This window comes from Streptomyces sp. NPDC002868 (genome assembly GCF_055563295.1).
In genome coordinates this window covers 675298-730629 of sequence record NZ_JBVHDR010000002.1, presented here as the reverse complement: position 1 = coordinate 730629, position 55332 = coordinate 675298, and the positions used below count along the sequence as shown (strand labels likewise).

The following is a 55332-nucleotide window of genomic DNA, read 5'->3' as shown; positions in this document are numbered from 1 at the left end:
ACGCGGTCGAGAAGGCCGGTCAGATCCTCGGCATGGACATCAAGGGCCACACGGTCCACAAGGTGATGCTGGCCGAGACGGCGCCTGAGATCGCCGAGGAGTACTACGTCTCGTACCTCCTCGACCGCACCAACCGCACCTTCCTGGCCATGGCCTCCGTCCAGGGCGGCGTGGAGATCGAGGTCGTCGCGGAGGAGAACCCCGAGGCCCTCGCGAAGATCCCGGTCAACGCCAACGAGGGTGTCGACCTGGAGAAGGCCCGCGAGATCGTCGCGGCCGCGAAGTTCCCGGCCGATGTCGCCGACCAGGTCGCCGACATCCTGGTGACCCTGTGGAAGACCTTCATCGCCGAGGACGCGCTCCTCGTCGAGGTCAACCCGCTGGCCAAGGTCGCCGACGGCCGTGTCATCGCGCTCGACGGCAAGGTCTCGCTCGATGAGAACGCGGACTTCCGTCAGCCCGAGCACGCGGCGCTCGAGGACAAGGACGCAGCCAACCCGCTCGAGGCTGCGGCCAAGGCCAAGAACCTCAACTACGTCAAGCTCGACGGCGAGGTCGGCATCATCGGCAACGGCGCGGGTCTGGTCATGTCGACCCTCGACGTCGTCGCGTACGCCGGTGAGAACCACGGCGGCGTGAAGCCCGCCAACTTCCTCGACATCGGCGGCGGCGCCTCCGCCGAGGTCATGGCGAACGGCCTCGAGATCATCCTCGGCGACCCGGACGTCAAGTCCGTCTTCGTCAACGTCTTCGGTGGCATCACCGCGTGCGACGAGGTCGCCAACGGCATCGTGCAGGCCCTGGCGCTGCTCAAGTCCAAGGGCGAGGACGTCACCAAGCCGCTGGTCGTGCGGCTCGACGGCAACAACGCGGAGCTGGGTCGCAAGATCCTTTCCGACGCCAACCACCCGCTCGTGCAGCGTGTGGACACCATGGACGGCGCGGCCGACAAGGCCGCCGAGCTCGCGGCTGCGAAGTAAGGGAAGAGGGACTCCAGAAACCATGGCTATCTTCCTCACCAAGGACAGCAAGGTCATCGTCCAGGGCATGACCGGCGCCACGGGCATGAAGCACACCAAGCTCATGCTGAACGACGGCACCAACATCGTCGGTGGCGTGAACCCGCGCAAGGCGGGCACGACCGTCGACTTCGACGGCACCGAGGTGCCGGTCTTCGGTTCCGTCGCCGAGGCGATGGAGAAGACCGGGGCCGACGTCTCCGTCCTCTTCGTGCCGCCGGCCTTCGCCAAGGCCGCCGTCGTCGAGGCGATCGACGCTGAGATCGGCCTCGCGGTCGTCATCACCGAGGGCATCGCGGTCCACGACTCCGCCGCCTTCTGGGCGTACGCGACCGCCAAGGGCAACAAGACCCGGATCATCGGTCCGAACTGCCCCGGCCTGATCACCCCCGGCCAGTCCAACGCCGGCATCATCCCGGGCGACATCACCAAGCCCGGCCGCATCGGTCTCGTGTCCAAGTCCGGCACGCTGACCTACCAGATGATGTACGAGCTCCGTGACATCGGCTTCTCCTCGGCCGTCGGCATCGGTGGCGACCCGGTCATCGGCACGACCCACATCGACGCGCTGGCGGCCTTCGAGGCCGACCCGGAGACCGAGCTGATCGTGATGATCGGCGAGATCGGCGGCGACGCCGAGGAGCGCGCGGCGGACTTCATCGCGAAGAACGTCACCAAGCCGGTCGTCGGTTACGTCGCGGGCTTCACCGCCCCCGAGGGCAAGACCATGGGCCACGCCGGCGCCATCGTCTCCGGCTCCTCCGGCACGGCCGCGGCGAAGAAGGAGGCCCTCGAGGCCGCGGGCGTCAAGGTCGGCAAGACGCCGACCGAGACGGCCAAGCTGGCGCGCGAGATCCTGGGCGCCTGACCTTCGCGGTAGGTACATCACGTACGAGTGGGCCCGCACCTCCAGGTGAATCCTGTGAGGTGCGGGCCCACTCGCGTACTCAGTTACTGACCTGGTCAGCGCACCTGGGGCAGGAGTCGTTCGGGACCGTACGCCGGCTCGGCGAGCAGCTTCGCGCGCAGTTCCATGACCCGCGGGGTCAGCGGCTGCGGCCCGCTGTGCGGCGGTACGCCGCCGACCTGCTGCCCGGGGGCGAGCGGCGGTTCGTACCGCGTCGGCGCGGTGGCCAGGGTGTAGGCCGTGGCGCCGATGATCAGTGTGGTGACCGTGATGGCGGCTCGCGTCCAGAACCGGGCCCGGCGCTCGCAGCCCGTACGTACCGCTCTGGCGGCGCTCAGCCGCGGCACCGGGCCGTCATTCGCGAGGGCCGTGAGCTGCTCCTGCAGCGTTTCGGGCACGCCGAACTCCGGCACCCGCTCGGCGATGGCTGCCCGGGCCTGCATCAGGCGGTTGGCCGCGGCGGGCGTACTCGCCTCCGTCTCGGCGGCCGTCTCGGGGAGATCGAGGCCGAGGCCGTCGTAGAGCAGCAGTGTGCGGCGGTACGACGGGGGAAGTTCCAGCAGCGCGTCGAGCAGCCGGCGCCGGTCCCCCTCGACGCGAGGGAAGTCGGGGTGCCGGTGGACGGGCCGTAGCCGCTGCCAGGGGGACATGGCGTATTCGTACGCGGCGGCCCGTACCCAGCCCGCGGGGTCCGGGTCGACGGCGACCTTTGGCCACTGCTGCCAGGCGAGATGGAAGGCGCGCTCGACCGACTCGTGGGAGAGCCGGAGCCGGCCGGTGAGCAGGTAGGCCTGGCGTACGAGTGCGGGGGCGGCGTAAGCGTAGAGGGCGTCGAAGGCCTCGGCGGGGGTGAACTCGGGGAGTGCCGGCGGTTCCGGTGGCTTCTGCGGCGGGGCCTGCCGTTCGGCCGCGTGCTTGGTGGCGGGTTCGGGCTGCCAGGCGGACAATTCGCTGGAGTCCCTGGATTCCCAGAACTCCCTGGACCCCCCGGACTCCCTGGTCCTCTCGGCAGAGTCTGCGAGCAGCCTCGCGTACAGCTCGCGGTTGCGCCCCCGTGGGCTGCTGCGGCCGGTCTCCCAGGACCTGATCGTCGCCCGCGTGACGCCGACCACGCTCGCGGCCTCCTCCTCGCTCAGGAACTTCGCCTCGCGCAGCCTGCGCCGTTCCATGGGGGAGGGCAGCGGGGCGGGTACGGAGCGTGTGGTGCTCTGAGTCATGAAGGGCTCCCGTCAGCACTCCACTCGACGAGAAAGTACATAAACGTATATTGAACGACACAGCGGGTGATCGCCTGTTACACGACTACGGCGCGTGTCGTTGGCAGCATGGCCGCGTGACTCAAATGACCGATCACACCCCTTCTGTGCCGCAGACTCCGGTCCCCGTGCAGGGCGGCCCTGTGCCTGCCCTGGCAGCGTCCTTCGTGCGCGGGGCGACCGCGGCGGGGCTCGGGCTGGGCGGGCTCGCGCTTGTGGTGATGGTGCTGTGGATCAGCTCTCCGTACCCGGACAGCGGTCCCGATGGGGCGCTGCACCTCGTCGCCGGGCTGTGGCTGATGGCCCACGGCACCGAGTTCGTACGCGCCGGCACGCTCTCCGGGGCCCCGGCGCCGGTGGGGGTCGTGCCGCTGCTGTTCGTCGCGCTTCCTGCCTGGCTGGTGCACCGGGCGGCGCGCGATGCGCTGGAGCTGGGGGAGGGGCGGCTGCGGCCGTCGGCGCCGGGTGCGCTGTGCGCGGTGACCGCGGGATATCTCCTGGTCGGCATTGCTGCGGCGGTCTACACAGCGGGCGGGCCGCTGGCGCCGGATCCGGTGAGCGCGCTGTTCCATGTGCCGCTGGTGACGGCGCTCGCGGCGGCGGCCGGGGTGTGGACGGGGAGCGGCAGCCCGCGCGAGCCGCTGCCCGCCTGGCTGCCCGGGCGGCTACGGGTGGCGCTCGCCCGTACCGGGGCGGGCGTCGCACCGCGGTCCGCCGCGGCGGGGGCGATGGCGCTGCTGGGCGGCGGGGCGCTGCTGGTCGCGGTGTCGCTGGTGTGGCACTCCGACGCGACGCAGGATTCGTTCCTGCGCCTGGCGGAGCCGTGGTCGGGGCGGCTCGCGGTGCTGCTGCTGGGGTTCGCGCTGGTGCCGAACGCGGCGGTGTGGGGTGCGGCGTACGGGCTCGGGCCGGGTTTCGCGCTCGGTACGGGTGCGACGGCGACCCCGCTCGCGCTGGCCGGGGACCCGGCGCTGCCGCACTTCCCGCTGCTGGCCGCGGTCCCGGGTGAGGGGCGGGGGATGCCGCTGCACTGGGCTGCGGTGGCTGTGCCGGTGGTGGCGGGGGTGGTGATCGCGTGGTTCACGGTACGGGCGGCGGCGCCGCGGCACGGGGCACGGGAGACCGCGTGGGGCGTGCGCGGGACCGCGCTGGCGGCGCTCCTGGGTGCGGTGGGCTGCGGGGGCCTGACGGCCCTGATGGCGGCGGCCGCGGGCGGCCCGATGGGCACGGGCCGGCTGGCGGCGTTCGGCCCGGTGTGGTGGCTGACGGGGCTGGCGGCGCTGGCATGGACGGCGGGTATCGGGGTGCCCGGGGCGCTGGGGGTGCGGGCGTGGCGGGTGCGGGTGCCGGGGCGCTGGTGGAGGCGCGGGGCGGTGGAGCCGGTGCCGGAGTCGGTGCCGGAGTCGGTGCCGGAGTCGGCCCCGGAAGCTGCGGCACCGGTGCCTGCGGTGCCCGCACCTGCCGGGCCGCCGGAGCCGGACGACGGGGCGTCGGAGCCGGACGACGGGGCGCCGGAGGCGTACGACTTCCTGCCGTCGGGTTCCTGGGCCGAGAGGGAGGGCCAGGAGGATCGGCAGGCGGCGCTCAAGGAGGCGTCGGGGGGTCTGACGGCGGTGTTTCAGCCGGTGGTGACGCCGGAGCCGGAGCCGGAGGGGGAACGGGAGTCGGAGTTGCCGGATCCGGCGCTGCCCGCGGCGCCGGCCGCAAAGGAGCCGGGGGCCGCAGAGGAGGCGCCGGGGGAGGGGGCCGAACCCCCACCCCCCGGTGAACCGCCCGGGCGGGCTACTCCTTGACGCCGATCAAGCCCCGCAGCGGATCCGGGAGCAGGTCGTTGCAGGCGAGTTGGCCCGACTTCGTCAGGGCGTCGTTCACGCAGGTGTAGTAGTCCCGGTAGACGAGCTGCGCCGTGAACGACGCCGCCACGATCACCAGCGCGATGCTCGCCATCACCAGGCCGCTCAGAGCCGCCGTCAGCTGGGGCTTGTTCGGGGACGTCGGCGGCGTCGGGCGTGCGGGCGGGGGTGCCGTCACCGCGTCCGTTGCGGGGCGGTGGGGCTTGGCGCGCAGGGAGCTGATGCTCCAGTACAGCGCCAGCGCGCCCAGCAGCAGCGCGATCTCCGGGAGTTCGAACAGCGCGAAGAAGAACGCCCACATGCCCGACAGCAGCGCATAACGCGCCCTGCGCTGGGCCGGGTCCGTCGGGTCCCAGCGGAGGCCGCCGGGGGAGCCGCCGTCCTGGCCCTGCCGGCCGCCGCCGTCCTGGCCGTTCTCGCCGCCGGGGCGGCCGCCGAAGCCACCGCCCGAGGAGCGGCCCGGCTGGCGGCTGCTCCACTGGCTGCCCCAGCCGGAGCCGTCACCGCCCGAGGAGCCCGAGGATCCGGAAGAGCCCGACCCGGCGGAGCCCGACGAGTCGGACGAGGAGGAGTCGTCGGAGTTGTCGCCGTCGTTCGCTGGGCGGCGCGGCTGCCAGGGCTGGTCCGGCCTGCCCTCCGGCGGCGGCGCGAAGGGGTTGTTGTCGTCCGTGGACTGGCGCTCCCGCGGCAACAGGAGGTCCGTACGGCGGCGTCGGTCCGGCATGTGGTGAACGTCTTCCCCTCAGACCCAGCGCACATGGGGTCTTGTGTCGTAGTGCCCGTCAGGGGACGGGACCTGTCCCCAGACGCTACCTCCCGGGCACGCCCCCGTCCCGTGGGGGCGGTTCTGTGTGCCGGTATCGTTGCTGACGGTCGGCCCCTTCGTAGAGTTCCCCTATTGAGGGGCGCGATTCGTTCGTACGACCACACAAAGCCGCACAGTAAGCGGCACAGTAAGCGGCACAGCAAGCCGCACCGCACCGCGAGAAAGAGACCCGACGTGGCCTCCCCGCCCCCCTCCCGCAGTCCTGCACGCCTTGTCGTTCTGGTCTCCGGGTCCGGTACGAACCTCCAGGCCCTGCTCGAGGCGATCGACGAGGATCCGCAGGGCTTCGGTGCCCGTGTCGTCGCCGTCGGGGCCGACCGGGACGGGATCGCCGGTCTCGAGCGCGCCGAGCGCGCCGGGCTGCCCACCTTCGTGTGCAAGGTGAAGGACTACGAGACCCGCGACGCCTGGGATCTCGCACTCACCGAGGCCACCGCCGCGTACGAACCGGATCTGGTCGTCTCGGCCGGCTTCATGAAGATCGTGGGGAAGGAATTCCTCGCCCGCTTCGGCGGCCGCTGCGTCAATACGCATCCCGCCCTGCTGCCCAGCTTCCCCGGGGCCCACGGCGTGCGCGACGCGCTCGCGTACGGCGCCAAGGTCACCGGGTGCACCGTCCACTTCGTCGACGACGGCGTCGACACCGGCCCGATCATCGCGCAGGGCGTGGTCGAGGTACGGGACGAGGACGACGAAGCCGCTCTCCATGAGCGCATCAAGGAAGTCGAGCGACGGCTGCTCGTCGAGGTCGTGGGGCGTCTGGCCCGTAACGGCTACCGCATTGAGGGACGAAAGGTAGTTTTCCCGTGACTGTTGAGGCTGCTGCGAAGCGAGCCGTCCGGCGAGCGCTGGTCAGTGTGTATGACAAGACGGGTCTTGAGGAGCTCGCCCGCGGGCTGCACGAGGCGGGCGTGGAGCTGGTCTCCACCGGCTCGACCGCCGCGAAGATCGCAGCGGCCGGGGTGCCGGTCACCAAGGTCGAGGAGCTCACCGGCTTCCCCGAGTGTCTGGACGGCCGGGTCAAGACTCTGCACCCGCGCGTGCACGCCGGGATCCTCGCCGACCTGAGGCTCGAGTCGCACCGTGAGCAGCTCGCCGAGCTGGGCGTGGAGCCCTTCGGCCTCGTCGTCGTGAATCTGTATCCCTTCCAGGAGACCGTCCGCTCCGGCGCGGCCCCCGACGAGTGCGTCGAGCAGATCGACATCGGCGGCCCGTCGATGGTCCGCGCGGCGGCGAAGAATCATCCGTCGGTCGCGGTTGTCACCAGCCCGGCGCGGTACGGCGATGTGCTCGACGCCGTCAAGACCGGCGGCTTCGACCTGGCCGCGCGCAAGCGCCTGGCGGCGGAAGCGTTCCAGCACACCGCCGCGTACGACGTGGCCGTCGCGTCCTGGTTCACCAACGCGTACGCCCCCGAGGAGGGCGCGACCCTGCCGGAGTTCCTGGCCGGCGCGTGGGAGCGCAAGGCCACCCTCCGGTACGGCGAGAACCCCCACCAGGCCGCCGCGCTCTACACCGACGGGCAGCCGGGCGGGCTCGCCAACGCCGAGCAGCTGCACGGCAAGGAGATGTCCTTCAACAACTACGTGGACACCGAGGCGGCGCGCCGTGCCGCCTTCGACCACGAGGAGCCGTGCGTCGCGATCATCAAGCACGCCAACCCGTGCGGCATCGCGGTCGGCGCGGACGTCGCCGAGGCGCACCGCAAGGCGCACGCTTGCGACCCGCTCTCCGCGTTCGGCGGCGTGATCGCCGTCAACCGCCCGGTCAGCGTGGCGATGGCCGAACAGGTGGCGGACATCTTCACCGAGGTCATCGCCGCACCGGCGTACGAGGACGGAGCGGTCGAGGTCCTGGCCCGGAAGAAGAACATCCGCGTCCTGCAGGTCGACGGCACCCCGCTGCAGCCCGGCGACCTCAAGCCGGTCTCCGGCGGTGCGCTGCTCCAGGAGTCCGACGCCTTCCAGGCGGAGGGCGACGACCCGGCCAATTGGACGCTCGCCACGGGCGAGGCGCTGTCCGGCGATCAGCTGGCGGAGCTCGCCTTCGCCTGGAAGGCCTGCCGCGCGGTGAAGTCGAACGCGATTCTGCTCGCGAAGGACGGCGCGTCCGTGGGCGTGGGCATGGGCCAGGTCAACCGCGTCGACTCCGCGAAGCTCGCGGTGGAGCGCGCGGGGGCGGAGCGCGCGCACGGCTCGTATGCCGCGTCCGACGCGTTCTTCCCGTTCCCCGACGGCCTGGAGATCCTGCTCGCGGCGGGCGTCAAGGCGGTGGTGCAGCCGGGCGGTTCGGTGCGGGACGAGCTGGTGGTGGAGGCGGCGAAGAAGGCGGGAGTGACGATGTACTTCACGGGTACGCGGCACTTCTTCCACTGACTCGACCGGCCCGGGCTGGCCTGACGTGAACTGTCCGGCCCGGCGCCGCCCGAAATGGCCGAAGGCCGTAAACCCCCGCCGGGCGGCGGGGGTTTACGGCCTTCGTGCGGCGGGCGCGATCAGGCGCGCGGCCGCTGGAACCACTCGGCGGTCGCCTTCTTCGACGCGAACACGATCAGCAGGATCGCCACGATGAACGTGATGATGCCGACCGGGATCGTGAAGATGCCGCTGATGATGGCGAACGCACCGTAGACGATGGAGCAGACGCGGACGCCGTTGGCGCCGCTGGCGTACTTCAGCGCCAGCACGAGGCCGAGCGCGGCGAACACCAGGGCGAGCACCATGAAGAAGCCGATGACGCCCTTGCCGAGGTCCGCGAACGTCTGGGCGTCGGAGCCGCTCAGACCGGCGTCGCCCGCCGCGTCGTCGAACTTCGACAAGGTGTAGGCGTAGATGCCGGTGACGATGACCTGGCAGACCACGATCACGTACAGGAAGATGCGGGCGGCCTTGGTGATGCCCGGCATCTCGGTGGGGCCGGTCGCGTAACCGCCGCCGTACGGCTGGAGGGGCGGGGCCTGCGGGTAGCCGTAACCGGGCTGACTCTGCGGCTGGGGCTGGCCATAGCCCGGCTGGCCCCCCTGGGGCTGACCGTAGCCCGGCTGGCCGCCCTGAGGCTGGCCGTAGCCCGGCTGGCCCTGCGGCTGGCCGTAAGGGTTGTTCGGGTCGCCGAAGCTCATGGCGGGTTTCCTCCGTTGGAAGTGCGGGGACGACGCGGTCCGAGCGCGGAGGAACGTCACAAGATCAGCGGTCTGCCCCCCAACACTGCCGCGGTACTGCGCGGCTCATCGTGGTATTAAGGTCGACATTTTGTCCAGTCGGCGGCCACATGTGTTGTGCAAGTGCAACCTCACGTTGTCCCTGCGGGGGCCGGGAGATGGCCGGGAGACGGCCGGAGGGCGGCCCGGTGGCGGGCCAGTGGCGGCCCGAATTGGAACCGGGGCGGGTCCATCCGCGAGGATGGGTCCATGACTGCCCAGATTCTCGATGGCAAGGCCACCGCAGCCGCGATCAAGTCCGACCTGACCGCCCGCGTGGCGGCCCTCAAGGAACGGGGTATCACGCCGGGCCTCGGGACCCTGCTCGTCGGGGACGACCCGGGCAGCCGCTGGTACGTCAACGGCAAGCACCGCGACTGCGCGGAGGTCGGCATCGCATCGATCCAGCGCGAACTGCCGGACACCGCCACCCAGGAGGAGATCGAGGCGGTTGTCCACGAGCTCAACGACAACCCCGAGTGCACGGGCTACATCGTCCAACTCCCGCTCCCCAAGGGCATCGATGCCAACCGTGTGCTGGAGCTGATGGACCCGGCCAAGGACGCGGACGGGCTGCACCCGATGAGCCTGGGCAGGCTGGTGCTGGGCGTGGAGGCGCCGCTGCCGTGCACTCCGTACGGAATCATCCAGCTGCTCCGTCACCACGGCGTCGAGATCAAGGGCGCGCACATCGTGGTCGTGGGGCGCGGCATCACCGTCGGCCGCTCGATCCCGCTGCTGCTGACCCGTAAGTCCGAGAACGCGACCGTGACGCAGTGCCACACCGGCACCCGCGATCTGGGCATGCATCTGCGGCAGGCCGACATCATCGTGTCGGCGGCCGGGGTACGGCACATCATCAAGCCGGAGGACGTCAAGCCGGGCGCGGCCGTGCTCGACGTCGGCGTCAGCCGCGACGAGAACGGCAAGATCGCCGGAGACGTCCACCCGGGCGTCGCCGAGGTGGCCGGCTGGATCTCACCGAACCCGGGCGGCGTCGGCCCGATGACCCGCGCGCAGCTGCTGGTCAACGTCGTCGAGGCGGCCGAGCGCGCCGCCGTCGCCGCCGCGGGCTGACCGGGAAGGCTGAAGCCCATGGGCGTACGCACGAACGACGAAGCGGGGGCGGACGACCGCGGTGCGGCTGCGCCGCTTGCAGAGGGCGCGGCCTCTGCCGCCGGCAGCGCAGGGGCCACCGAACCGGCGGCCGCCCCCGAGCCGGGGGCGGAGGACCGGGCCGCCGGTAACGCCGACGGCCGGGACGCCACTGAACCGGCCTCCACCGACGCCGACGGCCGGGACGCCACTGAACCTTCCGCCACCGACGCCGACGGCCAAGACGCCACCGAACCGTCGGCCGCCCCCGACGCCAACGGTCAGACCGGCTCCCACCACAAGCGCACCGCCCCCGACGTCGGGGCCGCCGTCGCCGCCGCGCTCGCCGAGGCCGTCCACCCCCGGCCCGGCCGCCCGGACGCCGGCCACCAAAGCGGCATCGAGGGGCGTACCGCAGATACGGGGCACACCCCCGACGCCTCCCCGGACCATCGGACCGCGCAACCCGCCGCACCCGGCAAGGCCCCCTCCCGGCGGCCGCCATCCCTCACCCGGGACACCGCCCGGCCCGAGGGCGGCGGGCGGGCCGCTCCCGGTGGGGCTCCCGCGCCCGCGCGGCAGTGGCCGCTGCTCACGGTGCTCGCGCTCACCGGGCTCGGCGTCGTGGTCGTCGGCACCGACGCCTTCGCCGACGCCTTCCGGGTCGGCACCATCCTCATCGGCGTCGCCCTGCTCACGGGCGCCGTGCTGCGCCGGATGCTGCCCTCCGTGGGCATGCTGGCGGTGCGCTCCCGCTTCACCGACATGGTCACGTACGGAGTGCTCGGCGTCCTGATCGTCCTGCTCGCGCTGGTGACGCAGCCGAAGCCGTGGCTGGACGTTCCGTTCCTGGAGGACGCCGTGCACTTCACCGTGCGTTAGCCCGGCGTGGCCCACCTCGTCGAGTATCTTGATGACGAGATATCGGGATATATCGACGTGAGAGGGATGTTCCACCTCATGGCCAAGATCAAGGTTGCCAACCCCGTCGTCGAACTCGACGGCGACGAGATGACCCGCATCATCTGGTCCTTCATCAAGGACAAGCTGATCCTGCCGTACGTCGATGTCGAGCTTAAGTACTTCGACCTGGGTATCGAGCACCGCGACGCCACCAGCGACCAGGTGACCGTCGACGCCGCCAACGCCATCAAGAAGTACGGCGTCGGCGTCAAGTGCGCCACGATCACGCCCGACGAGGCGCGGGTCGATGAGTTCAACCTCAAAGCGATGTACCGCTCGCCGAACGGCACCATCCGCAACATCCTCGGCGGCGTGATCTTCCGAGAGCCGATCATCATGGAGAACGTGCCGCGGCTCGTCCCGGGCTGGACCAAGCCGATCGTCGTCGGCCGTCACGCCTTCGGCGACCAGTACCGCGCCACCGACCTGAAGGTCCCCGGCCCGGGCACGCTCACCATGACCTTCACCCCGAAGGACGGCTCCGAGCCGATCGAACTCGAGGTCCACGAGTTCCCGGACGCCGGTGTCGCGCTCGCCATGTACAACCACGACGAGTCGATCCGCGACTTCGCGCGCGCCTCGTTCCGGTACGGCCTGGCCCGTGAGTACCCGGTCTACATGTCCACGAAGAACACGATCCTCAAGAAGTACGACGGTCGCTTCAAGGACATCTTCCAGGAGATCTTCGACGCCGAGTTCAAGGCCGAGTTCGATGCCAAGGGCCTGACCTACGAGCACCGCCTCATCGACGACATGGTCGCCGCGGCGCTCAAGTGGGAGGGCGGCTACGTCTGGGCGTGCAAGAACTACGACGGCGACGTCCAGTCCGACATCGTCGCGCAGGGCTTCGGCTCGCTGGGCCTGATGACCTCGGTCCTGATGTCCCCCGACGGCAAGACCGTCGAGGCCGAGGCCGCGCACGGCACGGTCACCCGCCACTACCGCCAGCACCAGCAGGGCAAGGCGACCTCGACCAACCCGATCGCGTCGATCTTCGCCTGGACCCGTGGTCTTGCCCACCGCGGAAAGCTGGACAACACCCCCGAGGTCACCAGGTTCGCGGAGACCCTTGAGCAGGTCTGCATCGAGACAGTCGAGGCCGGCCAGATGACGAAGGACCTGGCACTGCTGATCTCCAAGGGCGCGCCGTGGCTGACCACGGAGCAGTTCCTGGACGTGCTCGACGCCAACCTGCAGAAGAAGATGGCGTCCGCCTGATCGAAACAGAACGGCGCCCGTCCTCTCCCCCGAGGGAGGACGGGCGCCGTCGTGTTTCCAGGGTCATGGACGCGCCAAGTGCGGACAAGGGACGCCAGGGGCCTGTGGCATGGAAGTGACGATTCCGCCACGGTTTGATCGTGCGCTACGGGCGGGACGGGGCGGTTGCGGTACGGGCGGGGCGCACGACAGGGCGTGCAGTCCATCCCGAATGCTCCCGTGCACGCCGATAACAGGAACTGACATCCTGGGCCTGAGCATCCCATTGGGTAGTCCGTTCGGGGGAAAAGGGGACAAGGGGGGAAGCACATGCCGCGTTGGAAGGCACTGCCGGAGGAACTCGACCCGCAGGTCCGGGAGTTCACCAGTCAGCTGCGCCGGCTTGTCGACCGCAGTCGGCTGAGCATTTCCGCCGTCGCGGACCGCACCGGATACAGCAAGACGTCGTGGGAGCGGTATCTGAACGGGCGGCTGCTCGCGCCCAAGGGCGCGATAGTCGCGCTGGCCGAGGTGACCGGGACGAACACGGGGCATCTGACCACCATGTGGGAGCTCGCGGAGCGCGCCTGGAGCCGTTCCGAGATGCGCCACGACATGACGATGGAGGCGTCGCGGATCTCCCAGGCGCGGGCGGCGCTCGGGGAGTTCGGCCCTGCGCAGGCAGTTGCCCCGGCAGGCCGACCGGGCGGCCTGTCGGCCGCGCCCGCGGAACCGAGTGGCCGCGACCTCGGCGGCCGGGACCCCGGCGGCGGGGAGCAGCCGCAGCGCCCGTACCCCTACATGTCGACGCAGAGCGGTCCCGGCCTCCCCGCGCCGCCGACCGCGCCGCTGGGCGATGACCCCTCCCCCGACCGCCAGGGAGGCGGCAAGCGCAAAGTCATCATGTTCTTCGCCGGCCTCGTCGGCGCGCTGCTGGTGATCGCCGCCGCCGTGCTCCTGACCGACCTCGGAGGGGACGGCACCGACGGCAAGCCCTCGGCCAAGCCCCCGCCGGCAGCCCCGACCACCAGCAGTCCGCAGCTGCCCGCGGGTGTGAAGTGCAGCGGCAAGGCATGCACGGGCCAGGACCCGGAAGCGATGGGCTGCGGCGGCGAGTTCGCCAAGACCGTCTCCTCCGCGACCGTCGGCAAGACCTTCGTCGAGGTCCGCTACAGCAAGACCTGCCAGGCGGCCTGGGCCCGTATCACCCAGGCGGCCCCCGGTGACGCGCTGCAGATCAGCGTGGCCGGCAAGGGCGGGCAGAACGAGCTCGTGAACGCGGACAACGACGCGTACACCCCGATGACCGCGGTGGCCGTACCGGCCGAGGCCAAGGCCTGCGCGACGCTCAAGACGGGGGTCACCGGCTGCACCGGGCAGCAGTGAGCCGCGCAACAAGGGGGCGGGGGAGTACGGGGTCGCGGGTCGGATAGCCTGACGCTGGATGTCTCTTCACGTCAAGATTCAGAACGTCCGTTCAGATCGTCCGTTCAGAACGTTCGGGCGTTCGGGCGTACGTTCAAAAGAGTACGGAACCGGTGCGAAGAGCCGTCCAGCACGAGGGGCAGGGACCCCCACCGCCAGCTGTCTTACGGAGATCGCCATGACCCGCACTCCCGTCAACGTCACCGTGACCGGCGCGGCCGGCCAGATCGGCTACGCGCTGCTCTTCCGCATCGCCTCCGGCCACCTGCTCGGCGCGGATGTGCCGGTCAAGCTGCGCCTTCTCGAAATCCCGCAGGGCCTCAAGGCCGCCGAGGGCACCGCCATGGAGCTCGACGACTGTGCCTTCCCGCTGCTGCGTGGCATCGACATCACCGACGACCCGAACGTCGCCTTCGACGGCGCGAACGTAGCCCTGCTCGTAGGTGCCCGTCCGCGGACCAAGGGCATGGAGCGCGGTGACCTCCTCTCCGCCAACGGCGGCATTTTCAAGCCGCAGGGCAAGGCCATCAACGACAACGCCGCGGACGACATCAAGGTCCTCGTCGTCGGAAACCCGGCCAACACCAACGCGCTGATCGCACAGGCCGCGGCCCCGGACGTACCGGCCGAGCGCTTCACCGCGATGACCCGCCTCGACCACAACCGCGCGATCTCGCAGCTCGCCCGGAAGACCGGCGCCGCCGTCACCGACATCAAGCGCCTCACCATCTGGGGCAACCACTCGGCGACCCAGTACCCGGACATCTTCCACGCGGAGATCGCCGGCAAGAACGCCGCCGAGGTCGTCAACGACGAGGCGTGGCTGGCCGACACCTTCATCCCGACCGTCGCCAAGCGCGGCGCCGCGATCATCGAGGCCCGCGGCGCGTCCTCGGCAGCCTCGGCCGCGAACGCCGCGCTCGACCACGTGTACACCTGGGTGAACGGCACCGCCGAGGGCGACTGGACCTCGATGGGCATTCCGTCGGACGGCTCGTACGGCGTGCCGGAGGGCCTGATCTCGTCCTTCCCGGTCACCACGAAGGACGGCAAGTACGAGATCGTCCAGGGCCTGGACATCAACGACTTCTCGCGTGCGCGGATCGACGCGTCGGTGAAGGAGCTGGAGGAGGAGCGCGCGGCGGTCCGCGAGCTCGGCCTCATCTGAGGCATCTGACCCGAACCGCCCCCGGCAGCCGACTGGCCGCCGGGGGCGGTTTCGTATCTCACGGAACTGCCGACAGGATTGCGCTGCCGACCCCCGATCTGCTGGTCGTCCAGCCGTACAGTCCTGGCGAGGACACCTGGCCGCTGTTCCTGAAGGAGTTCCGGGACGGCGCCGGAGGCAGGCAGCCGCAGTGACGGCAGGGTACGCGGGGGCAGGATTGCCGCGGGACGGTCAGCGGTTTCGCTCCGTGTGTCTGGTCGCGTGCACACCGCAACTCCCGAGACCGGAGTATGCCTGCCCCACCGCGGCGTAGTGATGCGGGCCACTTTGAGACAGCTAACGCGCATGCTTTCCGAACCCATGGGCAGGCGACCCGTCCGCTGGCGATCACCAGCGAGGCATATAACGGGAACGGAAGGTCAAACGCGACGTGTCGGCACAACAGACCATCCACGTGGGCGGAGAGTGGCGCGCAGCCGCCTCCGGCGCCGCGCGCGAGATACTCGACCCCGCTGACGCGACCGTCATGGCCGTCGTGGCGGAGGGCGGGGTCGAGGACACCGACGCCGCGATCGCCGCCGCGCGGGCGGCATTCGATCAGGGGGAGTGGCCCCGCACGCCGGTGGCCGAGCGGGCCGCGCTGCTGCGGCGGGCCGCGGACCTGTTGCAGCGCAACCGGGAAGCGCTCGGGCTGCTGGAGAGCCGGGATGCCGGGAAGACCGTCGAGGAAGGCCGAATCGACGTCGACTGCGTGAGTGACGCCTTCCGTTACTTCGCCGACCTCGTCATGAACGAGAGCGGCGGACGGGTCGTCGACGCCGGGTCCGACGATGTACACAGCGTGGTGGTGCATGAACCCGTTGGGGTCTGCGCACTGATCACGCCATGGAACTACCCACTCCTGCAAGCGAGTTGGAAGATTGCCCCGGCGCTTGCCGCGGGCAATACTTTTGTGATCAAGCCCAGTGAGATCACTCCGCTGACGACCGTCGAGCTGATCCAGCTGCTCGAGGAGGCGGGGCTGCCCGCCGGTGTGGCGAACGTCGTGACCGGCGCGGGCGACCCCGTAGGAGCCAGGCTCGCCGAGCATCCCGATGTGGATCTCGTCTCCTTCACCGGCGGGCTCACCAGCGGTACGAAGGTGATGCGCGCCGCCGCCGACAGCGTCAAGAAGGTCGCCCTCGAACTCGGCGGCAAGAATCCCAATGTCGTCTTCGCCGATGCGTGTGAAAGCGACGAGGGCTTTGACACCGCTGTGGATCAGGCTCTCAACGCCGCCTTCATTCACAGCGGGCAGGTCTGCTCAGCGGGGTCGCGGCTCATCATCGAGGAGTCGCTGCGCGAGCGCTTCGTCGGCGAACTCGCCCGCCGGGCCGAGAACATCCGCCTCGGACGCGGCACCGACACGGGTGTGGAGTGCGGGCCCCTCGTATCGCAGCAGCAGCTCGCGAAGACCGAGGAATACGTCGCCTCCGCCCTGGCCGAGGGCGCGGTGCTACGGGCCGGCGGGCGCAGGCCCGAAGGTGAGGGATACGAGGGGTACTTCTACCGGCCCACCGTCCTCGACCAGTGCCACCGCGGGATGCGCGTCGTACGCGAAGAGGTCTTCGGACCCGTCCTGACCGTCGAGACGTTCCGTACGGAGGACGAGGCCGTCGCCCTCGCCAACGACACCGAGTACGGGCTGGCCGGCGCGGTATGGACCGCCGATCCCGGGCGGGCGCGACGCGCCGCCGCGCGGCTGCGGCACGGGACCGTCTGGATCAATGACTTCCACCCCTACCTCCCGCAGGCGGAGTGGGGCGGATTCGGGAAGAGCGGCATCGGGCGCGAGCTGGGGCCCGCCGGGCTCGCCGAGTACCGAGAGGCCAAGCACATCTACCAGAACCTCGCCCCGCGCCCCGTGCGCTGGTTCGCGGGCTGAGCAGGGGTAGGCAGAGGTAAGCAGAGAATGACGAAGCAGAACCTGAACACGTACGACTACGTCGTCGTCGGGGGCGGCACCGCCGGGTCGGTGATCGCCTCCCGGCTCACCGAGAACCCGGACGTCACGGTCGCCGTCATCGAAGGCGGGCCGAGCGATGTCGGCCGGGACGACGTGCTGACCCTGCGGCGCTGGATGGGGCTGCTCGGCGGCGAACTCGACTACGACTACCCCACCACCGAACAGCCCCGCGGCAACTCACACATCCGGCACAGCCGCGCCCGGGTGCTCGGCGGCTGCTCGTCCCACAACACCCTCATCGCCTTCCGGCCGCTGCCGTCCGACTGGGACGAGTGGGCGGCCGCGGGGGCCGAGGGCTGGGATGCCGAAGCCATGGACCCGTACTTCGACCGGCTGCGCAACAACATCGTGCCGGTCGACGAGGCGGACCGTAACGCCATCGCCCGCGACTTCGTCGACGCCGCCCAGGCGGCGCTCGCCGTCCCGCGCGTCGAGGGCTTCAACAAGAAGCCGTTCCATGAGGGCGTCGGCTTCTTCGACCTCGCGTACCACCCGGAGAACAACAAGCGGTCCTCCGCCTCGGTCGCGTATCTCCACCCCTTCCTGGACCGGCCGAACCTCCATATAGCGCTGGAGACCTGGGCGTACAAGCTGGAGCTCGAAGGTCCCCCTACCTCCGGCAGGGGGAACCCCAGGGCGACGGGCGTACGCGTCCGTACCAAGGACGGCGAGGAGCGGCTCGTCCAGGCGCGGCGCGAAGTCCTCGTCTGCGCGGGCGCGGTGGACACGCCTCGGCTGCTGCTGCACTCCGGCATCGGGCCGCGCGCCGACCTGGAAGAGCTCGGCATCCCCGTCGTACACGATCTCCCGGGCGTCGGGGAGAACCTCCTCGACCACCCGGAGTCGGTGATCGTCTGGGAGACGCACGGGCCGATCCCCGAGAACTCGGCGATGGACAGCGACGCGGGCCTGTTCGTACAACGCGATCCGGACGCCCAAGGGCCCGATCTGATGTTCCACTTCTACCAAATCCCGTTCACCGACAACCCGGAGCGCCTCGGCTACGAGCGGCCCGCGCACGGGGTGTCGATGACGCCGAACATCCCCAAGCCGCGCAGCCGTGGCCGCGTCTATCTGACCAGCGCGGATCCGGAAGTAAAGCCTGCGTTGGACTTCCGTTACTTCACGGACGAGGACGACTACGACGGCCGTACGCTCGTCGACGGGATCAAGCTCGCCCGCGAGATCGCGACGGCTCAGCCGCTGGCGGGCTGGCTGAAAAGGGAGGTCTGTCCGGGGCCGGAGGTCACCTCGGACGAGGCGATCGGCGAGTACGCGCGCAAGGTCGCGCACACCGTGTACCACCCCGCCGGAACCTGCCGAATGGGCGCCTGGACAGATCAACTTGCCGTAGTGTCACCTGACTTGAAAATCCGGGGCATCGACGGCATCCGCATTGCCGACGCGTCCGTCTTTCCGACGATGCCCGCCGTCAACCCGATGATCGGGGTCCTGATGGTGGGCGAGAAGTGCGCGGAGCTGCTGTCCGCGGCTTCCGAAGAGAGGGGCCTGGCCCGATGAAGTCCAAGACCGAAACTCTGGATACTGCCCACAAGACCGTGGACGACGGTGCCGCGCCGCCCGTCTTCTCCGTACAAAACCTGTGGAAGGTCTTCGGTCCGAAGGCCGACCGCATTCCCGGCGACGCCGAACTGGGCGCGCTCACCCCGGCCGAGCTGCGTGAACGCACCGGCTGCACGGCAGCCGTGCGCGATGTCTCCTTCGATGTGCGCAAGGGCGAGGTCTTCGTCGTCATGGGCCTGTCCGGCTCCGGCAAGTCGACGCTCGTACGCTGCCTGACCCGGCTGATCGAGCCGACGTCCGGGGCGATCGCCATCGACGGCGAGGACGTGCTCTCCATGGACACGGCGCGACTGCGCGAACTGCGCCGCCACCGTGCGTCCATGGTCTTCCAGCACTTCGGCCTGCTGCCGCACCGCTCGGTGATCGACAACGTCGCGTACGGACTCGAGATCCAGGGCCTGGGCAAGGCCGCGCGCCGCTCCCGGGCGGCGGACGTCGTCGCGAAGGTCGGCCTGGAGGGCCTCGAGCACCGCAGGCCCGGCCAGCTGTCCGGCGGTCAGCAGCAGCGCGTCGGCCTTGCGCGGGCGCTCGCCGTCGACCCCGAAGTGATGCTCTTCGACGAGCCGTTCAGCGCACTGGACCCGCTGATCCGCCGCGATATGCAGGAGGAGGTCATCCGGCTGCACCGCGAGGAGGGCCGCACGATGATCTTCATCACACACGATCTGAGTGAGGCGCTGAAGCTGGGCGACCGTATCGCGCTGATGCGGGACGGCCGGATCGTGCAGCTGGGCACGCCGGAGGAGATCGTGGGCTCGCCCGCCGACGACTATGTACGGGACTTCGTCCGCGATGTGCCGCGCGAGCAGGTGATGACGGTGCGTACGGCGATGCGCCCGGCGGCGGACGCGGCCGAGGCGAAATCGGGCGCGGCGATCGCCCCGGACGCAACGGTCTTCGAGGCGATCGAGGCGGTGGCCCGCAGCGGCGCCCCGGCGCGTGTGATGCAGGACGGCCGCTGCGTGGGGGTGGTCGACCACGCGGGGCTGCTGGATGTGGTGGCCGGCGTGGACCGGGGCGCCGATACGGACGGGGCAACGGACAAGGCAGTCGTCGCATGACGGCCGTCGTCACCGCCCCCGCCAAGGAAGCGGCCGCACCCGAACCCGGGCTGCGTGCCCTGCTGCGCCACCGCGTCCACCGCAAGCTGCTGCTGCTCGGCGTCGCCGCGCTTGTGCTCATACCCGTCGGGGTCGCCCTGTGGGGCAGCGGCAGCTGGCCCGCCGAGCTGACCGTCGACGTATCCGGTCCCCTCGACGACGCCAACGCGTGGGTCGTCGACAACCGCGACACCCACCCCCTCTTCCTCTACTTCCTCCTCCACCTCTCCAACACCGCCACCGATGCGGTCGACGCCGTCTACCAGTTCCTGGACGCCATGGGCTGGCTGGGCGTCCTCGCCGCCGGTGTGCTGTTCGCCTGGCGGGCCGCCGGGCTCGGACAGCGCGGGGTGAAGGTCGCGGCGACCGCCTTCGGAGCCTTCGCCGTGTGCGGGCTGCTCGGGATGTGGGACGCCACGCTGCTGACCATCGCGCTGATGGTCGTCGCGGTCGCCGTCGCCGCGCTGCTCGGCGTGCTGATCGGGCTCGCGGCCGGGCTGTCCCGCCGGGTCGACCGGGCGCTGCGGCCGGTGCTCGACACCATGCAGGTGCTGCCCGCGTTCGCGTATCTGCTGCCGTTCGTGCTGGTCTTCGGCACCGGCACGCCCGCCGCGCTGTTCTGCACGGTCATCTACGCCGCCCCGCCCATGGCCCGCCTCACGGCCCTCGGGCTGCGCGGCGCCGACCCTGCCGTGCTCGAAGCGTCCGCCTCGCTCGGCGCGAGCGCATGGCAGCGGCTGCGGACCGCGCGGCTGCCGCTCGCCCGCAAGCAGATGCTCCTCGGCCTCAACCAGACGATCATGATGGCGCTCTCGATGGTCGTCATCGCGGCCCTCGTCGGAGCCGGCGGTCTCGGTGAGGAGGTCTACTCGGCGCTCTCCACCGTCGACGTCGGCAAGGCCCTCTCCGCGGGCATCCCGATCGTCCTGATCGCCGTCTGGCTGGACCGTACGACCGCGGCGGCCGGTGACCGTATCGGCGAGAGCTCACCCGGCGGCGGGCTGCTGCACGGCCGCTCCGCCTGGGCGCTGGTGTTCGCCGGCGTCGTGGCCGCGGCCTTCGGCCGGCTGGCCGTCGGCAGGGTATGGCCGGAGGGCTGGACGTACGACATCTCCACGCCCGTCAACAAGGCGCAGGAGTGGATCACCGAGAACCTCACCTTCACCGAGGCCTGGGCGCGCGAGTTCACGCTGTGGATCCTCAACCCCCTGCGTGACGCCCTGATCTGGCTCCCCTGGTGGTCGCTCCTGCTGCTCGTCGCGGCCCTCGCCTGGCTGGTCGGCACCTGGGCGACCGCCCTGACCGCCACGCTCTCGATGGCGGCGATCGGCGTACTCGGGGTCTGGGGCAAGTCCCTCGACACGCTCTCCCAGGTGCTCGCGGCCCTCGTGCTCACGCTGGCGCTCGGCGTCCTCGCGGGCATCCTGTCCGCGCGGGCCGGGCGTCTGGAGCGCTGGCTGCGGCCGGTACTGGACGCCATGCAGACGATGCCGCAGTTCGTGTATCTCATCCCGGTGGTCGCGCTGTTCGGCGTCACCCGGGCATCCGCGATCATCGCCGCAGTGGTGTACGCGCTGCCCGCTGTCGTACGCATCACCACCCAAGGCCTGCGCGAGGTCGACCCGGCCGCGCTCGAGGCATCCCGTTCGCTGGGCGCGTCGACCCGTCAGCAACTCCTCCAGGTCCAGCTGCCGCTGGCCCGCCCGGCACTGCAGCTCGCCGTCAACCAGGGCGTCGTGCTGGTGCTTGCGGTGGTCGTCGTCGGCGGCCTGGTCGGCGGCGGGGCGCTGGGCTACGACGTCGTGAAGGGCCTCTCCCGGGGCGAGATGGGCATCGGCATGACGGCCGGAGTCGCGATTGTCTGCCTCGGCCTCGTACTGGACCGGATCACCCAGCCCGCCACCCGCAAGACCGACTGAACCCTTCCTTCCATTAACAGGAGCACCATGCGCACCATCCGTACCACCACGGCTGTCATCGGCGCCCTCGGCGTCCTCACCCTCAGCGCGTGCAGCGCTGCCGAGACCGGCAAGAAGGACGAGGCCGGCGGCGCCAAGACCGTGAAGCTGACCGTCCCCTCCTGGGTCGGCGCCCAGGCCAACACGGCCGTCGCCGGCTACATCCTGAAGAAGGAGCTGGGCTACACCGTCAAGACCCAGCAGATGGGCGAGGTCCTCGCCTGGGACGCGCTCTCCAAGGGCGACATAGACGCGATCATGGAGGACTGGGGTCACCCCAAGGAGGAGAAGCAGTACGTCACGACGAAGAAGACCGTCGTCAAGGGCGGCGACCTCGGCGTGACCGGGCACATCGGCTGGTTCGTGCCGAAGTACTTCGCGGACGCGCACCCCGATGTCACGGACTACAAGAACCTCAACAAGTACGCCAAGGACTTCAAGACCGCGGAGAGCGGTGACAAGGGCGAGATCCTGGAGGGCTCCCCGGACTACGTCACCAACGACGACGCGATCATCAAGAACCTGAAGCTCAACCTCAAGACCAACTACTCGGGTTCCGAGGCCGCGCAGATCACCGCGATCAAGAAGTACGCGAAGGAGAAGAAGCCTTTCCTGACGTACTGGTGGACCCCGCAGTGGCTGAACGCCCAGGTCGACATGGTCGAGGTCAAGCTGCCGGAGTACAAGGCGGGTTGTGACGCCGACCCGAAGGCTGTCGCGTGCGCGTACCCGAACACGCCGCTGCAGAAGTTCCTCAACGCGGACTTCGCGAAGAACGGCGGCGAGGCGGCGGAGTTCCTGAAGAACTTCAAGTGGACGACCGAGCAGCAGAACGAGGTCGCGCTGATGATCGCCGGCGAGAAGATGTCGCCGGAGGCCGCGGCCGAGAAGTGGGTCAAGGCGAACGAGGCGACGTGGAAGGCTTGGCTCCCGAAGAAGTAGCCCGCGGCCGCGCCCGCACCTCTGAAGTACCTCAACTCGCTTGAGGGAGTACGGCCCTGAGGGCGAGGATCCGTGCATGTTCTTCGGATCCGGCAAGCAGGAACTCTCCGTACTCGTTCTGCGTGACGCGGACGGCATCGCCGATGCCGTCCGCGCCGCGTTGGTGACGGCGACGCCGGAGGAACGCCCTGGCCTGGAGCGGGCCGCCGCCCTCGTCGCCGAGGCCGCGGCGGCCACGGACGCGGAGCTGCGCGGCCGCTGGGTGCGTGGGCACCTGGCCGCGGCCGGCGTCGAAGGCCCGGCCGATTCCGTCACCGCGATCAAGGCCCTGCGCAAGGCCGAGCCGCGGCTGAGCCTTCTCGCGGCGGTGGGCCTGGCGAAGGACGCGGAGTCGACCGGGCCGGAGGCCTAGGGCGGCAGCCTCCGCACGCGGCCGGGCGGCGGTCAGCCCCGCAGCTCCTCGGCGATCTTCCGTACCGCGGCCATCGCCTTGTGGTGCAGGCCGGGGCCGAAGGTGATCCGGGTCGCGCCCAGGCGGCCCAGTTCGGCGACGGGCGGGCCGCCCGGGAGCGGTGCGACGTTGATCGGGCCCCCGATCTCCTCGCGCAGCAACGGGAGTTGCTCCGGCGGTACGGCGAACGGGTAGACGCAGTCCGCGCCGGCCGCGACATACAGCCGTGCCCGGGCGATCGCCTCCGCCGGGTCGGTCACTCCGCGCAGGAACGAGTCGACCCGGGCATTGATGAACAGCCGGTCGCCTGCCTCCGCGCGGACCTCGGCCAGCCAGTCGGCGTGCCGTTGCGGGTCCTTGAGGGCCTTGGTCGCGGAGTCGGAGTCCTCCAGGTTGCAGCCAACGGCTCCGGTGTCGAGGATCCGGGCGACCAGCTCTTTCGGGGGCAGGCCGTAGCCCGCCTCGACGTCCGCGGAGACCGGCACGTCCACCGAGCGGGCGATACGGGCGACGGCCGTGAACATCTCGTCGGCGGGCGTCTGTCCGTCCTCGTACCCGAGAGCGGACGCGACCCCGGCGCTCGGGCTCGCGAGGGCAGGGAAGCCGGCGTCGGCGAAGGAGCGGGCACTGGCGGCGTCCCACGGGCCCGGGAGGACGAGGGGGTCGCCGGGGGCGCGGCCGTGGTGGAGGGAGCGGAAGGTTTCGACGGTCATCACTGATATCCCGTCAGTGCTTGAACTGGCCGGGCGTGTAGTGGCCGGGGACCATGCGTGTGCTCACGCCGAAGCGGTTCCAGGCGTTGATGACCGTGATCGCCGAGATCAGCTGGGCGAGCTCCGCCTCGTCGAAGTGCTTGGCGGCCCTCTCGTACACCTCGTCCGGCACAAAGCCGTCGGTGAGGAGGGTGACGGCCTCCGTCAGTTCGATCGCCGCGATTTCCTTCCCGGTGTAGAAGTGCTGCGACTCCTCCCATGCGCTGAGCTGGACAATCCGCTCCACCGACTCGCCCGCCGCGAGGGCGTCCTTGGTGTGCATGTCGAGGCAGAAGGCGCAGTGGTTGATCTGTGAGGCGCGGATCTTGACCAGTTCGAGAAGGACCGGGTCGAGGCCCTGCCGGGCGGCCGCGTCCAGCTTGACCATGGCCTTGTAGACCTCGGGAGCGAACTTCGCCCAGGGGAGGCGGGGGGTGTGCTCGGGGGCGTAGGACGTGTTCTCGTTCGGCGTCTCGTTCGTCGTCATGGCTACGACCGTACGCGCGTGGTGGCGCACGAGTATGGTCCATTCTCATGACGGATCACTGGGCCACTTTCGGCGCCGACCTCCATTTGGAACTGCGCGGTTCCGGCCTGCGTACGGGCCTGATGGACGCCCTGCGGGAGGCCGCGCGCAGCGGGCGGCTGGCCCCCGGGACGCGGCTGCCGTCCTCGCGTTCGCTCGCCGCCGACCTGGGGATCGCACGCAATACGGTCGCCGACGCGTACGCCGAACTCGTCGCCGAGGGATGGCTCACCGCGCAGCAGGGCTCGGGGACGCGGGTCGCCCGGCGGGCCGCGCCGCGGAAAGCGGCGGCGGGTGCGGTCAGGACCCGGCGGGCCGGCCGCGGCCCCCAGTACAGCCTGATGGCCGGCAGCCCCGACCTCGCGTCCTTCCCGCGCGCACAGTGGCTGAAGGCGGCCCGCCGGGCACTGACCGCCGCGCCGCACGAGGCCTTCGGATACCACGATCCGCGCGGGCGCGTCGAGCTGCGTACCGTACTGGCCGACTATCTGGCGCGGGCACGAGGCGTCTACGCGGACCCCGAGCGGATCGTGATCTGTTCCGGCTTTGTGCACGGGCTGATGCTGCTGGGAAAGATGCTGAGGCGGCGGCGGGTGCGCGAAGTGGCAGTCGAGTCGTACGGACTCGATGTGCACTGGAACCTGCTGGCCGAGGCGGGAATGCGGACCCCGGCCCTGCCCCTCGACGAACTGGGCTCACAGACAGGTGAGTTGGGGACCCTGCGCGGCGCGGGCGCGGTGCTGCTGACGCCCGCACACCAGTTCCCGATGGGAGCTGCGCTGCATCCCGACCGGCGCGCGGCCGCCGTCGACTGGGCCCGCGGGACGGGCGGGCTGATCCTGGAGGACGACTACGACGGGGAGTTCCGCTACGACCGCCAGCCGGTGGGCGCGCTCCAGGGCCTCGAACCCGACCGGGTGGTCTATCTGGGCACGGCGAGCAAGTCGCTGGCGCCGGGGCTACGGCTCGGCTGGATGGTGCTGCCCGAGGAACTCGTGGGCCAGGCGCTTGAGGCGAAGGGCTCCGTCGACTGGGTGTCGAGCGCGCTGGACCAGCTGACACTCGCGGAGTTCATCGCCTCGGGCGCGTACGACCGTCATGTACGGGGGATGCGGCTGCGCTACCGCAGACGGCGCGACCAGCTGGTGCGGGCGCTGGCGGAGCGCGCGCCGGACATCCGGGTCAGCGGGATCGCGGCGGGGCTGCACGCGGTGCTCGAACTCCCGCCCGGCACCGAGCAGTCCGTGATCCAGGCGGCGGCGTGGCAGGGCCTGGCGGTGGAGGGGGTCTCGCGGTACCGGCACAAGGACGCGCCGCGTGGGAGGGACGCGCTGGTGGTGGGGTACGCGACGCCGGCGGACAGCGGCTGGGCGGGGGCGCTGGACGCGCTGTGCCGGGCGCTGCCGTGAGCCTGCGGCGGCTTGCCCGGGGGCGGTTAGGGGAACAGCCTCGCTCAGGGGGCCGCAGCCTCAGGCGCCTCCGAAGCCGCGGGCGGCTCGCCGAACCGGGCCAGCGCCAGCGCCCCCGCCACCGCCACCACGAAGCCCGCCACGGCCAGCCAGGCCAGGCCCTCGCGGGTCTGGTCGCCCAGCCACACCACGCCCACCACCGCCGGGCCGATCGTCTCGCCGAGCACCAGGCCCGCCGTGGCCGTCGTCACCGAGCCGCGCTGCAGGGCGGAGGTGAGCAGCAGGAACGCCGCACCGCCGCCGAGCAGCAGCGCATACAGCGCCGGATTGGCCAGCACTTCGGGCAGCGCGACCGAGTCGATCAGCCGGACCGCGACCTCGACCACGCCGAAGCCGAAGCCCGCGCCGAGGCCGAGCACCAGGGCGCGCGGTTTGTCGGGGAGGCGGCCCGCGGCCGCGCCGACGAGGAGGACGGCGAGCGCGACGCCGAGCATGGCCCAGCGCAGGGCGGTGGATCCGGGCCGGTCGCCCTCAGCGCCCGAGGCGAGGCCCAGCATCGCGAGCCCCATGCAGACCACGGCGACCGCTCCCCACTCCGTCCGGCTCAGGCGGACAGGGAGCAGGCGCGAGGCCACCACGGCGGTCACCGCGAGGCTGGCGGCGAGCGCCGCGCCGACCGCGTAGATGGGGATGGAGCGCAGGGCGACGATCTGGAGGGCGAAACCGAGGCCGTCCAGGGCGAGTCCGGCCAGATATCGCCACTGACGCAGCGCGCGCAGCAGCAGCGCCGGGTCGACGCCGGAGCCGGTGCCCGGCTGCGTGGCGCGGGCGGCGACGGCCTGGAGGACGGAGGCCGTGCCGTAGCAGACCGCGGAACCGAGCGCACAGATCATCCCAAAGAGCACAAAGCGACTGTAGATGAGGAAGGTTGGCGGACCGGGTTTACGAGCGTGCGAGGCGGCCCTCTAGTCTGTCCGGCGATCTACTGGCTTGATTCGAACGGGGCGACCGGCTGATGGTGCGACGCAGGCTGAGGTCGAGCACGGTTGTGCTCGGCGGCATGGGGGTGCTCGCCGCGACGCTCACGGCATGCGGCTCGGAGCCGGACGAGCGGTGTGTCGATCCGGTGACCTACGAAGTACTGCCGGACTACGAGTGCGACGGCGACGGCGACGGCAATGGCAACGGGTCCGGCAGCAGCGGTAGGTACTACTACGGCGGCAGGGTCAGCGGCGGCCGGGTCGATGGCGGCAGCTTCGACAGGACCGCCGTCGACAGCGGCGGCTTCGGCGGCTCCAGCTCCGGCGGCGGCTGAGTACGGGGCATACACAGCATGAAGCGTCACATCATCGAGCCCCGCCCGGGCTGGCAGCAGATCGTCGAGGAACAGGGCCTCATCTACCCGCTGACCCGCTACCCGGACGGCTCGCTGCGCCCGTACTGGGACGAGAGCGCGTACTACGAATTCTCGCTGCCCGAGGTCGAGGCGCTGGAAGAGGTTGTCGAGGAACTGCACGCCTTGTGCCTGGCCGCGGCCGCGCACATTGTCGAGCACAACCGCTTCGCCGACCTCGGCATCACCGACCGGCGGCTGGCCAGGCGGGTCGCCGAGTCCTGGCGGCGCAGGGTCGAACTTCCTTCCCTCTACGGGCGGTTCGACCTCCGCTACGACGGCACCGGCCCGGCCAAAATGCTGGAGTACAACGCCGACACCCCGACCTCCCTGGTCGAGGCCGCCAGCCCGCAGTGGTTCTGGATGGAGGACCGCTTCCCCGGCGCGGACCAGTGGAACTCCCTCCACGAACGCCTCGTCGACGGCTGGAAGCGGCAGGCCCCGCTGCTGCCGCCGGGGCCGCTGCACTTCGTCCACTCCGACGGGGACGAGCTGGGTGAGGACCTGATGACCGTCGCGTATCTGCGCGAGACGGCCCAGCAGGCGGGTATCGCCACCGAGGCGCTCTCCGTCGAACGCATCGGCTGGGACCGGCTTTCCGGACGCTTCGTCGACGACCGGCTGCGCTTCATACGCAGCTGCTTCAAGCTCTACCCGTGGGAGTGGCTGGTCACCGACCGCTTCGGGCCGCACGTCCTCGACACTCTGGACAACGGCGGCGGCACCGGTACCACCTGCTGGATCGAGCCCGCCTGGAAGATGCTCCTCTCCAACAAGGCGCTGCTGGCGATCCTCTGGGAGCTGAACCCTGGCCACCCGAATCTGCTGCCCGCCTATCTCGACGGCCCGCGCGAACTCGCCGCCGAGCGGGGCTATGTCGCCAAGCCCCTGCTCGGCCGCGAGGGCGCGGGCGTCACGGTCCACGAGCCGGGCGCCGGTCCCGTACTGCGTGAAGAGCCGTGCTGCTACCAGGAGTTGGCCCCGCTGCCCGACTTCGAGGGCAACCGCGTGGTGCTCGGCGCATGGGTCGTCGAGGGCGAGGCGGCGGGGCTCGGCATCAGGGAATCGGCGGGGCTGGTCACGGACGAGTACGCCCGCTTCCTGCCCCACGTCATCCTCTGATCCCAGGCGGGATCTAGGCGCCCAGGACGGCCCTCAGCTGGTCCAGGCCCCAGTCCAGGTCCTCCTTGCTGATCACCAGCGGCGGGGCGATCCGGATCGTGGAACCGTGGGTGTCCTTGACGAGGACCCCGCGGTCCATCAGCTTCTCCGAGATCTCCCGGCCGGTGCCGTGGCTGGGCACGATGTCGACGCCCGCCCAGAGCCCGCGGCCGCGTACCGCCTCCACCGCGCCGCCGCCGGTCAGCAGGCCCAGCTCGTGGTGGAGGTGCTCACCCAGCTCGGTGGCGCGCTGCTGGAACTCGCCGGTGCGCAGCATCGCGATGACCTCCAGGGCGACCGCGCAGGCGAGCGGATTGCCGCCGAACGTCGAGCCGTGCTCACCGGGACGGTAGACGCCGAGCACCTCATTGGAGGAGACGACCGCCGACACCGGAACGACGCCGCCGCCCAGCGCCTTGCCCAGCACATACATGTCCGGCACGACGCCCTCGTGCTCGCAGGCGAAGGTCTTGCCGGTCCGCCCGAGGCCCGACTGGATCTCGTCCGCGATGAAGAGGACGTTCCGCTCGCGGGTCAGCTGCCGTACGCCCGCGAGATACCCGGCCGGCGGCACCAGCACCCCGGCCTCGCCCTGGATCGGCTCCAGCAGCACGGCCACGGTGTTCTCGGTGAGCGCGGCGTCCATTGCGGTCAGGTCCCCGTACGGAACGATCTCGAAGCCCGGGGTGTACGGACCGAAGTCCGCCCGCGCCTCCTGGTCCGTGGAGAAGCTGATCACCGTCGTCGTACGGCCGTGGAAGTTGTTGGCCGCGACGACGATCTTCGCCATGTTGTCCGGGACGCCCTTGACCCGGTAACCCCATTTCCGGGCGGTCTTCACGGCGGTCTCCACCGCCTCCGCCCCGGTGTTCATCGGCAGCACCATCTCCATGCCGCACAACTGGGCGAGCTGTGTACAGAAGTCGGCGAACCGGTCGTGGTAGAAGGCGCGGGAGGTGAGCGTGACTCTCTCCAGCTGCGCCTTGGCGGCGTCGATCAGCCGGCGGTTTCCGTGGCCGAAATTGAGCGCCGAGTACCCGGCGAGCATGTCGAGGTAGCGACGCCCCTCGACATCGGTCATCCACGCGCCGTCGGCCGAGGCGACGACGACGGGGAGCGGGTGGTAGTTGTGCGCGCTGTGCGCCTCCGCGGAGGCAATGGCACTCTCCGATGCAGACACGGGATCTCCGTTCGAGTAGAGACAAGACATCCGGCTGGGGCGGGGTCATGCCCCTGTTTCTATCGTCGCTCGTATGGTGGACGAAGAAACCTTGCTGTGGGGCGTGGCCGCTAGGCTGGACACTACGCACGGCGACTGGCGTACGGGGAAGTGACCCCGAGGGAACCGCGCGCGGAAGATCACACGAGGTGCCGCCCGCCTGGGCACCACGGGACCCGTCCTGTGTGGTGCCGCTCGCCCCCTGCCTTCGGCGGGAGGACCCCCGAGTTGCATCCCGGGACACGTCCCGTGTGGTGCGGCCCGCGCCCTCCGCCTCCGGCGGGGGATGCCGAGCCGCACCCCGGGACAACGACCGAGCAACGGATCGCCCCGGAGGACACCATGACTCTTCCCCTGCAGCACCCCGCACTCTCCGCCACCGACCCCGAACTGGCGGCCCTCATCGGCGCCGAGGAACAGCTTCAGGCCGAGACCCTCCGGCTGATTCCCAGCGAGAACTACGTCTCCAGGGCCGTCCTGGAAGCCTCCGGCACCGTGCTGCAGAACAAGTACAGCGAGGGCTACGCCGGCCGCCGCTACTACGAGGGCCAGCAGAACATCGACCAGGTCGAGCGGCTCGCCATCGCCCGCGCCAAGGCCGTCTTCGGCGTCGAGCACGCCAATGTCCAGCCCTACTCCGGCTCCCCGGCCAACCTCGCCGTCTATCTCGCCTTCGCCGAGCCCGGCGACACCGTGATGGGCATGGCCCTGCCGATGGGTGGCCACCTCACCCACGGCTGGGGCGTCTCCGCCACCGGCAAGTGGTTCCGCGGCGTGCAGTACGGCGTACGCCAGGACACCGGCCTCATCGACTTCGACGAGGTGCGCGAACTCGCCCTCAAGGAGCGGCCGAAGATCATCTTCTGCGGCGGCACCGCCCTGCCCCGCACCATCGACTTCGCGGCCTTCGCGGAGATCGCCCGCGAGTCCGGCGCCGTCCTGGTCGCCGATGTCGCGCACATCGCCGGCCTGATCGCGGGCGGCGCGCACCCCTCGCCGGTGCCGCACGCGGACGTGATCTCCACGACCACCCACAAGACCCTGCGCGGGCCACGCGGCGCGATGCTGATGTCCCGCGAGGAGCATGCCAAGGCCATCGACAAGGCGGTGTTCCCCGGCCTCCAGGGCGGCCCGCACAACCAGACCACGGCCGCCATCGCGGTCGCCCTGCACGAGGCGTCCCAGCCCTCCTTCCGCACCTACGCCCAGTCGGTCGTCGCCAACGCCAAGGCGCTCGCCGACGAGCTCCTGACCCGTGGCTTCGACCTTGTCTCCGGCGGCACCGACAACCATCTGATCCTGATGGACCTCACCCCCAAGGACGTGCCCGGCAAGGTGGCGGCGAAGGCCCTCGACCGGGCCGGGATCGTCGTCAACTACAACACCGTCCCCTACGACCCGAGGAAGCCCTTCGACCCCTCGGGCGTCCGCATCGGCACCCCCTCCCTCACCTCCCGCGGTCTCGGTACGGAGCACATGGCCGCCGTCGCCGACTGGATCGACCGGGGCGTGACCGCGGCCGACGCGGGCGACGAGGACGCGCTGGCCACGATTCGCGCCGAGGTCGCGGCTCTGATGGCCGAGTACCCCGCGCCCGGGCTGACTGCCTAGCGCGGTGACCGCGACGGCTGACCGGTGACCGGCGACCGGTGACCGCGATGGCTGACCGGGGCCGGTCGGCAGCCGGTTCGCGTGAAACAGGCTCTCCGCCTAGCCGTCCAGCAGCTGCTGGCGCGGTCCCGGCTCCGGTGTGCCGCCGCCCCGCCCGAACGGCGGGCGCGGCAGCCGTGAGGCCAGCGGCCGCAGCACCAGAGTCAGCGCCGCCCCGGCCGCCAGCCCCGGTATCGCCCACCACCAGCCGGTGGTGGTGTCGTCGGAGGCAGGCGCGGTGGCAGGTGCCGTCGGGGGCTCAGCCTCCTGCCGGCTCTGCCCCTGGTCCTGAGCCTGCCCGTCGTCCCAGGCGGGCGGGTACTCAGCCACCCCGGCCCCGCCGGACCTCTTGCCCATCAGGCCCAGCTTCTTGAGGAGCCCGCTCAGCTCCGTGGGCTGCCGCGCCTGGTGCCAGTAGCCCCTCTGCGACTCCATTTCCCGTGCCGTATGTATCCAGACGACGCCCGCCCGGTCGCTCGGATACACCCGGTCCACGCGCCAGGGCTGAACGTCATGGACCATCCAGGTCACATTGATCTGCCGGGCGTCCACCGCCATGTCCAGCGACGGCGGCCGGTCCGTCTGCCCCTTGGCCGGACCGTCGCCCAGCAGGTTCAGCAGGGCTGTGTAGTCCGTGTCGGAGTAGTAGAGAGACGCGGTCTCGCTGCTTTCCGGAGAGGTGATCAGCACACTGGTCGGCCCTCCGGCCACCGCGCCCGGGGCGAGGACCCACGTCAGCGCGAGCACCGTCACCAGTGCGGCAAGTCGTCCCAGCAGTCGCATACTTCCCCCAGCCGACGTCCGGTACGGCCCGTCCGCACCCCGTCACCTCTGGTACACCGCCCGCCCGCTTCAGGTTCCACCCCGCCCGCTGCCAATTTCAGCGCGTCGATTCCCCGATCTCCTTGGCGCGCAGCAACTGAGCCACTCCCTCCAGCCGCAGGGTCGTCCGCTCGTCCGCCGTCCACAGCAGCGTCGGGCCCGCCGTCCGCTCGGCCTGTATCCACACCTCGCCACGGGCGTCGGTCATGCCGAACCGCAGTAGATGCGGCTCGGCGAACCACAGCCCCATCCCGCCGCTCAGCGTCACCCACTCCGGCATGATCCGCGCCTGCTTGGCGAAGCCGAGGTCCAGCTGCGCCGGGAATTGGTCCAGCCGGATCGTCCGCCCCCGCTCGCTCCAGCACAGGCTCACCACCGACCGGCCCGCGGGCCCTTCGGTCACCGAGACCGCGTCCGGGTCGCCCAGCCCGCCCGGCACCCGCGCCCGGAATCCCGCGCGCCGCTCCGCCTCGGCCAGCGGCACCGGCGCGTGGCACCACGGCGGCTGCGTCCCTTGCCGCGGCGGCATCGTGGGGTCGTATCGCACCTCGACCCCGCCGAATCCGAACCAGTCGGCCACCGTCGCCCGCACCGGAGGCGTGAGCACGAGCACCACCAGCACCCCGGACAGGACGACCGTCAGCGCGCGCCACCTCCGGCGCGTCCAGAGCCTGAACCGCTCGGCCCGCCCTGGCTCGGCAGGAGGGGGCACCGCCTCGGCGAGGAGCTGGGCCAGCACCCGCTCGGCCATCGTCTCGCCGTCGACGTCCGGAATCCTGATCCCGCGCCCCAGTCCGCGCAGCTCCTGGCGCAAGCCCTCGTGCGGCTCCTCGTGCGGCTCCTCGTGCGGCTCCTCACCCAAGGCCTCGTGCGGCTCCTCGTCAGTCATGCTCCTCACCTCCCTTCCCAGGAATGAGCTGCCCCAGCTTCGCCAGCGCGCGGTTCAGCCGGGACTTCACCGTGCCGCGCGGCCAGCCCAGCGCCTCGGCCGTCTCCGCCTCGTCCATCTCCAGCAGATAGCGGTAGGTGACGACCTGCCGCTGCTCCTCGCTCAGCTCCTCCAGCGCCGCCAGCAGCACCGTCCGCCGCTCCTCCGCCAGGGCCGCCACCGCCGGGTCGGCCGACTCCGGTATCAGCGGCTCGGAGCCGATCAGCAGTGCCTCCTGTCCGGCGAGCGCCCGCAGCCGCACCGCCGAGCGCACTGTGTTCCTCGTCTCATTGACCACGATCCGAAGCAGCCACGGACGGAACGCGGCGCCGTCCCGGAACCGCCCCAGCGCCTGGTACGCCTTGAGGAAGGCGCTCTGCACCACATCCTCCGCGTCCGCACCGGCCCCGAAGGCCACGGCCGCACGCAGCGCGACATGCGTGTGGGCGCGCACCAGCTCCGCGTACGCCTCCGGCTCTCCGGCGCGCACCCGCGCGATCACCGCAGCCTCGTCGACGATGCGGCCCCCCTCCGGACCCGCTTCCACGGTCCCCTCCCGCGTCCTCACACCTTTCATACACCGGCGGCCGAGGATCGGTTCCACACCTGAGAGAATGATGAACATGGCCTCAGACCGACCCCGCGCGCTCTCCGGTATCCAGCCCACCGCAGGCTCGTTCCACCTCGGGAACTACCTCGGCGCGATCCGCCAGTACGTGGCGCTGCAAGAGACCCACGACGCGTTCTACATGGTCGTGGATCTGCACGCGATCACCATGCCGCAGGACCCAGCCGAGCTGCGTGCCAACACCCGACTCGCCGCCGCTCAGCTGCTCGCCGCCGGTCTCGACCCCGAGCGCTGCACCCTCTTCATCCAGAGCCACGTCCCCGAGCACGCCCAGCTCGGCTGGATCATGAACTGCCTCACCGGCTTCGGCGAGGCCTCCCGGATGACGCAGTTCAAGGACAAGTCCGCCAAGCAGGGCGCCGACCGCGCCACCGTCGGGCTCTTCACGTATCCGATCCTGCAGGTCGCGGACATCCTGCTCTACCAGGCCAACGCCGTCCCGGTCGGCGAGGACCAGCGCCAGCACATCGAGCTCACCCGTGATCTCGCCGAGCGCTTCAACACCCGCTTCGGCGACACCTTCACCGTCCCGGCGCCGCACATCGTCAAGGAGGTCGCGAAGATCTACGACCTCCAGGACCCGTCGATCAAGATGAGCAAGTCGGCGTCCACGCCGAAGGGCCTGATCAATCTGCTCGACGAGCCCAAGGCGACCGCCAAGAAGGTCAAGAGCGCGGTCACCGACACCGACACCGTGATCCGCTTCGACCCCGTCGAGAAGCCCGGCGTCTCCAACCTCCTCACCATCCACTCCACCCTCACCGGCAAGACCATCGCCGAGCTGGAGGCGGAGTACGAGGGCAAGATGTACGGCGCGCTGAAGACCGACCTGGCCGAAATCATGGTGGAATTCGTCACTCCCTTCCGCACCCGTACGCAGGAATATCTGGACGATCCCGAGACGCTGGACTCGATTCTGGCCAAGGGCGCGGAGAAGGCCCGGGCGGTCGCCGCCGAGACGCTGGCCGCCGCATACGACAAGGTGGGGTTCCTGCCGGCGAAGCACTGAGTCCGTAGTGAGTCCGTACTGAATCGGCACTGAATCATCACTGTGTCCAAGGACTCTGGCCACACATACGGTGCAGCAGCCACACTGGCGGCTGCACACCTAACTACCGACGACTGAGGAGAACGACGTGGGGACCGTAACGCTCGGCGTTTCGATCGCGGTCCCGGAGCCCTATGGCAGCCTGCTCCAGGAGCGGCGCGCGGGCTTCGGGGATCCCGCCGCGCACGGAATCCCCACACACGTCACCCTTCTCCCGCCCACCGAGGTCGACGCCGAGGCCCTGCCCTCGATCGAGGCGCATCTCGCCGCGGTAGCGACGACCGGCCGGCCGTTCCCGATGCGGCTCTTCGGCACCGGGACATTCCGCCCGCTCTCGCCCGTCGTCTTCGTCCAGGTCGTCGAGGGCGCGGCGGCCTGCTCCTGGCTGCAGAAGCGGGTGCGGGACGCGTCCGGGCCGCTCGTGCGTGAGCTGCAGTTCCCGTACCACCCGCATGTGACCGTGGCGCACGGCATCGCCGAGGAGGCGATGGACCGGGCCTACGAAGAGCTGTCCGAGTACGAGGCGGCCTGGACCTGTGCCTCCTTCGCGCTGTACGAGCAGGGCGCGGACGGCGTGTGGCGCAAGCTCCATGAGTACGCCTTCGGCGGCGGCGTCACGGCCGTTCCCGCCCAGGGATCCCCGGTCGACGAGCCCGCCACTACCCTCTGACGCCCGGTTCCGTCAGAGCGGCATTCTGCGGAACAGCGGGCGCGGCACATGCCGCAGCGCCGACATCACCACGCGCAGTGCCCCCGGCACCCACACCGTCTCGGACCTGCGCCGCAGCCCCAGTTCGACGGCTGCGGCGACCGCTTCGGGGGTGGTGGCGAGCGGTGCCTGAGCCAGCCCCGCCGTCATTTTCGTAACGACGAATCCGGGGCGTACGACCATCACGTGCACGCCAGTCCCGTGCAGCGCGTCGCCAAGACCCTGGGCGAAGGCGTCCAGGCCCGCCTTGCTGGAGCCGTAGATGAAGTTGGCGCGGCGGGCGCGCTCGCCGGCGACCGAGGAGAGCACCACCAGCGAGCCGTGCCCCTGGCTCTGCAGTGCGCCGGCGCACACCAGACCGGCCGAGACCGCGCCCGTGTAGTTGGTCTGCGCGACCCGGACCGCGGCAGGCGGATCGGCCTCGTCGTTCGCCTGGTCGCCGAGGACGCCGAAGGCAAGCAGCACCATGTCGATGTCGCCCTCCGCGAAGATCTTGCCCAGCACATCCTCGTGCGCGGCACAGTCCAGGGCGTCGAAGGCGACGGTGCGGACATCGGCCCCGAGCCTGCGGAGCTCGGCGGCCGCGTCATCGAGGCCGGGGGAGAGACGGCCGGCCAGCCAGACCGTGCGGGTGCGGCGGGCGATGAGCCGACGGGCGGTGGCCAGGCCGATCTCCGACGTGCCGCCGAGGACGAGCAGGGACTGAGGGCTGCCGAAGGCGTCCTTCATAGGTCGGTTCTCCTAGAGAGTCAGTCGGCGGGACAGGTCGGAGGTGAAGACCCCGCCTGGGTCGAGACCGGCCCGCAGGGATCGGAATTCGGGCAGCCGCGGATACATCTTTGCGAGCAGTTCCGGGCGCAGCCTGGAGTCCTTCGCCAGATAGACCCGGCCGCCCGCCTCCGCGACCTCCTCGTCCAGCTCGTCGAGGAAGGCGCCGAGCCCGGTCAGCCCGGCCGGGATGTCGAGGGCGAGCGTCCAGCCGGGCATCGGGAAGGACAACCACCCGGGATCGCTCTCGCCGAAGCGCTTCAGCACCGCCAGGAACGACGGACAGCCGCGCCGTGAGATGCGCTGCACGATTCGGCGCAGGGTCTCCTCCTGCCCGTACCCGACGACGAACTGGTACTGCACGAAGCCGCCTCGGCCGTAGATCCGGTTCCAGTGCGGGACGCCGTCCAGGGGGTGGAAGAAGGCCGAGATCTTCTGCAGCTCACCGGTCCGAGAGCGGGGCGCCCTGCGGTACCAGAGCTCGTTGAAGAGCCCGACCGTGGCGCGTCCGAGCAGCCCCTCCGGTACGAATCCGGGGGCGGGCGGCAGTTGTCCCGGGCGGAAGGACAAAGGGGCGCGCCGGGTGCGCCGGGGGAGCGCGGCCAGTGGCGCGTGCTCTCCCCTCGCCAGAACCGAGCGCCCCAGCGCGCGCCCGCGCGCGAGGAGGTCGATCCAGGCGACGGAGTACCGGTACCGGTGGTCGGTGGCGGTGAGCCTTGCCATCAAGTCGTCCAGATCCACCGCCCGTTCGGTGTCGACGGACATCAGGGAGGTCTCGACCCGGTGGAGCCGGACGGCCGCCGAGAGGATCACGCCGGTAAGGCCCATGCCACCCGCTGTCGCGTCGAACAGGTCGGTGCCGGGGAGGACGGTGTGTACCGAACCGTCCGCCGTCAGCAGCTCCAGCGAGCGCACATGGCGGGCGAACGAACCCGACACATGGTGGTTCTTGCCGTGGATGTCCGCGCCGATCGCGCCGCCGACCGTGACATAGCGGGTCCCGGGCGTCACCGGCACGAACCAGCCGAGCGGCAGCAGCACTTCCATCAGCCGGTGCAGACTGACGCCCGCGTCGCACACGACGACGCCCGCCTCGGCGTCGATGGTGCGGATGCGGTCCAGCCCGGTCATGTCGAGTACGGTTCCGCCCGCGTTCTGCGCCGCGTCGCCGTACGCCCGCCCCAGCCCGCGCGCGATGCCACCGCGCGCGCCCCACTCCCGTACCGCTGCCGCGGCCTCTTCGTGGGTACGGGGACGCAGCAGGCGGGCGGTCGTCGGAGCCGTCCGGCCCCAGCCGGTGACGGACACGAACTCGGGACCGGCACTGGCATTGGCACTGGCACGTGCGTCGGTGATGCGGGTGTCGGCAGCCACGCCCATGACCGTATAGCCACCTATGCCCTCTTTTTGCGGTACCTCAGGTGACTCGCCGAAATGGGTGATTATACGAGTGTCATCAAAGAATGACGTGAAAGTCGGCCGGTCGCCGACGAGAGTCGCCCCTGGCTCATGAGAGGGGTGGCAGATGAGATACGTCGACTGCGCGGCGGCCGACCGGCGGCTGCTGGCGGCGATGCGGGACTGCGGCAGTCAGCCGCGGATCGCCGCAGCCGCCCGCGCGCTCTCCCTCAGCGGCGAGCACGGCGCGCTCTGGCTCGCCGGGGGGCTCGTCGGCGCGGCGATCGACCGTGAGCGGCGCGGAGCCTGGCTCCGCGCCATCGCACTCGTGGGCGCCGCGCATCTCGCGAGCATGGGCGTCAAGCGGGCAGTACGCCGCCCCCGCCCCCGACTCCCGCATCGCGAGCCGCTCGTCCGCATCGCGAGCCGCCACTCCTTCCCCAGCTCACACGCCACCTCGGCGGCCGCGGCCGCCGTGGCCTTCGGCGCGCTCCGCCCGGCCGGCCGTCGGCTGGCACCGCCGCTGGCGGCCGCGATGTGCGTGTCCCGTCTCGTCGTCGGCGTCCACTACCCGACGGACATCGCGGCCGGTGCCGTACTCGGCGGTCTGACCGCAGGCATGGGCGCGGCCTGGATGACGCGCCCGCTGGCTCCGCCCGCAGCGGGAGGCGGGCGGAATGGCTGAGCGCGGCTCCGCGCTGATCGAGCGGCCGGAACGCCCCGGCCGGCCAGGACGGCCCGCTCAGCCCCGGGCCGTGACCCTGCCCGTCGGGCTGCTCAGGACCGCCCGGCCACGCCAGTGGATCAAGAACGTCCTGGTCGTGGCCGCGCCCGCCGCCGCCGGAGATCTGGGCTCCCGGCACGCCGCCGTCCAATTGGCCATCGTCTTCGCCCTGTTCACGGCGGCCGCCTCGGCCGTCTACCTGATCAACGACGCCCTCGACGCGGACGCCGACCGGGCCCACCCCGTCAAATGCCACCGGCCCGTCGCCGCCGGCGAGGTGCCCGTGACCGTCGCGCACACCCTGGGAGCGGTGCTCGGCGTCGCCGCGGTCGCCGGGGCGGCGGCCCTGTGCAATCCCATGACCGGTGCGCTGCTCACCGCGTATCTGTCGATGCAACTCGCCTACTGCGTCTGGCTCAAGCACGTCCTCGTCGTCGATCTCGCCGTCGTCACCGCCGGGTTCCTGATGCGCGCGATCATCGGCGGGGTCGCGCTCGGTATCCCGCTGTCGCGCTGGTTCCTGATCACCACCGGCTTCGGCGCGCTGTTCATGGTGGCGGCAAAGCGGTACTCCGAAGCCGTGCAGATGGAGGACCGCAAGAGCGAGACCCGGGCGCTGCTGGGCGAGTACACGGCCGGGTATCTGCGCTTCGTCTGGCAGCTCGCGGCCGGCGTGGCCGTGCTTGCCTACTGCCTGTGGGCCCTGGAGAGCGGGGGCGTGGCCGCCCAGGCGCTGCTTCCCTGGCGGCAGCTGTCGGTGATCGCGTTCATCCTGGCGGTGCTGCGGTACGCGGTCTTCGCGGACCGGGGCACAGCCGGCGCACCCGAGGACGTGGTGCTGCGCGACCGGGCGCTCGCCGTCATCGGCCTGATGTGGGCGGCGATGTACGGACTGGCGGTCGCCGACCTGTGAGCGGACTGCGGCCGGCGGGCCGTGTCCGGCCCGCCCGGCGCGTTCCGTGGCCCGAGCGCGGCCGGGACCCGCTGGCCGCGAAGACCTGCCTGCGATTCTGGGGCACCCGGACGCTGGTATTCGGTGCGGAGGGTACGCGTACGACATGGAATGGCTGACCAAACTCCCCGTCATCGGCCCGCTCGTCGCCCGGTTGATGCGGACTCACGCCTGGCGTTCCTACGAGACGCTCGACCGGGTGCACTGGTCGCGGCTCGCCGCCGCGATCACCTTCATCAGCTTTCTCGCACTCTTCCCGCTGATCACCGTGGCCGCGGCGATCGGCGCCTCGCTGCTCGACAAGGAGCAGCTGAAGACGCTCGAGGACAAGATTTCCGAGCAGGTGCCTGGCATCTCCGACCAGCTCGACATCAACTCCCTGGTCGCCAACGCGGGTACGGTCGGGCTCGTCGCGGGCGCGTTGTTGCTCTTCACCGGCATCGGCTGGGTCGGCTCGATAAGGGAGTGTCTGCGCGCCGTCTGGGAGCTGGACGACGAGGACGAGGACAACCCGGTCCTGCGCAGGCTCAAGGACGGGCTCGTACTGCTCGGGCTCGGCGTGACCGTGCTCGTCTCGCTCGCCGCTTCCGCCCTCGGCTCCACCGCCGTCGGCTGGAGCGCCGACCGGCTCGGCATCGACGAAGGCGGAGCCGAGGGCGTACTGCTTCAGATCGCGGCAATCGCGATCGCCGTAGTGGCCGACTTCCTGCTGCTGCTCTACGTCCTGACGCTGCTGCCGGGCGTGCAACCGCAGCGCCGCCGCCTGGTGGTGGCGGCGCTGATCGGCGCGGTCGGCTTCGAACTGCTCAAGCTGCTGCTCGGCGGCTACATCAGGGGCGTAGCCGCGAGGAGCATGTACGGAGCCTTCGGCGTCCCGATCGCCCTGCTGCTGTGGATCAACTTCACCGCGAAGCTCATGCTGTTCTGCGCCGCATGGACGGCGACGCCGAGCAAGAACGCTCAAGAAGCGGCGGCCGGCAGGGCTAGCGGCGGCGCATCGGCCAGCGGCGGTTGACCAGGAACACGCCGGCAGTAAGCAGCACCAGCACCCCGCCGATGACAGCGAGCGCGATGCCGATGCCGCCGGAGCCCCGTTTCGCGTCGGCGGCGGTCTTCGCCGGAGCGCCGTTGTTGGCCGGCTCCGCGCCCTGTGACGGGGTGGCGGACTTCGGCGGGACCAGCTCGCCGACCGGCTTGACCTTCCCGGCCGCCGCGAAGCCCCAGTCGAGCAGCCTGCCCGCTTCCTTGTAGACCGCCTGGCTCTCGCCGGAGTCCGGGTTCATGACGGTGACGAGCAGCACCTTGCCGTTCCGCTCGGCGACTCCGGTGAAGGTCGCGCCCGCGTGCGTGGTGTTGCCGTTCTTGACGCCCGCGATGCCCTTGTACGGGGTAATGCCGTAGGCGCCGGTGAGCAGCCGGTTGGTGTTCTGGATCTCGAACGTCCCACGCTGCTTGCCCTCGACCTTTTCGCCGGGGAACTTGGCGCTCGCCGTCGAGCAGTACTCGCGGAAGTCCTTCTTCTGCATGCCGCTGCGGGCGATGAGGGTCAGGTCGTACGCGGAGGAGACCTGGCCGTTCGCGTCGTAACCGTCGGGCGAGACGACATGCGTGTCGAGCGCCTGCAGTTCGTCGGCGTGCTCCTGCATGTCCTGGACGGTCTTGGAAACGCCGCCGTTCATCGAGGCCAGCACATGCACGGCGTCGTTGCCGGAGCGCAGGAACACGCCGAGCCACAGATCGTGCACGGAGTAGGTCTGGTTCTCCTTGACCCCGACCAGGCTGCTGCCGTCGCCGACGTCCGAGAGCTCGTCGTTGGTCACCTTGTGGATGTCGGTCTTGGGCAGCCGGGGGAGCACGGTGTCCGCGAACAGCATCTTGAGCGTCGATGCCGGGGGCAGCCGCCAGTGGGCGTTGTGCGCGGCCAGCACCTCGCCGCTCTCCGCGTCCGCGACGATCCAGGACCGGCCGCTCACCTCCTCGGGCAGGACGGGCGCGCCGGGGCCGAGGCTGACCTGGGTGCCTGCCTTGCCGAGTTGGGCGCCGCCGACGGTGGACATGGAGGCCGGGGGGTTCGGGCGTTTCTCGTCTGCCAGGTCGTCGTAAGTGTCCGCCGACGCGGGGGCGACGGCGAGGGCAGGCAGCAACGCGGCGGCGGCGACCGTCAATGCGGTCCTCTTCAAAGCAGACACGGACGAGAACGTACATGCCTTTGCAGAAAATATGGTTATCAGCCCGGTGACCCGCCGGGCGCAACGCCGGGACAGCCCACCCCGGAGGCCCCGGTCGGAGGACGGCCGCGATACTGAGTCCATGAAGCTCAGCCGCCCCGTCTCCTGGTTCCTGCTCGCCTTCGGGGTGTGGAGCTGGTTCATCTGGATCACTTTCGTCAAGAACCTGTGGAAGGACGGGAGCGGGCTCGCCTTCGACGACGCGGGTGACCCGACGGCCTACTTCTGGGTCCATCTGCTGCTCGCCATCACGTCCTTTCTTCTGGGGACGGTCGTCGGAGTGATCGGGTTGCGTGGGGTGCGCGCATTGCGCCGCGAGGGGCGCGACGGGCGCGCTCGGGCTGACAGGGATTAGAGGAGCGGTCCGTGCTGGTGGTTGTCCTGCTCGTGGTGGTTGTGGTTGTCGCCCTGCTCGGGGGCGTGCACTGGTACGTGTGGCGGCGGCTGGTCCGCGACACGACGGCGCACGGCGGGGTGGCCCGTCGGGTGGGCACGGCGGCGGCGTGGGTACTGCCGGTGCTGACGGTGGGGGCGCTGGTGTCGGGGCGGGCGGGGGCGCCGTTCTGGCTGGAGCGGGTGCTGGCGTGGCCGGGGTATCTGTGGCTGGCGGTGCTGCTGTATCTGACGCTGGGGCTGGTGGTGGGGGAGGGGGTGCGGCCGGTGCTGCGGCGGGTGCTGGAGCGGCGGGCGACGGCTGGGAATTCCCCCACCCCGCCCCTTCCAGAAACTGGGGGGCAAGCCTCCCAGGCCCCCGAGCCTGCCGCGGCACCGGACGCGCACGTGGGTGCGTTCCGCACCGCGGCGCACGGGGACCCCGGTACGGTCGCCGCGCCTCCGGCCGAGCCCGCTGACCCGGCCGCCGCGGCACCGGCCGCGCACCTGACTGACGCGGCCCCGGCCCCGGTTCGGGCCGAGCCCGCTGACCCGGCCGCCGCAGGCTTCGCCGCGGCCCCGGGCACTGCGGTGCTGGACACGCACCCGGCCGACCCGGCCCCGGTTCGGGCCGAGCCCGCCGACCCGGCCGCCCCCGACACGCATGCGGATCCGGCCGGGCCTGCTGCCGCGGCCTCGGACGCTCCGGGCGCCGAAACCGCGGCCGCCTCGGACGCCGCGCCCGACCCGGGCGCCGACGTCGCGGGCCGCAGCGCAGCCCTCTCCCGGCGGCTCTTCGTGGCTCGCGTCGTCGGCGGAGGCGCCGCCGCCGTCGCTCTCGGGACCGTTGGGTGCGGGACGTACGGCGTCCTCCGTGGACCCCGGGTGAAGCGTGTCACCGTGCCGCTCGGCAAACTTCCGCGCGCAGCCCACGGGTTCCGGATCGCCGTCGTCAGCGACATTCATCTCGGGCCGATCCTCGGCCGCGCGCACACCCAGCGCATCGTCGACACCATCAACGCCACCTCGCCCGACCTCGTCGCCGTCGTCGGCGATCTCGTCGACGGCAGCGTCGCCGACCTCGGGGCCGCCGCCGAGCCGCTCGCGCAGTTGCGGGCGCGGCACGGCGCCTTCTTCGTGACCGGCAATCACGAGTACTTCTCCGGCGCCGAGGAGTGGATCGACCACGTCCGCGAGCTCGGGCTCCGCCCGCTGCGGAACGAGCGCGTCGAGATCGCCGGTTTCGACCTCGCCGGCGTCAACGACGTCGCGGGCGAGAGCGAGGGCGACGGCCCCGACTTCGGCAGGGCGCTCGGCGACCGGGACCGGGCCCGCGCCTCCGTGCTGCTCGCGCACCAGCCCGTCGTCATCCATGACGCGGTGAAACAGGGGGTGGATCTCCAGCTCTCCGGGCACACCCACGGCGGTCAGCTGTGGCCCGGCAACTACCTCGCCGCCCTCGCCAACCCCACCGTCGCCGGTCTCGAACGGTACGGCGACACCCAGCTCTACGTGACCCGGGGAGCGGGCGCGTGGGGCCCGCCCGTGCGCGTGGGGGCCACCTCCGACATCACCGTCGTACAGCTCGCTTCCCGCCAGGCATAGCCGAGGTCAAAGTTCCCTGTGAGGTGCAAGCTTCCCTTCCTCTTGTCAAGCCCCTGTGATTGGCTGAGTGCCATCACGAACAGGGGTGGGCGTGAAGAGGAGCACTGCAGTGCAGTCGATTCGGCTACGAATACTTGTCACTTGCGTGGTGGTCCTGGCCGCGGCCGTGGGCGGCTGGCAGTTATTACCGTCGAACGAGGCCAGTAAGGATCCGGTCACCGTCGGGACGTCCGACGTCGTCACCTCCCTTGACCCCTCGGGGGCGTACGACGCCGGCTCCTGGGCCATGTACAGCAACGTCTACCAGTCGCTCCTCACCTTCAAGCCCGGCGGCATCACCCCGGTCCCCGACGCCGCGCGCGGCTGCCGCTTCATCGGCATGAAGCTCCAGACGTACCAGTGCGAGCTGCGCGACGACCTCACCTTCTCCAACGGCCGCAAGATCACCGGCGAGGACGTGAAGTACTCCTTCGACCGCATGCTGCGCATCAAGACGGACGTCGGCCCGCAGCCTCTCTTCACCACACTCATGAACGTCGTGGCCAAGGGCCAGACGGTCACCTTCAACCTCAGCTCGCGTGACGCGACCTTTCCGCAGAAGGTCGCCACCGGCGCCGGATCGATCGTCGACCGCACCCAGTACCCGGAGAAGAGCCTGCGCGAGGGCTCTGCCGTGGACGGTTCGGGACCGTACGTACTGAAGGCGTACGAGCCCGGCGTCAGTGCCCGGCTCGAACCCAACCCGAAGTACCGGGGCGCGCTGACGAAGACCGGCGGGCCTGTGCTGATCCGCTACTTCGAGAGCTCCGACGAGCTCGCCGCGGCCTGGAAGGCCAAGCAGCTCGACGTCACCCACCGGCAGCTGCCGGCGAAGGTGATCGCCGGCCTCGACCCCAGCGGCTCGGGCACTCGCATCAACGAGTCGCAGAGCGCGGAGATCCGCAACCTCGTCTTCAACGTACGGCCAGGATCGCCGATGGCGAAGAAGGCGGTCCGGCAGGCGATCGCCTCGGTCATCGACCGCACCCAGGTGGTCACTTCGGTCTATCACTCCACGGTGGAGCCGCTGTACTCCCTGATCCCGCAGGGCACGCTGGCGCACAGCAACCCCTTCTTCGACGTCTATCCGCAGCCCAGCGCGGAGCGCGCCAAGAAACTCCTGGCCGACGCCGGGGTCGGAACCCCGGTGAGCTTCACCCTGGTGCACCGTGCGGACAGCGGCCCGGCGCAGGAGGCCGCCGAGCTGCGCCGCCAGCTGGAGGCGACCAGGCTGTTCAAGGTGAAGGTCGTGGCCGAGGACTGGAAGGTGTTCCAGAAGGGGTACGCGAAGGGGCAGTACGACGCGTACACCATCGGCTGGATCCCGGACTTCCCGGACCCCGACAGTTTCAGCCAGCCGCTCGTCGGCAAGGACTCCACCCTCCACAACGGCTATGAGAGCAGGACCGTCGACAGGCTGATCGCCTCGACGCAGCAGTACAGCGAACGCGCCCGCGCCACGGCGGACTTCAAATCGCTGCAGCGGGAGGTCGCGAAGGATGTGCCGCTGGTGCCGCTGTGGCAGAAGAAGGACTACGTACTGAGCAGCGAGGACGTCAACGGCTCGCAGTATTTGACGGACGGCACCGGCATCTGGCGGCTCTGGGAGCTCGGCTGGATCTGAACGGTTCGGCTGGATCTGAAACGGTGATGTCCGGGCCTAGGCCACAGCCGCCGGGAGCGCCACCGTCACCACCAGGCCCTTGCCCGGCGCCGTCTGGATCGTCACCGCGCCGCCGTGCGAGGCCACCACCGCCTGCACGATCGCCATGCCCAGCCCGCTGCCCGCAGGCTGACTCCCGCCGCCGGCCGCCCGGAAGAAGCGGTCGAAGATGCGGTCCGCTTCCTCGCGGGCCATGCCGGGCCCCTCGTCCGCGACCCGCAGCCGCACCGCTCCGGGGCCGTGCCCCGCGCCGTCCTCGCGCGCCAGCTCCACCCGTACCGGCGCGTCGGCCGGGGTGTGGGCACGTACATTGGCCAGCAGATTGCCGACGACCTGCCGCAGCCCGGACTCGTCGCCGTGCACGACCATCGCGCTGTCGGCCCGTACGTCGAGCGGGCGCTGCGGCTGCTGGGCCCGCAGATCGTCCGCCGCGTCCCGCACCAGAGCGCTCAAGTCGACCGAGCACAGCCGCAGTTGGGCCTGCTGGTCCAGCCGGGCCAGGGTCAGCAGCTCCTCGACGAGCCGTCCCATCCGGTCGGCCTCGGCGGTCATCCGGGCCAGCGCCCTGGCCCGCTCGGCGGGCTCGCGCAGCATCCCCTTGTCGTACAGCTGCAGATAGCCGCGGATCGCGGACAGCGGCGTACGCAGCTCGTGCGAGGCGTCCGCGACGAACTGCCGCAGCTGGGCCGCGCTGTGCTCGCGCGTCTCGAAGGCCGACTCGACCTGGTGGAGCATCGAGTTGAGGGCGACCCGCAGCTGCTCGATCTCGGTGACCGGATCGCGGCTGCCCGGCACCCGTCGCGTGAGGTCGCCCTCGGCGATCGCGGAGGCCGTCTCCACCATGTCCTCCAGCGGCCGCAGCCGATGGCGCGTGCCGAGCATGGTGCCCACTGCGAGGAAGGTCAACAGGACGGTGCCCAGCGCGAGATCGAGCTTGAGCGCCTTCTTGATGGCCCCGTGCACGGACTCGGTGGAGGTCGCCATGAGCACGAACGTGCCGTCGGCGAGGCGCGCCCCGACGCCTCGATACGCGTCGCCGTCGAGCTTCAGGTCGTGCGCCTCTGCGGACCCGGCGAACACGGCCGGGTCGCCGACGGCCGATGTGAGCTCGTGCTGTCTCTCCGTGGGCGCGACTCCCGCGAAGGCGATGGGCTGCCCCTTCGCGTCGAGGGCGACGAAGACCGTGTCCGCCCGGGGCAGGGTCCTCGCCGCCGCCCTCTCGGGGTCGTACTTGTCGCGCAGCGCCCCGATCGCGCTCAGCGAGTCGATCTGCTTCTGGGTGAGGCCGGCGCCCTGCAGCGCGTTGCGGGACCCAAGCAGCTCGGAGTCGACGTTGTCCAGCAGATAGTGCCGCATGCCCATCAGGCTGACCGCGGTGGCCGCGACGATGCCGAGGGCCAGCAGCGCCACATTGACGAGGGTGAGGCGGCCGCGCAGGGAATGGATGCCGCGGTGGTTGCACCTCATGCGAGTCCGTATCCGACGCCCCTGCGGGTGGTGATCAGCGGCGGTCCCAGGGGGTCCAGCTTGCGCCGCAGATAGCTGATGTACGTCTCGACGACGGTCGACTCGGCCTGGTGCTCGTACTGCCAGACATGGCGCAGCAGTTGCTCCTTGGGGACGATGCGCCCGCCGTTGCGTACGAGAAAACGCAGCAGCGCGTACTCGGTGGGTGTGAGCTGCACCGAGCAGCCCGCGCGCCGCGCCGCGTACGTAGCATCGTCCAGCTCCAGATCCCCGTACCGCAGCGGCGGGCGCACCGGCAGCACATCCGCGGGCCTGGTGCGCCGCAGTACGGCCCTGATGCGGGCCACCACCTCGTCGACGTTGAACGGCTTGGTGATGTAGTCGTCGCCGAAGCCGAGCGCCCCCACGATCTCGGCGGTCGCGTCGCGCGCGGTGACGAAGACGACGGCCATATCGCGGTGCACGGCGCGCAGTTCACGCCCCAGCGCCCGCCCGTCGCCGTCCGGAAGCATCACATCTAGGAGCGCCACATCGGGGCGCGTCTGCCCGGCAAGCTGCTGTGCCTGCCGTACGCTTCCGGCCGTAATCACCTCAAAGCGGTGATAGCGCAGCGCGATGGCGAGGACGTCGGCGATGCTCGGCTCGTCCTCGACGACCAGCACGGTCGCTCCCTCATGGTCCATGCCCTCAGTATCGGCGTGCTCCGGGTGCGGGGGGCGGATCACTGTCTTGGAGTTCCTTGAGAGTCATGGCCGCGTCACGCCACGGACCGTGTCCGCAGCCGATTCTGGAGACCGGCCCGGGGGAGACGGATCGACGAAGGGGCAGGAATCGTGGGGGCATTGGCACGCTGGTGCTATCGGCACCGGCTGGTGGTCCTGGTGCTGTGGGTGGGGGCGCTGTTCGGTCTGGGGGCCGCGGGCAGCTCGGCAGGCACCAACTACTCCAACAGCTTCAGCCTTCCGGACACCGACTCCACACATGCGTACGACTTGATGGTCACGGCGTTCCCGGAGCGCTCCGGCGACACCGACACGGTGGTGTGGCGGGTCTCCGAAGGATCCGTGCGCGACACGGCGGTACGGGAGCGGGTGGAGCCCGCGCTCAAGGAGATCGCGGGCATGAAGGGGGTCGGCGAGGTCGCGAGCCCGTACTCGCAGGCAGGCGCGACGCAGATCAGCAAGGACGGGCGGATCGCCTACGCCCAGGTCACCTTCGCCGAGCAGGCCAACGCCGTGCCGAAGGAGCTGGTCCAGGACGTCGTCGACACCGCGCAGGACGCGGAGCGGGCGGGTCTGCAGGTCGAGCTCGGCGGGCAGGCGATCACCCGTATCCAGGAGCCGCCGGCCGGCACGGCCGAACTGGTCGGCATCGCGGCCGCCGCGGTCGTCCTCTTCCTGGCCTTCGGCTCGCTCTTCGCGATGGTGCTGCCGCTCGTGGTGGCCATCTTCGGCGTCGGCACCGGAATGCTGTCGACCATGTTGCTCAGCCATGCGACGGATGTGCCCGAAGTGGCCCCGCTGCTCGGCTCGTTGATCGGCCTCGGCGTCGGCATCGACTATGCGCTGTTCATCGTCACGCGGCACCGCAAGGGCATTCTGCGGGGCATGGCGCCCGAGGACGCCGCGGTCACCGCGCTGAACACTTCGGGGCGCGCGGTGCTGTTCGCGGGCGGCACGGTGTGCATCGCGCTCGCCGGCATGCTCGTGATGAACATGCGTTTCCTCGACGGCGTGGTGATCGCCACCTCGCTGACGGTCGTGCTGAGCGTGCTGGCCGCGACCACCCTGCTGCCCGCGCTCCTCGGCGTCCTCGGCCCGCGGGTGCTGAGCCGTCGCCAGCGCCGCAGGCTTGCCGCCGACGGTCCGGATACGGCGGAGTCGAGCGGCGCCGCCGCCCGCTGGTCCGCGGCCGTGCAGAAGCGGCCCAAGTCGATCGCCCTGGTCGCGGTCGTGGTGATGGCCGCGCTGGCGATCCCCGTGCTCTCGCTGCGGCTCGGCGCGACCGACCAGGGCAACCACAAGGAGGACACCACCACCCGGCAGGCGTACGACCTGCTCGCCGAGGGCTTCGGGCCCGGCTTCAACGGGCCGCTGCAACTGGTCGCGCGGGATGCCGAACCGGCGGCCGTCCAGGCACTGGTGAGCACGGTGCGCGCCACGGAGGGTGTCGCCCAGGCCGTCGCGCTGCCCTCGCCGCCGGACTCCGGCGTCACGGTGATCCAGGTCGTCCCGACCACATCGCCGCAGTCAGAGGAGACGGACCAGCTGATCGACATTCTGCGCGGCGAAGTCATCCCGCAGTCGGGCGAGGAGGTCCATGTCGGCGGAGTGACCGCGATCTTCAAGGACTTCGCGGAGGTGACGGGCGACCGGTTGCCGTACTTCGTCGGGACGATCATCGCGCTGGGCTTCCTGCTGCTGCTGATCGCGTTCCGCTCGCTGGTCGTCCCGCTGACCGCCGCCCTGATGAACCTGATCGCGGCCGCGGCCTCCTTCGGCGTACTGGTCGCGATCTTCCAGTGGGGCTGGGGAGCGGAGGCGCTGGGCCTCGGCAAGGAGGGCCCGATCACGGCGTTCCTGCCGGTCATCATGTTGTCCCTGCTCTTCGGGCTCTCGATGGACTACCAGGTCTTCCTGGTCAGCCGGATGCACGAGGAGTGGGTGCATACGAAGGACAACGCGCGGGCCGTCCGGGTCGGCCTCGCCGAGACCAGCAGGGTCATCAACTGCGCCGCCCTGATCATGATCTGCGTCTTCAGCGCCTTTGTGCTGAGCGGCGACATGGAGGGCGCGATGGCGGGCATCGGGCTTGCCGCGGCGGTGGCGCTGGACGCGTTCATCCTGCGTACGGCGCTGGTGCCGGCAGCGATGCATCTGCTGGGGAAGTCCAACTGGTGGCTGCCGGCGGGTCTTGAGAAGCGGCTGCCGCATCTGGCGGTGGAGCCGCGGGAGGACGCGCCGGAGCGGGCAGGGTCTGCCGCTTCCGGCTCTGTTCCCGGACCGCGCTTTGGGGTGGCCGCGGGGATCGGAGGGTCCGTCGTCCATGGATTCGTCCGTACCCCGCAGGGCGAGCCGTTCGGGGACGCGATCCTCACCCTCGTCTCGCCGGGCGGCCGCCAGGTCGACCGGGCGGAGTCGCTTGCCGACGGCTCGTACATCCTGTCCGCGCCGGCCGGCGGGGCGTATCTGCTGGCCGTGACGGCGGGTGTCCATGAACCCTGGGCCGGGCACATCATGATCGGCGGCGATCCGCTGGTCCACGATGTGGTGCTCTCGGACGTGGGTGTCAGCCGCTGACGGTGAGGTCCACGAACACCCCGGCCGCGGCCGGGGTGTTCGTCGTTCCGCATTCGTCGTTCCGCATTCGGCATTCCGCATTCCGCGGTTCCGGGCTACTTCTTGCGGGCGGCGACCGTCTCCGCCATCCCCGGCAGGAAGTCCGTGAACAGCTCGTGCACATCGCGTACGAGCGGCCGCAGCACCCGGAAGCGGGCGAGCGCGATACCGCGCGTGGTGAGCCGCGCCCCGCGTTCGGCCAAGCGCCTGCTGCGCTCACGGCCCGTTGAGCGGTCGAAGACCCAGAACAGGACGAGCCCCATCTGGGACAGCCACATCAACTCGGGGAGGACGTCGGCCAGTTCTTCCGGCACCTTCCCCTTGGCGCCTGCCAGGACTTCCCGGTGGACGGCGATGGCAGCCTCGCGGGCGTGTTCCGACTCGGGGGAGAAGGGGCTGAGGGGGCTCTCCGGGTCGGCCGCGTTCTTGAAGAACTGGGCCGCGAACTCGTGGTACGGCGCCGCGATGTCCAGCCACGCCGTCATCACCCCGGCGAGCCGGGCCTCCAGATCGGTCTCCCGGTCCAGCAAGGGCCGGACCGCCGCCTGGTGCTCGGCGGCGATCCGGTCGTAGAACCCCTGGACGAGGTGTTCCTTGGAGGAGAAGTAGTAGTACGCGTTCCCTACCGAGACCCCCGCCTCTTTGGCGATGGCCCGCATCGTCGTCTTGTCGTAACCGCGCTCCTGGAAGAGCCGGAGCGCGGTCTCGAGGATGAGCGTGCGGGTCTGCTCGCTCTTGGGGGCCTTCACTTCAGTCACGGTGTCCGAGCCTAACCGGGGACGGAGCACCGGTCGTCGCAGGGCGTACCGGTGGCCCCTCCTGCTGTGGTCGCCTCGCGGTACCTGGCCGCCGCGAGCATCGTCACTCGTACGAACGGCAGTCCCGCCGGGGTGGCGAGCCAGTGGGCCTTGGGCCGGTACTCGGCCAGGGCCCAGAGGCAGACGATCCAGGCGGCGGGCCCGGTGTAGATCTGGCCCCTGTCGCCGATGACGGTGATCTCCCGCAGGGTCGTGGCGTGGTCGAGGCGCGGGTACCTGCGCCGCGCCTCGGCCGATCCCGCGGGCACCAGGTCCAGCGGTACGAGCTGCTTCTGCCGCAGCAGCCAGCTGCGCAGGTGGACGCAGAGGGAGCACTGGGCGTCGTACAGGACGGTCAGTCTCCGGACCGGGGTGCCCATCGCGCTCACGCTCCGGCGGGGCCGGGGGTGGGTGCGTCCCACGGGCCCTGGCTCGCCTGGTTCGTCCAGCCCTGCGGCCCGACCGGCGGCACCTGCTCGCGCTCCATCACTCCGCGCCGGCGGATCTTGTTGAGGACCCATACATTGCCGAGGTGCATGACGCCGAGGACGAGGAGCACGACGCCGAGCTTGACCGAGAGGGCCTCGAAGAGCCCGCGGGCGTCCTCGACCGCATCCGCCGCCTTGAGGTAGAGGGCGACGAAGCCGAGGTTCACGAGGTAGAAGCCGACCACCAGCAGGTGGTTGACGGCGTCGGCCAGCTTCTCGTCCCCCTGCAGGACGCTGGCGATGAAGATGCGCCCGTTGCGGCTCAGAGTCCGCGCCACCCAGATGGTGAGCGCCACGCTGATCAGCAGGTAGACGACATACGCAACAACAGTGAGGTCCATCCCCCACCCTCCCTTGAACGCGTTCAAAAGTCGGTGTCATGGACTGTAGACCTACTTTTGAACATGTTCAAGCGGGATGGAGGGCGGGGTGGAAAACGAGGGGCGCGACTCGCGTACGGGCTCTAACCTCGGCCGGATGACGCTCTCTTACGACATGGCCGGTCAGGGGCCCGCGGTGGTGCTGCTGCACTCGTCGGTGTGCGACCGGCGGATGTGGGACGCGCAGTGGCAGGTGCTGGCGGACGCCGGATACCAAGTGGTGCGCTGCGACTTCCGGGGGCACGGGCAGACGCCCGCGGACGCGGGTGAGTACAGCGACGCGGAGGACGTACTGGAGCTGCTGGACGAGCTCGGCATCGAACGGGCGGCCCTGGTCGCCTCCTCCTTCGGCGGGCGCGTCGCGCTGGAGGCCGCGGCCCGCAGGCCGGACCGGGTGACGGCGCTGGCGCTGCTCTGCGCCGGCATGCCGGGCCATGAACCGAGCTCGGAGCTGCGGGCTTTCGGTGCGCGCGAGGATGCGTTCCTCGACGTCGGTGACGTGTCGGCCGCGGTCGAACTCAACCTGGACACCTGGCTGGGCCCGCAGGCGGACGAGCGGGTCCGCGAGAAGGTCCGGGTGATGCAACGCCACGCGTTCGAGATCCAGCTGGCGGCGGACGAGGCGGCGCAAGCGGGGGCGTCCGAGGCCTCCGACGAAGGGCCGGTGTCACCCGCGCCCGCGCCTGCCACGGAGCCCGACCTCGGAACGATCGAGGCGCCCTGCCTCGCAGTCGGCGGCGCGCACGACGTCGCCGACTTCCGCGGGATCGCCGCCCGGCTGCCGCAACTGCTCCCCGGCGCCCGACACATCGAACTGGAGTGGGCCGGTCATCTGCCCTCGCTGGAGCGGCCCGACGAGACCACCGCGCTGCTCCGTGGCTTCCTCGCCGAGCATCTGGGCGGCCGCGCCGACCTGCGCGGCCCGGACGTGCTCGACCTCCTGGACCTCCTCGACGGGGCCGGTGTCGAGGTCTGGCTCGACGGCGGCTGGGGCGTCGACGCGCTGCTCGGTGAGCAGACCCGGGCGCACAACGATCTCGACATCGCCGTACGGTCCGAGGATGCCGACCGCTACCGGCGGACCATGCGGGACGCGGGCTTCCGGCTCTTCCGGGACGACGGCCCCCACAACTTGGTCCTCGTCGACGACTTCGGCCGCCAGGTCGACGTCCACTTCGTCGACCTGTCCGCCACCCGGACCGACGAGCACGGCGCCCGGGTGTACGGCCCGGACGGCATCGCCTACCCGGTCGGCGCCTTCGGGGCGACCGGCACGGTCCTGGGCCGCCAGGTGCCGTGCTGCACGGCCGAGTTCCAGGTCGGATCGCACGGCGGATACGAGCTCGACGAGGACGACGTACGCGATGTACTCGCCCTGCACCGCCGTTTCGGCGTCCCCCTTCTGCCCGAGCAGGCCGCCTACGCGTCACGCCTGGGCTGAGTATGCTCCGTCGCGTCCCGCCGGCCGCCGAGCGTGAACGAGGCCCCGGCACGCCTTACATGCTGCTGAGCGACCGCGCGTAGTTGATCTGGCCCATCACCATCTGGAAGGTCTGAGGACCTTGGGCCGGAATCATCGTCGAGTGGTGCTTGCCGCCACTGGTCACCGTGACCTGGATGAAGCCCGTGGTCGTCTTCTCCTTCATCAGCAGGAAGAGCAGACCCAGCAGACAGAAGATGAAGAAGACGATCGCGAGCACGATGGCGTGCGTCGGGATCTTCTCCTCGGTGCGCGACATGTCGGTCGCGTTCCACACCGCTCCCCGCAGCGGCAGCGTGCCGGCCGGCGTCACGATCGAGTCGCCCATGACGCTGATGTCACCGATCGACACCAGCGGCGCACCGCCCATCGGAGCGGGCGCACCCATCGGAACCGGAACCCCCGCGGGCTGGGTCTGGCTGTAGTCCTGGCCCTGGCCCGGATAGCCGTACCCCGGCGCCGGATTGGGGTAGCCGTACCCCGGCGTCCCCGGAGGCTGCGTCGGCCCCCACTTGTACTCCCCGTCCGCGTACGGATTCGGCTCGCTCATGGTCTCGTCCCCGCTTTCCCTGCTGTGTCACGTCAGACGGGTTCGATCCTGCCAGGTATCGCCCGGTCGGTGAAGCGAAGGGGGTACGGCAAGGGCCCCGCCTCCCAAGTCCTGGGAGCGGGGCCCTCGTACAGATTCAGCCGGAAAGGCTAGAAGCGACGCGTGATCAGCGCGCGCTTCACTTCCTGGATCGCCTTGGTGACCTCGATACCGCGCGGGCAGGCGTCCGTGCAGTTGAACGTCGTACGGCAACGCCACACGCCGTCCTTGTCGTTGAGGATCTCCAGGCGCTGCTCCCCGGCCTCGTCACGCGAGTCGAAGATGAAGCGGTGCGCGTTGACGATCGCCGCCGGGCCGAAGTACTGACCGTCGTTCCAGAACACCGGGCACGAGGACGTGCACGCGGCGCACAGAATGCACTTGGTGGTGTCGTCGAAGCGCTCGCGGTCCTCGGCGGTCTGCAGACGCTCACGCGTCGGCTCGTTGCCGGACGTGATCAGGAAGGGCATCACATCGCGGTACGCCTGGAAGAACGGCTCCATGTCCACGACCAGGTCCTTGAGGACCGTCAGGCCCTTTATGGCCTCGACCGTGATGGGCTTCTCCGGGTTGATGTCCTTGATCAGCGTCTTGCAGGCGAGCCTGTTCTTGCCGTTGATCCGCATCGCGTCGGAGCCGCAGATGCCGTGAGCGCAGGAGCGCCGGAAGGTGAGCGAGCCGTCGACGTCCCACTTGATCTTGTGGAGACCGTCGAGCACACGCTCCTTCGGGTCGATCTCGATCGGGAAGTCCTGCCACTGGGCCTCGTCGGAGACCTCGGGGTTGAAGCGGCGGATCCGGAAGGTGACCGTGATGTACGGGGAGGCGGCAGCCTCCGCCTCGACCTTGTCCAGAGTTGGGGTAGCCATCAGTACTTACGCTCCATCGGCTGGTAGCGGGTCTGGACGACCGGCTTGTAGTCGAGACGAATGGACTCGACGCCGTCGTCGCCGACCTCGCGGTACGCCATGGTGTGGCGCATGAAGTTGACGTCGTCGCGGTTGGGGAAGTCCTCGCGGTAGTGACCGCCGCGGGACTCCTTGCGGGCCAGTGCCGAGACGGCCATGACCTCGGCCAGGTCGAGCAGGTTGCCCAGCTCGACGGCCTCCAGGAGATCCGTGTTGAAGCGCTTGCCCTTGTCCTGGATCGACACGTTCTTGTAGCGGTCGCGCAGCTCGCCGATCTTCTCGACCGCGGTTTTGATCGTCTGTTCGGTGCGGAACACCATGACGTTCGCGTCCATGGTCTCCTGCAGCTCGCGGCGGATGTCCGCGACCCGCTCCCTGCCCGTCGAGCTGCGCAGCCGCTCGACTTGCGCCTCGACCAGCGAGGCCGGGTCCTCGGGAAGCTCGACATAGTCGTTCTTCGCGGAGTACTCGGCGGCGGCGATACCCGCCCGCTTGCCGAAGACATTGATGTCCAGCAGCGAGTTGGTGCCGAGGCGGTTGGCGCCGTGCACCGAGACGCAGGCGACCTCACCGGCGGCGTACAGACCCGGGACGACGGTGGTGTTGTCCGCGAGGACCTCACCCTGGACGTTCGTCGGGATGCCGCCCATCGCGTAGTGCGCCGTCGGCTGGATCGGGATCGGGTCCGTGTAGGGCTCGATGCCGAGGTACGTACGCGCGAACTCGGTGATGTCCGGGAGCTTGGCGTCCAGCTGCTCCGGCGGCAGGTGGGTCAGGTCCAGGAAGACGTGGTCGCCCTCGGGACCGCAGCCGCGGCCCTCGCGGATCTCCGTGTAGATGGAGCGCGAGACGACGTCACGCGAGGCGAGGTCCTTCATGACGGGCGCGTACTTCTCCATGAAGCGCTCGCCGTCCTTGTTGCGAAGGATGCCGCCCTCGCCGCGGG

At 70.5% G+C, this 55332-nt stretch carries 51 protein-coding genes, 1 pseudogene and 1 riboswitch (2 of these 53 cut by a window edge); of the genes and pseudogenes, 31 read left to right on the top strand and 21 right to left on the bottom strand.

Annotated elements, in window-relative coordinates:
• Both sucC and sucD read left to right on the top strand, forming a co-directional pair.
• Positions 1-980, top strand: the 3' portion of a protein-coding gene (gene sucC, locus ACZ3H8_RS09265) for an ADP-forming succinate--CoA ligase subunit beta (protein WP_467399361.1). The gene continues 199 nt to the left of window position 1, outside the view; only the last 980 of its 1179 coding nucleotides appear in the window; its start codon lies off the left edge, out of view; it ends in the stop codon at positions 978-980.
• Between the two features lie 22 nt (positions 981-1002).
• Positions 1003-1887, top strand: coding sequence for a succinate--CoA ligase subunit alpha (sucD, locus tag ACZ3H8_RS09260; protein WP_307661600.1), 885 nt, complete (start codon positions 1003-1005; stop codon positions 1885-1887).
• Positions 1888-1982: 95 nt separating this feature from the next.
• On the opposite strand, the gene ACZ3H8_RS09255 is transcribed toward sucD, so the two are convergent.
• Positions 1983-3143, bottom strand: a complete 1161-nt coding sequence (locus ACZ3H8_RS09255; RefSeq protein ID WP_467399358.1) for a sigma factor-like helix-turn-helix DNA-binding protein — start codon at positions 3141-3143, stop codon at positions 1983-1985.
• A 125-nt stretch (positions 3144-3268) separates the two neighbouring features.
• Between ACZ3H8_RS09255 and ACZ3H8_RS09250 the strand changes: the two genes are divergently transcribed.
• On the top strand, positions 3269-4975 hold the full coding sequence (locus ACZ3H8_RS09250; RefSeq protein WP_467399979.1) for a cell division protein PerM: 1707 nt from the start codon (positions 3269-3271) through the stop codon (positions 4973-4975).
• Here the strand turns inward: ACZ3H8_RS09250 and ACZ3H8_RS09245 are convergent.
• On the bottom strand, positions 4965-5759 hold the full coding sequence (locus ACZ3H8_RS09245) for a hypothetical protein (protein WP_467399355.1): 795 nt from the start codon (positions 5757-5759) through the stop codon (positions 4965-4967). The genes ACZ3H8_RS09250 and ACZ3H8_RS09245 overlap by 11 nt on opposite strands.
• 276 nt (positions 5760-6035) lie before the next feature.
• Between ACZ3H8_RS09245 and purN the strand changes: the two genes are divergently transcribed.
• Both purN and purH read left to right on the top strand, forming a co-directional pair.
• Complete coding sequence (gene purN, locus ACZ3H8_RS09240) at positions 6036-6671, top strand: phosphoribosylglycinamide formyltransferase (protein WP_467399353.1); 636 nt, start codon at positions 6036-6038, stop codon at positions 6669-6671.
• Positions 6668-8236, top strand: a complete 1569-nt coding sequence (purH, locus tag ACZ3H8_RS09235) for a bifunctional phosphoribosylaminoimidazolecarboxamide formyltransferase/IMP cyclohydrolase (RefSeq protein ID WP_467399350.1) — start codon at positions 6668-6670, stop codon at positions 8234-8236. Before purN ends, purH begins: the two co-directional genes overlap by 4 nt.
• 119 nt (positions 8237-8355) lie before the next feature.
• Here purH and ACZ3H8_RS09230 read toward each other — a convergent pair whose 3' ends face one another.
• Entirely contained in the window at positions 8356-8979 is a 624-nt protein-coding gene (locus ACZ3H8_RS09230; protein WP_467399348.1) for a hypothetical protein, read from the bottom strand.
• Positions 8980-9267: 288 nt separating this feature from the next.
• Between ACZ3H8_RS09230 and ACZ3H8_RS09225 the strand changes: the two genes are divergently transcribed.
• From ACZ3H8_RS09225 to ACZ3H8_RS09175, 11 genes are all read left to right on the top strand, one after another.
• Complete coding sequence (locus ACZ3H8_RS09225) at positions 9268-10134, top strand: bifunctional methylenetetrahydrofolate dehydrogenase/methenyltetrahydrofolate cyclohydrolase (protein WP_307661593.1); 867 nt, start codon at positions 9268-9270, stop codon at positions 10132-10134.
• An 18-nt stretch (positions 10135-10152) separates the two neighbouring features.
• Positions 10153-11034, top strand: coding sequence for a DUF3017 domain-containing protein (locus ACZ3H8_RS09220; protein ID WP_467399344.1), 882 nt, complete (start codon positions 10153-10155; stop codon positions 11032-11034).
• 78 nt (positions 11035-11112) lie between these two features.
• Entirely contained in the window at positions 11113-12333 is a 1221-nt protein-coding gene (locus ACZ3H8_RS09215) for an NADP-dependent isocitrate dehydrogenase (RefSeq protein ID WP_467399342.1), read from the top strand.
• A gap of 309 nt (positions 12334-12642) precedes the next feature.
• A complete protein-coding gene (locus ACZ3H8_RS09210) occupies positions 12643-13698 on the top strand; it encodes an XRE family transcriptional regulator (protein WP_467399339.1) in 1056 nt (351 codons plus the stop codon).
• Between the two features lie 217 nt (positions 13699-13915).
• Positions 13916-14905, top strand: a complete 990-nt coding sequence (locus tag ACZ3H8_RS09205) for a malate dehydrogenase (protein ID WP_467399337.1) — start codon at positions 13916-13918, stop codon at positions 14903-14905.
• A gap of 430 nt (positions 14906-15335) precedes the next feature.
• Entirely contained in the window at positions 15336-16829 is a 1494-nt protein-coding gene (locus ACZ3H8_RS09200) for an aldehyde dehydrogenase family protein (protein WP_467399335.1), read from the top strand.
• A 27-nt stretch (positions 16830-16856) separates the two neighbouring features.
• On the top strand, positions 16857-18431 hold the full coding sequence (locus tag ACZ3H8_RS09195; protein WP_467399332.1) for a GMC family oxidoreductase: 1575 nt from the start codon (positions 16857-16859) through the stop codon (positions 18429-18431).
• Entirely contained in the window at positions 18428-19555 is a 1128-nt protein-coding gene (locus ACZ3H8_RS09190; protein ID WP_467399330.1) for a quaternary amine ABC transporter ATP-binding protein, read from the top strand. Before ACZ3H8_RS09195 ends, ACZ3H8_RS09190 begins: the two co-directional genes overlap by 4 nt.
• The gene (locus ACZ3H8_RS09185) at positions 19552-21513 is read left to right on the top strand and encodes an ABC transporter permease subunit (RefSeq protein WP_467399327.1); all 1962 of its coding nucleotides are present in this window, start codon (positions 19552-19554) and stop codon (positions 21511-21513) included. Before ACZ3H8_RS09190 ends, ACZ3H8_RS09185 begins: the two co-directional genes overlap by 4 nt.
• A 27-nt stretch (positions 21514-21540) precedes the next feature.
• Positions 21541-22494 (top strand): ABC transporter substrate-binding protein, encoded by a 954-nt coding sequence (locus ACZ3H8_RS09180; RefSeq protein ID WP_467399325.1) that lies wholly within the window; start codon positions 21541-21543, stop codon positions 22492-22494.
• A 76-nt stretch (positions 22495-22570) separates the two neighbouring features.
• A complete protein-coding gene (locus ACZ3H8_RS09175) occupies positions 22571-22906 on the top strand; it encodes a hypothetical protein (RefSeq protein ID WP_467399323.1) in 336 nt (111 codons plus the stop codon).
• Positions 22907-22938: 32 nt separating this feature from the next.
• On the opposite strand, the gene ACZ3H8_RS09170 is transcribed toward ACZ3H8_RS09175, so the two are convergent.
• Positions 22939-23658 carry an isocitrate lyase/PEP mutase family protein gene (locus ACZ3H8_RS09170; RefSeq protein ID WP_467399320.1) on the bottom strand — a complete coding sequence of 240 codons (720 nt, stop codon included), beginning with the start codon at positions 23656-23658 and terminating at the stop codon, positions 22939-22941.
• A gap of 13 nt (positions 23659-23671) precedes the next feature.
• A complete protein-coding gene (locus ACZ3H8_RS09165) occupies positions 23672-24184 on the bottom strand; it encodes a carboxymuconolactone decarboxylase family protein (protein WP_467399318.1) in 513 nt (170 codons plus the stop codon).
• Between the two features lie 47 nt (positions 24185-24231).
• Between ACZ3H8_RS09165 and pdxR the strand changes: the two genes are divergently transcribed.
• Entirely contained in the window at positions 24232-25632 is a 1401-nt protein-coding gene (pdxR, locus tag ACZ3H8_RS09160) for a MocR-like pyridoxine biosynthesis transcription factor PdxR (protein ID WP_467399316.1), read from the top strand.
• Positions 25633-25676: 44 nt separating this feature from the next.
• Here the strand turns inward: pdxR and ACZ3H8_RS09155 are convergent, their stop codons facing one another.
• Positions 25677-26525, bottom strand: coding sequence for a DMT family protein (locus tag ACZ3H8_RS09155; RefSeq protein ID WP_467399976.1), 849 nt, complete (start codon positions 26523-26525; stop codon positions 25677-25679).
• A gap of 122 nt (positions 26526-26647) precedes the next feature.
• Here ACZ3H8_RS09155 and ACZ3H8_RS09150 point away from each other — a divergent pair, with 122 nt between their 5' ends.
• The gene (locus ACZ3H8_RS09150; RefSeq protein WP_467399313.1) at positions 26648-26947 is read left to right on the top strand and encodes a hypothetical protein; all 300 of its coding nucleotides are present in this window, start codon (positions 26648-26650) and stop codon (positions 26945-26947) included.
• 18 nt (positions 26948-26965) lie between these two features.
• Entirely contained in the window at positions 26966-28147 is a 1182-nt protein-coding gene (locus ACZ3H8_RS09145) for a glutathionylspermidine synthase family protein (protein WP_467399311.1), read from the top strand.
• Between the two features lie 13 nt (positions 28148-28160).
• On the opposite strand, the gene rocD is transcribed toward ACZ3H8_RS09145, so the two are convergent.
• Positions 28161-29366 (bottom strand): ornithine--oxo-acid transaminase, encoded by a 1206-nt coding sequence (gene rocD / locus ACZ3H8_RS09140; protein ID WP_467399308.1) that lies wholly within the window; start codon positions 29364-29366, stop codon positions 28161-28163.
• A 121-nt stretch (positions 29367-29487) separates the two neighbouring features.
• A riboswitch (ZMP/ZTP riboswitch) is annotated at positions 29488-29578 on the top strand.
• Positions 29579-29747: 169 nt separating this feature from the next.
• Between rocD and ACZ3H8_RS09135 the strand changes: the two genes are divergently transcribed.
• The gene (locus ACZ3H8_RS09135) at positions 29748-31016 is read left to right on the top strand and encodes a serine hydroxymethyltransferase (RefSeq protein WP_467399306.1); all 1269 of its coding nucleotides are present in this window, start codon (positions 29748-29750) and stop codon (positions 31014-31016) included.
• 99 nt (positions 31017-31115) lie between these two features.
• Here ACZ3H8_RS09135 and ACZ3H8_RS09130 read toward each other — a convergent pair whose 3' ends face one another.
• The 3 genes from ACZ3H8_RS09130 to ACZ3H8_RS09120 form a co-directional block, all read right to left on the bottom strand.
• Positions 31116-31838, bottom strand: a complete 723-nt coding sequence (locus tag ACZ3H8_RS09130; RefSeq protein ID WP_467399303.1) for a hypothetical protein — start codon at positions 31836-31838, stop codon at positions 31116-31118.
• Positions 31839-31935: 97 nt separating this feature from the next.
• Entirely contained in the window at positions 31936-32766 is an 831-nt protein-coding gene (locus ACZ3H8_RS09125; protein ID WP_467399301.1) for a hypothetical protein, read from the bottom strand.
• The gene (locus ACZ3H8_RS09120) at positions 32759-33382 is read right to left on the bottom strand and encodes an RNA polymerase sigma factor (RefSeq protein ID WP_467399973.1); all 624 of its coding nucleotides are present in this window, start codon (positions 33380-33382) and stop codon (positions 32759-32761) included. The genes ACZ3H8_RS09125 and ACZ3H8_RS09120 overlap by 8 nt, the downstream gene beginning before the upstream one ends.
• Positions 33383-33428: 46 nt before the next feature.
• Here ACZ3H8_RS09120 and trpS point away from each other — a divergent pair, with 46 nt between their 5' ends.
• Together trpS and ACZ3H8_RS09110 are read left to right on the top strand one after the other, a co-directional pair.
• Positions 33429-34442, top strand: a complete 1014-nt coding sequence (gene trpS, locus ACZ3H8_RS09115) for a tryptophan--tRNA ligase (protein ID WP_467399298.1) — start codon at positions 33429-33431, stop codon at positions 34440-34442.
• 127 nt (positions 34443-34569) lie between these two features.
• Complete coding sequence (locus ACZ3H8_RS09110; protein ID WP_467399296.1) at positions 34570-35151, top strand: 2'-5' RNA ligase family protein; 582 nt, start codon at positions 34570-34572, stop codon at positions 35149-35151.
• Positions 35152-35163: 12 nt separating this feature from the next.
• On the opposite strand, the gene ACZ3H8_RS09105 is transcribed toward ACZ3H8_RS09110, so the two are convergent.
• Complete coding sequence (locus ACZ3H8_RS09105; protein ID WP_467399293.1) at positions 35164-35919, bottom strand: decaprenylphospho-beta-D-erythro-pentofuranosid-2-ulose 2-reductase; 756 nt, start codon at positions 35917-35919, stop codon at positions 35164-35166.
• A 12-nt stretch (positions 35920-35931) separates the two neighbouring features.
• The gene (locus ACZ3H8_RS09100; protein ID WP_467399291.1) at positions 35932-37338 is read right to left on the bottom strand and encodes an FAD-binding protein; all 1407 of its coding nucleotides are present in this window, start codon (positions 37336-37338) and stop codon (positions 35932-35934) included.
• 145 nt (positions 37339-37483) lie between these two features.
• Here ACZ3H8_RS09100 and ACZ3H8_RS09095 point away from each other — a divergent pair, with 145 nt between their 5' ends.
• The 3 genes from ACZ3H8_RS09095 (at position 37484) to ACZ3H8_RS09085 (ending at position 40047) form a co-directional block, all read left to right on the top strand.
• Positions 37484-38041 (top strand): phosphatase PAP2 family protein, encoded by a 558-nt coding sequence (locus tag ACZ3H8_RS09095; protein WP_467399289.1) that lies wholly within the window; start codon positions 37484-37486, stop codon positions 38039-38041.
• The gene (locus ACZ3H8_RS09090; RefSeq protein WP_467399286.1) at positions 38034-38993 is read left to right on the top strand and encodes a decaprenyl-phosphate phosphoribosyltransferase; all 960 of its coding nucleotides are present in this window, start codon (positions 38034-38036) and stop codon (positions 38991-38993) included. The genes ACZ3H8_RS09095 and ACZ3H8_RS09090 overlap by 8 nt, the downstream gene beginning before the upstream one ends.
• Positions 38994-39138: 145 nt before the next feature.
• Positions 39139-40047: a YihY/virulence factor BrkB family protein gene (locus ACZ3H8_RS09085; RefSeq protein ID WP_467399283.1), complete on the top strand. Its 909-nt coding sequence runs from the start codon at positions 39139-39141 to the stop codon at positions 40045-40047.
• Here the strand turns inward: ACZ3H8_RS09085 and ACZ3H8_RS09080 are convergent.
• Complete coding sequence (locus ACZ3H8_RS09080; RefSeq protein ID WP_467399281.1) at positions 40016-41221, bottom strand: D-alanyl-D-alanine carboxypeptidase family protein; 1206 nt, start codon at positions 41219-41221, stop codon at positions 40016-40018. The two genes, ACZ3H8_RS09085 and ACZ3H8_RS09080, sit on opposite strands and share 32 nt — an antisense overlap.
• A 121-nt stretch (positions 41222-41342) precedes the next feature.
• On the opposite strand from ACZ3H8_RS09080, the gene ACZ3H8_RS09075 reads away from it, so the two are divergent.
• The 3 genes from ACZ3H8_RS09075 to ACZ3H8_RS09065 all read left to right on the top strand — a co-directional run bounded on the left by ACZ3H8_RS09075 (position 41343) and on the right by ACZ3H8_RS09065 (position 44900).
• The gene (locus tag ACZ3H8_RS09075) at positions 41343-41615 is read left to right on the top strand and encodes an SCO4848 family membrane protein (RefSeq protein ID WP_398994074.1); all 273 of its coding nucleotides are present in this window, start codon (positions 41343-41345) and stop codon (positions 41613-41615) included.
• 11 nt (positions 41616-41626) lie between these two features.
• Entirely contained in the window at positions 41627-43237 is a 1611-nt protein-coding gene (locus tag ACZ3H8_RS09070) for a metallophosphoesterase (protein ID WP_467399276.1), read from the top strand.
• 109 nt (positions 43238-43346) lie between these two features.
• Positions 43347-44900: an ABC transporter substrate-binding protein gene (locus ACZ3H8_RS09065; protein WP_467399274.1), complete on the top strand. Its 1554-nt coding sequence runs from the start codon at positions 43347-43349 to the stop codon at positions 44898-44900.
• A 36-nt stretch (positions 44901-44936) separates the two neighbouring features.
• Here the strand turns inward: ACZ3H8_RS09065 and ACZ3H8_RS09060 are convergent, their stop codons facing one another.
• On the bottom strand, positions 44937-46406 hold the full coding sequence (locus tag ACZ3H8_RS09060; protein WP_467399272.1) for a sensor histidine kinase: 1470 nt from the start codon (positions 46404-46406) through the stop codon (positions 44937-44939).
• Positions 46403-47089 carry a response regulator transcription factor gene (locus ACZ3H8_RS09055; RefSeq protein WP_467399270.1) on the bottom strand — a complete coding sequence of 229 codons (687 nt, stop codon included), beginning with the start codon at positions 47087-47089 and terminating at the stop codon, positions 46403-46405. Before ACZ3H8_RS09055 ends, ACZ3H8_RS09060 begins: the two co-directional genes overlap by 4 nt.
• A 159-nt stretch (positions 47090-47248) precedes the next feature.
• Here ACZ3H8_RS09055 and ACZ3H8_RS09050 point away from each other — a divergent pair, with 159 nt between their 5' ends.
• Positions 47249-49705, top strand: a complete 2457-nt coding sequence (locus ACZ3H8_RS09050; RefSeq protein ID WP_467399969.1) for an MMPL family transporter — start codon at positions 47249-47251, stop codon at positions 49703-49705.
• A gap of 95 nt (positions 49706-49800) precedes the next feature.
• On the opposite strand, the gene ACZ3H8_RS09045 is transcribed toward ACZ3H8_RS09050, so the two are convergent.
• Genes ACZ3H8_RS09045 through ACZ3H8_RS09035 form a run of 3 tightly spaced genes read right to left on the bottom strand, consistent with a single transcriptional unit; the run spans position 49801 to position 51370 of the window.
• A complete protein-coding gene (locus tag ACZ3H8_RS09045) occupies positions 49801-50502 on the bottom strand; it encodes a TetR/AcrR family transcriptional regulator (RefSeq protein ID WP_467399268.1) in 702 nt (233 codons plus the stop codon).
• A gap of 11 nt (positions 50503-50513) precedes the next feature.
• Complete coding sequence (locus ACZ3H8_RS09040) at positions 50514-50921, bottom strand: thiol-disulfide oxidoreductase DCC family protein (protein ID WP_467399265.1); 408 nt, start codon at positions 50919-50921, stop codon at positions 50514-50516.
• A gap of 5 nt (positions 50922-50926) precedes the next feature.
• Entirely contained in the window at positions 50927-51370 is a 444-nt protein-coding gene (locus ACZ3H8_RS09035; RefSeq protein ID WP_356222853.1) for a hypothetical protein, read from the bottom strand.
• 136 nt (positions 51371-51506) lie between these two features.
• On the opposite strand from ACZ3H8_RS09035, the pseudogene ACZ3H8_RS09030 reads away from it, so the two are divergent.
• Positions 51507-52301 (top strand): annotated as a pseudogene (locus tag ACZ3H8_RS09030) (alpha/beta fold hydrolase); the annotation flags it as partial.
• Between the two features lie 36 nt (positions 52302-52337).
• A complete protein-coding gene (locus ACZ3H8_RS09025) occupies positions 52338-52850 on the top strand; it encodes a nucleotidyltransferase domain-containing protein (RefSeq protein ID WP_467399967.1) in 513 nt (170 codons plus the stop codon).
• Positions 52851-52905: 55 nt separating this feature from the next.
• Here the strand turns inward: ACZ3H8_RS09025 and ACZ3H8_RS09020 are convergent, their stop codons facing one another.
• The 3 genes from ACZ3H8_RS09020 to sdhA all read right to left on the bottom strand — a co-directional run.
• Positions 52906-53439, bottom strand: coding sequence for a hypothetical protein (locus ACZ3H8_RS09020; protein ID WP_467399261.1), 534 nt, complete (start codon positions 53437-53439; stop codon positions 52906-52908).
• A gap of 149 nt (positions 53440-53588) precedes the next feature.
• Entirely contained in the window at positions 53589-54347 is a 759-nt protein-coding gene (locus tag ACZ3H8_RS09015; protein WP_467399259.1) for a succinate dehydrogenase iron-sulfur subunit, read from the bottom strand.
• Positions 54347-55332 carry the 3' portion of a succinate dehydrogenase flavoprotein subunit gene (sdhA, locus tag ACZ3H8_RS09010; RefSeq protein WP_467399257.1) on the bottom strand. Its footprint extends 769 nt past the window's final position, so 986 of the gene's 1755 nt are visible here — the last part of the coding sequence; the start codon falls outside the window, past its right edge; it ends in the stop codon at positions 54347-54349. The genes ACZ3H8_RS09015 and sdhA overlap by 1 nt, the downstream gene beginning before the upstream one ends.

What these genes read in the sequence shown, in the direction of transcription:
- ACZ3H8_RS09150 (WP_467399313.1), top strand. Translation starts at nt 26,648, where the DNA reads ATGGTGCGACGCAGGCTGAGGTCGAGCACGGTTGTGCTCGGCGGCATG.
- ACZ3H8_RS09175 (WP_467399323.1), top strand. Translation starts at nt 22,571, where the DNA reads ATGTTCTTCGGATCCGGCAAGCAGGAACTCTCCGTACTCGTTCTGCGT.
- ACZ3H8_RS09195 (WP_467399332.1), top strand. Translation starts at nt 16,857, where the DNA reads ATGACGAAGCAGAACCTGAACACGTACGACTACGTCGTCGTCGGGGGC.
- ACZ3H8_RS09095 (WP_467399289.1), top strand. Translation starts at nt 37,484, where the DNA reads ATGAGATACGTCGACTGCGCGGCGGCCGACCGGCGGCTGCTGGCGGCG.
- ACZ3H8_RS09220 (WP_467399344.1), top strand. Translation starts at nt 10,153, where the DNA reads ATGGGCGTACGCACGAACGACGAAGCGGGGGCGGACGACCGCGGTGCG.
- ACZ3H8_RS09055 (WP_467399270.1), bottom strand. Translation starts at nt 47,089, where the DNA reads ATGGACCATGAGGGAGCGACCGTGCTGGTCGTCGAGGACGAGCCGAGC.
- ACZ3H8_RS09035 (WP_356222853.1), bottom strand. Translation starts at nt 51,370, where the DNA reads ATGGACCTCACTGTTGTTGCGTATGTCGTCTACCTGCTGATCAGCGTG.
- ACZ3H8_RS09245 (WP_467399355.1), bottom strand. Translation starts at nt 5,759, where the DNA reads ATGCCGGACCGACGCCGCCGTACGGACCTCCTGTTGCCGCGGGAGCGC.
- ACZ3H8_RS09040 (WP_467399265.1), bottom strand. Translation starts at nt 50,921, where the DNA reads ATGGGCACCCCGGTCCGGAGACTGACCGTCCTGTACGACGCCCAGTGC.
- ACZ3H8_RS09155 (WP_467399976.1), bottom strand. Translation starts at nt 26,525, where the DNA reads ATGATCTGTGCGCTCGGTTCCGCGGTCTGCTACGGCACGGCCTCCGTC.
- ACZ3H8_RS09165 (WP_467399318.1), bottom strand. Translation starts at nt 24,184, where the DNA reads ATGACGACGAACGAGACGCCGAACGAGAACACGTCCTACGCCCCCGAG.
- ACZ3H8_RS09075 (WP_398994074.1), top strand. Translation starts at nt 41,343, where the DNA reads ATGAAGCTCAGCCGCCCCGTCTCCTGGTTCCTGCTCGCCTTCGGGGTG.
- ACZ3H8_RS09105 (WP_467399293.1), bottom strand. Translation starts at nt 35,919, where the DNA reads ATGAAGGACGCCTTCGGCAGCCCTCAGTCCCTGCTCGTCCTCGGCGGC.
- sucD (WP_307661600.1), top strand. Translation starts at nt 1,003, where the DNA reads ATGGCTATCTTCCTCACCAAGGACAGCAAGGTCATCGTCCAGGGCATG.
- ACZ3H8_RS09015 (WP_467399259.1), bottom strand. Translation starts at nt 54,347, where the DNA reads ATGGCTACCCCAACTCTGGACAAGGTCGAGGCGGAGGCTGCCGCCTCC.
- ACZ3H8_RS09020 (WP_467399261.1), bottom strand. Translation starts at nt 53,439, where the DNA reads ATGAGCGAGCCGAATCCGTACGCGGACGGGGAGTACAAGTGGGGGCCG.
- ACZ3H8_RS09135 (WP_467399306.1), top strand. Translation starts at nt 29,748, where the DNA reads ATGACTCTTCCCCTGCAGCACCCCGCACTCTCCGCCACCGACCCCGAA.
- ACZ3H8_RS09100 (WP_467399291.1), bottom strand. Translation starts at nt 37,338, where the DNA reads ATGGGCGTGGCTGCCGACACCCGCATCACCGACGCACGTGCCAGTGCC.
- ACZ3H8_RS09085 (WP_467399283.1), top strand. Translation starts at nt 39,139, where the DNA reads ATGGAATGGCTGACCAAACTCCCCGTCATCGGCCCGCTCGTCGCCCGG.
- pdxR (WP_467399316.1), top strand. Translation starts at nt 24,232, where the DNA reads ATGACGGATCACTGGGCCACTTTCGGCGCCGACCTCCATTTGGAACTG.
- ACZ3H8_RS09120 (WP_467399973.1), bottom strand. Translation starts at nt 33,382, where the DNA reads ATGAAAGGTGTGAGGACGCGGGAGGGGACCGTGGAAGCGGGTCCGGAG.
- ACZ3H8_RS09205 (WP_467399337.1), top strand. Translation starts at nt 13,916, where the DNA reads ATGACCCGCACTCCCGTCAACGTCACCGTGACCGGCGCGGCCGGCCAG.
- trpS (WP_467399298.1), top strand. Translation starts at nt 33,429, where the DNA reads ATGGCCTCAGACCGACCCCGCGCGCTCTCCGGTATCCAGCCCACCGCA.
- ACZ3H8_RS09180 (WP_467399325.1), top strand. Translation starts at nt 21,541, where the DNA reads ATGCGCACCATCCGTACCACCACGGCTGTCATCGGCGCCCTCGGCGTC.
- ACZ3H8_RS09255 (WP_467399358.1), bottom strand. Translation starts at nt 3,143, where the DNA reads ATGACTCAGAGCACCACACGCTCCGTACCCGCCCCGCTGCCCTCCCCC.
- ACZ3H8_RS09170 (WP_467399320.1), bottom strand. Translation starts at nt 23,658, where the DNA reads ATGACCGTCGAAACCTTCCGCTCCCTCCACCACGGCCGCGCCCCCGGC.
- ACZ3H8_RS09230 (WP_467399348.1), bottom strand. Translation starts at nt 8,979, where the DNA reads ATGAGCTTCGGCGACCCGAACAACCCTTACGGCCAGCCGCAGGGCCAG.
- ACZ3H8_RS09060 (WP_467399272.1), bottom strand. Translation starts at nt 46,406, where the DNA reads ATGAGGTGCAACCACCGCGGCATCCATTCCCTGCGCGGCCGCCTCACC.
- ACZ3H8_RS09125 (WP_467399301.1), bottom strand. Translation starts at nt 32,766, where the DNA reads ATGACTGACGAGGAGCCGCACGAGGCCTTGGGTGAGGAGCCGCACGAG.
- ACZ3H8_RS09145 (WP_467399311.1), top strand. Translation starts at nt 26,966, where the DNA reads ATGAAGCGTCACATCATCGAGCCCCGCCCGGGCTGGCAGCAGATCGTC.
- ACZ3H8_RS09190 (WP_467399330.1), top strand. Translation starts at nt 18,428, where the DNA reads ATGAAGTCCAAGACCGAAACTCTGGATACTGCCCACAAGACCGTGGAC.
- ACZ3H8_RS09090 (WP_467399286.1), top strand. Translation starts at nt 38,034, where the DNA reads ATGGCTGAGCGCGGCTCCGCGCTGATCGAGCGGCCGGAACGCCCCGGC.
- ACZ3H8_RS09215 (WP_467399342.1), top strand. Translation starts at nt 11,113, where the DNA reads ATGGCCAAGATCAAGGTTGCCAACCCCGTCGTCGAACTCGACGGCGAC.
- ACZ3H8_RS09225 (WP_307661593.1), top strand. Translation starts at nt 9,268, where the DNA reads ATGACTGCCCAGATTCTCGATGGCAAGGCCACCGCAGCCGCGATCAAG.
- ACZ3H8_RS09130 (WP_467399303.1), bottom strand. Translation starts at nt 31,838, where the DNA reads ATGCGACTGCTGGGACGACTTGCCGCACTGGTGACGGTGCTCGCGCTG.
- ACZ3H8_RS09250 (WP_467399979.1), top strand. Translation starts at nt 3,269, where the DNA reads ATGACCGATCACACCCCTTCTGTGCCGCAGACTCCGGTCCCCGTGCAG.
- ACZ3H8_RS09210 (WP_467399339.1), top strand. Translation starts at nt 12,643, where the DNA reads ATGCCGCGTTGGAAGGCACTGCCGGAGGAACTCGACCCGCAGGTCCGG.
- ACZ3H8_RS09185 (WP_467399327.1), top strand. Translation starts at nt 19,552, where the DNA reads ATGACGGCCGTCGTCACCGCCCCCGCCAAGGAAGCGGCCGCACCCGAA.